The 54,160-nt window shown below is 71.1% G+C and carries 59 protein-coding genes and 1 pseudogene (2 of these 60 only partly in view); 29 read left to right on the forward strand and 31 right to left on the reverse strand.

Annotated features, from left to right (window positions below; all coding sequences use genetic code 11):
* The 6 genes from GI374_RS01910 to GI374_RS18795 form a co-directional block, all read right to left on the reverse strand.
* Nucleotides 1–289 carry the start of an alpha/beta fold hydrolase gene (locus GI374_RS01910; RefSeq protein ID WP_154335312.1) on the reverse strand. The gene continues 542 nt to the left of window position 1, outside the view, so the window shows 289 of its 831 coding nt (coding positions 1–289); the start codon lies at nt 287–289; its stop codon lies off the left edge, out of view.
* 10 nt (nt 290–299) lie between these two features.
* Nucleotides 300–1,088, reverse strand: coding sequence for an enoyl-ACP reductase (locus GI374_RS01915; RefSeq protein ID WP_154335313.1), 789 nt, complete (start codon nt 1,086–1,088; stop codon nt 300–302).
* Between the two features lie 29 nt (nt 1,089–1,117).
* Entirely contained in the window at nt 1,118–2,347 is a 1,230-nt protein-coding gene (gene fabB, locus GI374_RS01920; protein ID WP_154335314.1) for a beta-ketoacyl-ACP synthase I, read from the reverse strand.
* Nucleotides 2,348–2,369: 22 nt separating this feature from the next.
* On the reverse strand, nt 2,370–2,873 hold the full coding sequence (gene fabA / locus GI374_RS01925; protein WP_154335585.1) for a bifunctional 3-hydroxydecanoyl-ACP dehydratase/trans-2-decenoyl-ACP isomerase: 504 nt from the start codon (nt 2,871–2,873) through the stop codon (nt 2,370–2,372).
* 177 nt (nt 2,874–3,050) lie between these two features.
* Nucleotides 3,051–3,917: a hypothetical protein gene (locus GI374_RS01930; RefSeq protein ID WP_370515086.1), complete on the reverse strand. Its 867-nt coding sequence runs from the start codon at nt 3,915–3,917 to the stop codon at nt 3,051–3,053.
* Entirely contained in the window at nt 3,914–4,672 is a 759-nt protein-coding gene (locus GI374_RS18795; protein WP_195759805.1) for a translation initiation factor 3, read from the reverse strand. Before GI374_RS18795 ends, GI374_RS01930 begins: the two co-directional genes overlap by 4 nt.
* A gap of 180 nt (nt 4,673–4,852) precedes the next feature.
* Between GI374_RS18795 and infC the strand changes: the two genes are divergently transcribed.
* From infC to moeB, 3 genes are all read left to right on the forward strand, one after another.
* Nucleotides 4,853–5,392: a translation initiation factor IF-3 gene (gene infC, locus GI374_RS01940; RefSeq protein WP_370515111.1), complete on the forward strand. Its 540-nt coding sequence runs from the start codon at nt 4,853–4,855 to the stop codon at nt 5,390–5,392.
* A gap of 97 nt (nt 5,393–5,489) precedes the next feature.
* Nucleotides 5,490–5,948, forward strand: a complete 459-nt coding sequence (gene dut, locus GI374_RS01945; protein WP_154335316.1) for a dUTP diphosphatase — start codon at nt 5,490–5,492, stop codon at nt 5,946–5,948.
* On the forward strand, nt 5,945–7,057 hold the full coding sequence (moeB, locus tag GI374_RS01950) for a molybdopterin-synthase adenylyltransferase MoeB (RefSeq protein WP_229582447.1): 1,113 nt from the start codon (nt 5,945–5,947) through the stop codon (nt 7,055–7,057). Before dut ends, moeB begins: the two co-directional genes overlap by 4 nt.
* On the opposite strand, the gene GI374_RS01955 is transcribed toward moeB, so the two are convergent.
* Nucleotides 7,008–7,964 (reverse strand): L-malyl-CoA/beta-methylmalyl-CoA lyase, encoded by a 957-nt coding sequence (locus tag GI374_RS01955; RefSeq protein WP_154335317.1) that lies wholly within the window; start codon nt 7,962–7,964, stop codon nt 7,008–7,010. The genes moeB and GI374_RS01955 overlap by 50 nt on opposite strands.
* Before the next feature lie 132 nt (nt 7,965–8,096).
* Here GI374_RS01955 and dgcA point away from each other — a divergent pair, with 132 nt between their 5' ends.
* From dgcA to GI374_RS01975, 4 genes are read left to right on the forward strand one after another with little or no spacing between them, the layout of a single operon-like run.
* Nucleotides 8,097–9,059, forward strand: coding sequence for an N-acetyl-D-Glu racemase DgcA (gene dgcA, locus GI374_RS01960; protein ID WP_154335318.1), 963 nt, complete (start codon nt 8,097–8,099; stop codon nt 9,057–9,059).
* A gap of 9 nt (nt 9,060–9,068) precedes the next feature.
* Nucleotides 9,069–9,926: a D-amino-acid transaminase gene (locus GI374_RS01965; RefSeq protein WP_154335319.1), complete on the forward strand. Its 858-nt coding sequence runs from the start codon at nt 9,069–9,071 to the stop codon at nt 9,924–9,926.
* Nucleotides 9,923–10,981, forward strand: coding sequence for a patatin-like phospholipase family protein (locus tag GI374_RS01970; RefSeq protein WP_370515087.1), 1,059 nt, complete (start codon nt 9,923–9,925; stop codon nt 10,979–10,981). The genes GI374_RS01965 and GI374_RS01970 overlap by 4 nt, the downstream gene beginning before the upstream one ends.
* Nucleotides 10,971–11,888, forward strand: coding sequence for an alpha/beta fold hydrolase (locus tag GI374_RS01975; protein ID WP_154335320.1), 918 nt, complete (start codon nt 10,971–10,973; stop codon nt 11,886–11,888). The genes GI374_RS01970 and GI374_RS01975 overlap by 11 nt, the downstream gene beginning before the upstream one ends.
* Here GI374_RS01975 and GI374_RS01980 read toward each other — a convergent pair.
* Complete coding sequence (locus tag GI374_RS01980; protein WP_154335321.1) at nt 11,885–12,625, reverse strand: N-formylglutamate amidohydrolase; 741 nt, start codon at nt 12,623–12,625, stop codon at nt 11,885–11,887. The genes GI374_RS01975 and GI374_RS01980 overlap by 4 nt on opposite strands.
* A 112-nt stretch (nt 12,626–12,737) precedes the next feature.
* Between GI374_RS01980 and pyk the strand changes: the two genes are divergently transcribed.
* The 7 genes from pyk to pheT all read left to right on the forward strand — a co-directional run bounded on the left by pyk (nt 12,738) and on the right by pheT (nt 19,603).
* Nucleotides 12,738–14,183: a pyruvate kinase gene (gene pyk / locus GI374_RS01985; RefSeq protein WP_154335322.1), complete on the forward strand. Its 1,446-nt coding sequence runs from the start codon at nt 12,738–12,740 to the stop codon at nt 14,181–14,183.
* Nucleotides 14,184–14,220: 37 nt separating this feature from the next.
* A complete protein-coding gene (locus GI374_RS01990; protein ID WP_154335323.1) occupies nt 14,221–14,445 on the forward strand; it encodes a hypothetical protein in 225 nt (74 codons plus the stop codon).
* Between the two features lie 111 nt (nt 14,446–14,556).
* On the forward strand, nt 14,557–14,757 hold the full coding sequence (gene rpmI, locus GI374_RS01995) for a 50S ribosomal protein L35 (protein WP_154335324.1): 201 nt from the start codon (nt 14,557–14,559) through the stop codon (nt 14,755–14,757).
* Nucleotides 14,758–14,773: 16 nt separating this feature from the next.
* Nucleotides 14,774–15,154, forward strand: coding sequence for a 50S ribosomal protein L20 (rplT, locus tag GI374_RS02000; RefSeq protein ID WP_154335325.1), 381 nt, complete (start codon nt 14,774–14,776; stop codon nt 15,152–15,154).
* Between the two features lie 162 nt (nt 15,155–15,316).
* Nucleotides 15,317–16,399: a phenylalanine--tRNA ligase subunit alpha gene (pheS, locus tag GI374_RS02005; protein WP_154335326.1), complete on the forward strand. Its 1,083-nt coding sequence runs from the start codon at nt 15,317–15,319 to the stop codon at nt 16,397–16,399.
* A gap of 194 nt (nt 16,400–16,593) precedes the next feature.
* A complete protein-coding gene (locus tag GI374_RS02010; RefSeq protein ID WP_195759806.1) occupies nt 16,594–17,190 on the forward strand; it encodes a hypothetical protein in 597 nt (198 codons plus the stop codon).
* A 4-nt stretch (nt 17,191–17,194) separates the two neighbouring features.
* A complete protein-coding gene (gene pheT / locus GI374_RS02015; RefSeq protein WP_154335328.1) occupies nt 17,195–19,603 on the forward strand; it encodes a phenylalanine--tRNA ligase subunit beta in 2,409 nt (802 codons plus the stop codon).
* A 60-nt stretch (nt 19,604–19,663) separates the two neighbouring features.
* On the opposite strand, the gene GI374_RS02020 is transcribed toward pheT, so the two are convergent.
* The gene (locus tag GI374_RS02020) at nt 19,664–20,368 is read right to left on the reverse strand and encodes a glutathione S-transferase N-terminal domain-containing protein (RefSeq protein ID WP_154335329.1); all 705 of its coding nucleotides are present in this window, start codon (nt 20,366–20,368) and stop codon (nt 19,664–19,666) included.
* A 96-nt stretch (nt 20,369–20,464) separates the two neighbouring features.
* Here GI374_RS02020 and mscL point away from each other — a divergent pair.
* Nucleotides 20,465–20,887 (forward strand): annotated as a pseudogene (mscL, locus tag GI374_RS02025) (large conductance mechanosensitive channel protein MscL); the annotation flags it as partial.
* 14 nt (nt 20,888–20,901) lie between these two features.
* On the opposite strand, the gene ald reads toward mscL, so the two are convergent.
* Entirely contained in the window at nt 20,902–22,020 is a 1,119-nt protein-coding gene (ald, locus tag GI374_RS02030; protein WP_154335331.1) for an alanine dehydrogenase, read from the reverse strand.
* A 121-nt stretch (nt 22,021–22,141) separates the two neighbouring features.
* Complete coding sequence (rpsU, locus tag GI374_RS02035) at nt 22,142–22,348, reverse strand: 30S ribosomal protein S21 (protein WP_154335332.1); 207 nt, start codon at nt 22,346–22,348, stop codon at nt 22,142–22,144.
* A 111-nt stretch (nt 22,349–22,459) separates the two neighbouring features.
* Between rpsU and GI374_RS02040 the strand changes: the two genes are divergently transcribed.
* The gene (locus GI374_RS02040) at nt 22,460–23,125 is read left to right on the forward strand and encodes a COQ9 family protein (protein WP_154335333.1); all 666 of its coding nucleotides are present in this window, start codon (nt 22,460–22,462) and stop codon (nt 23,123–23,125) included.
* An 11-nt stretch (nt 23,126–23,136) separates the two neighbouring features.
* Nucleotides 23,137–24,111 (forward strand): NAD(P)H-quinone oxidoreductase, encoded by a 975-nt coding sequence (locus GI374_RS02045; RefSeq protein ID WP_154335589.1) that lies wholly within the window; start codon nt 23,137–23,139, stop codon nt 24,109–24,111.
* Here the strand turns inward: GI374_RS02045 and GI374_RS02050 are convergent.
* From GI374_RS02050 to GI374_RS02095, 10 genes are all read right to left on the reverse strand, one after another.
* Nucleotides 24,108–25,043 carry a glycosyltransferase gene (locus tag GI374_RS02050; protein WP_154335334.1) on the reverse strand — a complete coding sequence of 312 codons (936 nt, stop codon included), beginning with the start codon at nt 25,041–25,043 and terminating at the stop codon, nt 24,108–24,110. The genes GI374_RS02045 and GI374_RS02050 overlap by 4 nt on opposite strands.
* Before the next feature lie 64 nt (nt 25,044–25,107).
* Nucleotides 25,108–25,641 carry a hypothetical protein gene (locus GI374_RS02055; protein ID WP_154335335.1) on the reverse strand — a complete coding sequence of 178 codons (534 nt, stop codon included), beginning with the start codon at nt 25,639–25,641 and terminating at the stop codon, nt 25,108–25,110.
* Nucleotides 25,638–26,384, reverse strand: a complete 747-nt coding sequence (gene flgH, locus GI374_RS02060; protein WP_154335336.1) for a flagellar basal body L-ring protein FlgH — start codon at nt 26,382–26,384, stop codon at nt 25,638–25,640. Before flgH ends, GI374_RS02055 begins: the two co-directional genes overlap by 4 nt.
* Nucleotides 26,385–26,395: 11 nt before the next feature.
* Nucleotides 26,396–26,821 carry a flagellar basal body P-ring formation chaperone FlgA gene (gene flgA / locus GI374_RS02065; protein ID WP_154335337.1) on the reverse strand — a complete coding sequence of 142 codons (426 nt, stop codon included), beginning with the start codon at nt 26,819–26,821 and terminating at the stop codon, nt 26,396–26,398.
* A complete protein-coding gene (gene flgG, locus GI374_RS02070) occupies nt 26,821–27,606 on the reverse strand; it encodes a flagellar basal-body rod protein FlgG (protein ID WP_154335338.1) in 786 nt (261 codons plus the stop codon). Before flgG ends, flgA begins: the two co-directional genes overlap by 1 nt.
* An 18-nt stretch (nt 27,607–27,624) precedes the next feature.
* The gene (locus tag GI374_RS02075; RefSeq protein ID WP_154335339.1) at nt 27,625–28,347 is read right to left on the reverse strand and encodes a flagellar hook-basal body complex protein; all 723 of its coding nucleotides are present in this window, start codon (nt 28,345–28,347) and stop codon (nt 27,625–27,627) included.
* Nucleotide 28,348: 1 nt separating this feature from the next.
* Nucleotides 28,349–28,615 (reverse strand): flagellar biosynthetic protein FliQ, encoded by a 267-nt coding sequence (locus tag GI374_RS02080; RefSeq protein WP_154335340.1) that lies wholly within the window; start codon nt 28,613–28,615, stop codon nt 28,349–28,351.
* Nucleotides 28,616–28,624: 9 nt separating this feature from the next.
* Entirely contained in the window at nt 28,625–28,927 is a 303-nt protein-coding gene (locus tag GI374_RS02085; RefSeq protein ID WP_154335341.1) for a flagellar hook-basal body complex protein FliE, read from the reverse strand.
* An 11-nt stretch (nt 28,928–28,938) separates the two neighbouring features.
* Nucleotides 28,939–29,328: a flagellar basal body rod protein FlgC gene (gene flgC / locus GI374_RS02090; protein ID WP_154335342.1), complete on the reverse strand. Its 390-nt coding sequence runs from the start codon at nt 29,326–29,328 to the stop codon at nt 28,939–28,941.
* Nucleotides 29,329–29,338: 10 nt separating this feature from the next.
* Nucleotides 29,339–29,716: a FlgB family protein gene (locus GI374_RS02095; protein WP_154335343.1), complete on the reverse strand. Its 378-nt coding sequence runs from the start codon at nt 29,714–29,716 to the stop codon at nt 29,339–29,341.
* A gap of 104 nt (nt 29,717–29,820) precedes the next feature.
* Between GI374_RS02095 and GI374_RS02100 the strand changes: the two genes are divergently transcribed.
* The 3 genes from GI374_RS02100 to GI374_RS18995 all read left to right on the forward strand — a co-directional run bounded on the left by GI374_RS02100 (nt 29,821) and on the right by GI374_RS18995 (nt 32,848).
* Nucleotides 29,821–31,146: a FliI/YscN family ATPase gene (locus GI374_RS02100; protein ID WP_370515112.1), complete on the forward strand. Its 1,326-nt coding sequence runs from the start codon at nt 29,821–29,823 to the stop codon at nt 31,144–31,146.
* Nucleotides 31,147–31,241: 95 nt separating this feature from the next.
* A complete protein-coding gene (locus GI374_RS02105; protein WP_370515089.1) occupies nt 31,242–31,736 on the forward strand; it encodes a YsnF/AvaK domain-containing protein in 495 nt (164 codons plus the stop codon).
* A gap of 47 nt (nt 31,737–31,783) precedes the next feature.
* Complete coding sequence (locus tag GI374_RS18995) at nt 31,784–32,848, forward strand: YsnF/AvaK domain-containing protein (protein ID WP_229582450.1); 1,065 nt, start codon at nt 31,784–31,786, stop codon at nt 32,846–32,848.
* 49 nt (nt 32,849–32,897) lie between these two features.
* Here GI374_RS18995 and GI374_RS02115 read toward each other — a convergent pair whose 3' ends face one another.
* Both GI374_RS02115 and GI374_RS02120 read right to left on the reverse strand, forming a co-directional pair.
* A complete protein-coding gene (locus tag GI374_RS02115) occupies nt 32,898–33,707 on the reverse strand; it encodes an extensin family protein (protein WP_154335346.1) in 810 nt (269 codons plus the stop codon).
* Complete coding sequence (locus GI374_RS02120; RefSeq protein ID WP_154335347.1) at nt 33,700–35,085, reverse strand: L,D-transpeptidase family protein; 1,386 nt, start codon at nt 35,083–35,085, stop codon at nt 33,700–33,702. The genes GI374_RS02115 and GI374_RS02120 overlap by 8 nt, the downstream gene beginning before the upstream one ends.
* Nucleotides 35,086–35,224: 139 nt before the next feature.
* Between GI374_RS02120 and GI374_RS02125 the strand changes: the two genes are divergently transcribed.
* Nucleotides 35,225–36,022 (forward strand): oxepin-CoA hydrolase, alternative type, encoded by a 798-nt coding sequence (locus GI374_RS02125; RefSeq protein WP_154335348.1) that lies wholly within the window; start codon nt 35,225–35,227, stop codon nt 36,020–36,022.
* 69 nt (nt 36,023–36,091) lie between these two features.
* A complete protein-coding gene (locus GI374_RS02130; RefSeq protein ID WP_154335349.1) occupies nt 36,092–37,288 on the forward strand; it encodes an MFS transporter in 1,197 nt (398 codons plus the stop codon).
* Here the strand turns inward: GI374_RS02130 and GI374_RS02135 are convergent.
* Nucleotides 37,285–38,520 carry a folylpolyglutamate synthase/dihydrofolate synthase family protein gene (locus tag GI374_RS02135; protein WP_154335591.1) on the reverse strand — a complete coding sequence of 412 codons (1,236 nt, stop codon included), beginning with the start codon at nt 38,518–38,520 and terminating at the stop codon, nt 37,285–37,287. The two genes, GI374_RS02130 and GI374_RS02135, sit on opposite strands and share 4 nt — an antisense overlap.
* A 52-nt stretch (nt 38,521–38,572) precedes the next feature.
* Nucleotides 38,573–39,496, reverse strand: a complete 924-nt coding sequence (gene accD / locus GI374_RS02140; protein ID WP_154335350.1) for an acetyl-CoA carboxylase, carboxyltransferase subunit beta — start codon at nt 39,494–39,496, stop codon at nt 38,573–38,575.
* An 80-nt stretch (nt 39,497–39,576) separates the two neighbouring features.
* Here accD and cls point away from each other — a divergent pair, with 80 nt between their 5' ends.
* A complete protein-coding gene (gene cls / locus GI374_RS02145; RefSeq protein ID WP_229582452.1) occupies nt 39,577–41,022 on the forward strand; it encodes a cardiolipin synthase in 1,446 nt (481 codons plus the stop codon).
* Nucleotides 41,023–41,247: 225 nt separating this feature from the next.
* On the opposite strand, the gene GI374_RS02150 is transcribed toward cls, so the two are convergent.
* Nucleotides 41,248–42,117, reverse strand: a complete 870-nt coding sequence (locus tag GI374_RS02150; RefSeq protein WP_154335351.1) for a branched-chain amino acid aminotransferase — start codon at nt 42,115–42,117, stop codon at nt 41,248–41,250.
* A 166-nt stretch (nt 42,118–42,283) separates the two neighbouring features.
* Here GI374_RS02150 and GI374_RS02155 point away from each other — a divergent pair, with 166 nt between their 5' ends.
* Both GI374_RS02155 and GI374_RS02160 read left to right on the forward strand, forming a co-directional pair.
* A complete protein-coding gene (locus GI374_RS02155) occupies nt 42,284–42,787 on the forward strand; it encodes a MarR family transcriptional regulator (protein WP_154335352.1) in 504 nt (167 codons plus the stop codon).
* Nucleotides 42,784–43,509 carry a response regulator gene (locus GI374_RS02160; RefSeq protein WP_154335353.1) on the forward strand — a complete coding sequence of 242 codons (726 nt, stop codon included), beginning with the start codon at nt 42,784–42,786 and terminating at the stop codon, nt 43,507–43,509. The genes GI374_RS02155 and GI374_RS02160 overlap by 4 nt, the downstream gene beginning before the upstream one ends.
* Before the next feature lie 31 nt (nt 43,510–43,540).
* Here the strand turns inward: GI374_RS02160 and GI374_RS02165 are convergent, their stop codons facing one another.
* Both GI374_RS02165 and secA read right to left on the reverse strand, forming a co-directional pair.
* Entirely contained in the window at nt 43,541–44,623 is a 1,083-nt protein-coding gene (locus GI374_RS02165; protein WP_195759824.1) for a DSD1 family PLP-dependent enzyme, read from the reverse strand.
* 1 nt (nt 44,624) lies between these two features.
* The gene (gene secA / locus GI374_RS02170) at nt 44,625–47,324 is read right to left on the reverse strand and encodes a preprotein translocase subunit SecA (protein WP_154335354.1); all 2,700 of its coding nucleotides are present in this window, start codon (nt 47,322–47,324) and stop codon (nt 44,625–44,627) included.
* A gap of 216 nt (nt 47,325–47,540) precedes the next feature.
* On the opposite strand from secA, the gene GI374_RS02175 reads away from it, so the two are divergent.
* The 4 genes from GI374_RS02175 to GI374_RS18800 all read left to right on the forward strand — a co-directional run bounded on the left by GI374_RS02175 (nt 47,541) and on the right by GI374_RS18800 (nt 50,369).
* Nucleotides 47,541–48,362 carry a peptidylprolyl isomerase gene (locus GI374_RS02175; RefSeq protein WP_154335355.1) on the forward strand — a complete coding sequence of 274 codons (822 nt, stop codon included), beginning with the start codon at nt 47,541–47,543 and terminating at the stop codon, nt 48,360–48,362.
* A 1-nt stretch (nt 48,363) separates the two neighbouring features.
* On the forward strand, nt 48,364–49,617 hold the full coding sequence (argJ, locus tag GI374_RS02180) for a bifunctional glutamate N-acetyltransferase/amino-acid acetyltransferase ArgJ (RefSeq protein ID WP_154335356.1): 1,254 nt from the start codon (nt 48,364–48,366) through the stop codon (nt 49,615–49,617).
* A complete protein-coding gene (locus tag GI374_RS02185) occupies nt 49,614–50,012 on the forward strand; it encodes a (deoxy)nucleoside triphosphate pyrophosphohydrolase (protein ID WP_370515090.1) in 399 nt (132 codons plus the stop codon). Before argJ ends, GI374_RS02185 begins: the two co-directional genes overlap by 4 nt.
* A gap of 198 nt (nt 50,013–50,210) precedes the next feature.
* Complete coding sequence (locus tag GI374_RS18800) at nt 50,211–50,369, forward strand: hypothetical protein (RefSeq protein ID WP_195759807.1); 159 nt, start codon at nt 50,211–50,213, stop codon at nt 50,367–50,369.
* Nucleotides 50,370–50,428: 59 nt separating this feature from the next.
* Here the strand turns inward: GI374_RS18800 and infB are convergent, their stop codons facing one another.
* The 3 genes in view from infB to nusA are tightly spaced (at most 19 nt apart) and all read right to left on the reverse strand, a layout consistent with a single transcriptional unit that may run on beyond the window.
* Entirely contained in the window at nt 50,429–52,960 is a 2,532-nt protein-coding gene (gene infB, locus GI374_RS02190; RefSeq protein ID WP_154335358.1) for a translation initiation factor IF-2, read from the reverse strand.
* Nucleotides 52,957–53,586: an RNA-binding protein gene (locus GI374_RS02195; protein WP_154335359.1), complete on the reverse strand. Its 630-nt coding sequence runs from the start codon at nt 53,584–53,586 to the stop codon at nt 52,957–52,959. The genes infB and GI374_RS02195 overlap by 4 nt, the downstream gene beginning before the upstream one ends.
* Before the next feature lie 19 nt (nt 53,587–53,605).
* A protein-coding gene (gene nusA / locus GI374_RS02200; protein ID WP_154335360.1) for a transcription termination factor NusA crosses the window boundary here: on the reverse strand, nt 53,606–54,160 show its end. 1,083 nt of this gene lie beyond the right edge of the window; 555 of the gene's 1,638 nt are visible here — the last part of the coding sequence; its start codon lies beyond the right edge, outside the window; the stop codon is at nt 53,606–53,608.

A 54,160-nucleotide genomic window follows, 5' to 3' on the forward strand; every position in this document is an offset into this window, starting at 1 on the left:
GCGAGGTGCCCAGCACCGCGGCCTTCGTGACGCCCAGATGATCCAGCAGCGCGAGCGTGTCGCGGCCCTCCTGCGGCACGGTGTAGGTCGCGGCGCCGGTCCGGTCCGACTCGCCCCGCCCGCGGTAGTCCATGCGGATCAGCCGCACGCCATCCGGCAGGTGCGGCAGCAGGTACTGGAAATCGTCCATCGTTCGCGTCAGGCCCGAGAGCGCCAGCACCGGCAGGCCCTCGCCCTCGTCGCGATAGGCGAGGCGGGCGCCGTCGGCGGCGGTGAAGTGCCGGGTCATGGATGCGCCCTCACAGGTTCTCGGTCTGCGGCATGCCGATCACGTGATAGCCGCCGTCCACCATCACGATCTCGCCCGTGGTGCAGGCGCCCCAGTCCGAGATCAGCCAGACCGCGGTGCCGCCGATCGCCTCCAGGGTGGCGTTGGCGCGCAGCGGCGCGTTCGCCTCGGTGTGGCGATAGGTCCTGCGGGCGCCGCCAATCGCCGCGCCGGCCAGCGTCTTCATCGGGCCGGGGCTGATCGCGTTCACCCGGATGCCGTCGGGGCCGAGGTCGTTTGCCAGATAGCGCACGCTCGATTCAAGCGCCGCCTTCGCCACGCCCATGACGTTGTAGAAGGGCGTCACCCGGTTCGAGCCGCCATAGGTCAGCGTGATCAGCGAGCTCCCGGGTGCCATCAGCGGCTTTGCCCGCCGGGCCACGTCGATGAAGGAAAAGCAGCTGATCTCCAGCGAGCGGGTGAAGTTGCCGCGCGTGGTGTTCACGAAGCGGCCGGTGAGTTCGTCCTTGCTGGAAAAGGCGATGGCATGGACGAGGAAATCGAGCCTGCCCCAGCGGGCTTCGAGGGTGCCGAAGGCCGCGTCGAGCGAGGCGTCGTCGGTCACGTCGACGTCCACCAGCAACTCCGAGCCGACCGACTCGGCCAGCGGCTTCACGCGGCTGCCGAAGGCGTCGCCCTGATAGCTGAAGGCGAGCTCCGCTCCCTCCGCCGCGACTGCGCGGGCAATGCCCCATGCGATCGACCGCTCGTTGGCGACGCCCATCACCAGGCCCCGCCTGCCTTCCAACAGTCCCGCCATCCTGCCCGTCCCGCTGCCGATTTTCGTTGTCAGTCCCTGAACTTCGAGATCACCAGCGTCGCGTTGGTGCCGCCGAAGCCGAAGCTGTTCGACAGCACCGAATCGACCTCCACCCCGTCGCGGCGCTCGAGGAGGATCTCCTCGGGGCGAATCTCGGGGTCGAGCTGGGTGATGTTGGCCGACGCGGCGAGGAAGCCCGCCTGCATCATCAGCAGCGAATAGATCGCCTCATGGACGCCGGTGGCGCCGAGGCTGTGGCCGGTGAGCGACTTGGTCGAGCCGACCGGTGGCACCGCGCCCTCGCCGAAGACCCGCCGCAGCGCCTTGATCTCGGCCACGTCGCCCACCGGGGTCGAGGTGCCGTGGGCGTTGACGTAGGAGATGCTGCGGCCCTCGGGCAGGGTCTCGAGCGCGAGGCGCATCGACCGCTCGCCGCCCTCGCCGGAGGGGGCGACCATGTCGTGGCCGTCCGAGGTCGCGCCGTAGCCCGTCACCTCGGCGTAGATCTTCGCGCCGCGGGCGCGGGCATGCTCCAGTTCCTCCAGCACCACGACGCCGCCGCCGCCGGCGATCACGAAGCCGTCGCGGGTGGCGTCGAAGGGGCGGCTCGCCGTCGCCGGCCTGTCGTTGTATTTCGACGACATCGCCCCCATCGCGTCGAAGAGGCAGGAGAGCGTCCAGTCCAACTCCTCGCCGCCGCCGGCGAAGACGATGTCCTGCTTGCCCATCTGGATCAGCTCGGTGCCGTTGCCGATGCAATGCGCCGAGGTCGAGCAGGCCGAGGTGATCGAGTAGTTCACGCCCTTGATCGAGAACGGCGTCGCCAGCGTGGCCGAGTTGGTCGAGGACATGCAGCGCGTGACCATGAACGGTCCCATGCGCTTCGGCGCGCCCTTCTCGATGACGATCTTGTGGGCCTGGAAGAAGTTCGAGGTGGACGGCCCGCCCGAGCCCATCACGAGGCCCGTGCGCGGGTTCGACACGTCGCCCGGCTCCAGCCCCGAATCCTCGATCGCCTGCTGCATGGCGATGAAGTTCCAGGCCGCGCCCTCGCCCATGAAGCGCAGGTCGCGCTTGTCCACATGCGCGGCAATGTCGATGGTCGGGCGGCCCTCGACCTGGCTGCGGAAGCCGTGCTCGGCGTAGTCGGGCGCGAAGACGATGCCCGAGCGGCCGGTCCGCAGGCTCTCGGTGACTTCGGCGGCGTTGTTGCCGATGGGCGAGACGATCCCCAGCCCGGTGATGACGACGCGGCGCATGGGCGCCTCCCTTGTCTGGCGGTCAGCTCTCGGAGAGGGCGACCTTCATGTCCTTGACCTGGTAGATGACCTCGCCATCCGCCTCGACGATGCCGTCCGCGACGCCCATCGTCAGGCGGCGGGTCTGCACGGCCTTGGTGAAATCGACCTTGTAGGTCAGCAGTTTCCGATCCGGGCGGACCATGCCGGTCAGCTTCACCTCGCCGACGCCGAGCGCATAGCCGCGCCCCTGCCAGCCGCGCCAGCCGAGGTTGAAGCCGGTGAGCTGCCAGAGGCCGTCGAGGCCGAGGCAGCCGGGCATGATCGGGTTGCCGGGGAAGTGGCACTCGAAGAACCACAGGTCGGGCTTGATGTCGAACTCGGCCACGACATGGCCCTTGCCGTGCAGCCCGCCGTCGGCCGAGATGTCGGTGATGCGGTCCATCATCAGCATCGGCGGCTCAGGAAGTTGCGCGTTGCCGGGGCCGAACAGCTCGCCGCGGGCGCAGGCCAGCAGATCCTCGAAGCCGAAGCTGGTGCGCTGCATCGGCGCGGGGGCGTTGCTGGCCTCGGTCATGCGGTCCTCAAGCTCATCCTGCGGGGGTGTCGCGGTGCCGTTTCTCGTCGCGTCCGGGGGCGCGGACCCCGGCCATCCGTCGGGCAGGTCTATCACCGCGCGTAACACTCCCGCAAGACACCGTTACCGCAGCGGTTGCGCCGGGCCTCAGAACCACTGCCCCGGCTCCATCATGCCGAGGTCCATCAGCTGCCGCGAGGACCAGTCGAAGCGCCCCGAACCCGCCCAGGCGAAATCCTCGATCCCGCGGCGCGAGCGCGGGTTCCGGGCGAGCGCCTTCGCCACCCGGAACGAAGCCACCGCCGCCGTCAGGTTGTGATGCCAGGGGCAGGAGACGGTGTTGTACTCCTCGACGTTAAAGCGGTGGTCGGGCAGCAGCGTCAGCCCCTTCGCCGCCCGGAACAGCGCCACTCGGTCGAGCCGCAGCCGGTCAGCCGGCAGGTATTCCTCGAACCGCCAGCGAAGCCCGCCGTGGATGTCGAACTGCCGCTCGAGCGTGCGGCCCTCGCGGTCGCGGCGGCTGACCGCGTAATAGCCCGAGAGGTCGAGCATCGCGTCCTCGGGCCGGAAGATGTCGGGAAAGCCCTGCATCTCGCGCGGATAGAGGTCGATGACATGGGTCAGCATCGCGTCCCGCCGCTCCTCGGCGTGGAACGCCAGCAGGTCCGAGACCCGGCGCGTCTCGCAGAAGGGAAAGAACAGGTATTCCGCGTTCCAGCCGTAATAGAGCCAGGTGCCCGGCGGCACCGCGGCGATGACGCGGTTGACGACCGCGACATGCGCGTCGCGGCCGGTGGAGGTCCAGCCGAGGTCGGTCACGCGCAGCCGCTGCTCGGGCGTCAGCGGCAGCGGCTCGGGCGAGAGGGCGAGGATGCGGCGGAACCCGAGGCCGAGGTGGTGGGCGATGGTCGAGGCGGCCCCCGCCGCGTCCTCCATCATCAGGATGGCGATCGGCCCGCGCGCCAGTTCGGCCGGGCGCCCGGCGATCCAATCGGCGAAGGCCGGTCGCGTCACCGCAGCGCCGCCCGCACCTGCTCAAGCGCCGAGCGCAGCAGCGCCGGGTTGTCCTGCGTGCTCTCGACCAGCGCGGCGAGGTTGCGCTTCTGCGCCGGATCGAGGGCGCTGTCCTCGATCAGCCGGGCGACGGCGGCGGCGTCGAAGCCCTCGGGGGTGAGGGCGAGGTTGATGCCTGCCGCGGCTTCGGCGGCTGCCGCGGCGGCGTCGGTGGCGGCGGCGGTCTCGGCGGCGGCGCTGCTGGCCTGCGCGGCGGCGGCTTCGGCCCCGGCCGGGTTGCCGGTAACGGCGCCCGCGGTCGCCTCGGCGGCGGCGCGGCCAGCCTCCTCGGCGGCCCGCAGGGCGGCTTCTGCGGCGGCCTCGGCCGCATCCGCGGCGGTATCGGCGGCGCCGACCTCGGCCGATTCGGCGGCGCGGCTGGCCTCGACCGCGGCGTCGGTGGCGATGGCGGCGGCGTCGGCGGCGGCATCAGCCGCGGCGGAGGCCTCGGCCGCGCTCTCGTCCGGTGCGGTTCCGGCGTCGGGCGCGGCCTCGGCGGCCGCCTCGGTCGCGGCATCCGCGGCTTCCTCGGCTGTGCGGGCCGCGGCTTCGGCATCGGCCGCTTCGGGCGAGACCTCGGCGGTCGCCGGATCGGGGGCGGCGGCCGGAACGCCGGTCGCGACTGGCGGCGAATCACCGTCGCCCGCGACCCACCAGAACCCCGCCAGCAGGATCACGAGAAGCGCGGCGAGGAGCAGGACGGGCGTGCGCGACATCGGACAGGAACCTCAGTTGGCGGTGGGGCGTGTGCCGCCCAATGCAGGCGCGCGCCTGCCGGTTCCGGTATGCCACAGCCGCGCCCGTGCCGGAAGGGCGGCTGCCGATGCCCGGTTGAAAGCGCGGCCCGGGATCACTATTTTGCGCGCCACTCCCTTCACTGGACAAGGATCACCACCATAGCCCGCAGACCGCACCACGCGCCGCCGACCCGCGACACCGGCCCCCGCGTCAACGACCGCATCCGCGCCCCCGAAATCCGCCTGATCGGGGCCGACGGCGAAAATGTCGGCGTCGTGACCCCCGCGCGGGCCATGATGCTGGCCGAGGAGGCCGGGCTGGACCTGGTCGAAATCTCGCCCAACGCCGAGCCCCCGGTCTGCAAGATCATGGACCTCGGCAAGTTCAAGTATGAACAGCAGAAACGCGAGGCCGAGGCGCGCAAGAAGCAGAAGATCATCGAGGTCAAGGAAATCAAGTTCCGTCCCGGAACCGACGACCACGACTACGATGTGAAGATGCGCAACGTGGTGAAGTTCCTGGGCGAGGGCGACAAGGTCAAGGTGACGCTCCGCTTCCGCGGCCGCGAGATGGCCCACCAGGAGCTGGGGGCCGAGCTGCTGCGCCGCGTGGCGGGCGAGGTGGCCGAGATCGGCAAGGTCGAATCGATGCCGAAGATGGAAGGCCGGCAGATGGTGATGATGATCTCGCCGCGCTGAGCCTTTTTCCCGCACCCGGACGGGCGGCCCGCACCGGCGGCGCCGCCCTTTTGCTTGCCCGCTTGACGCCCCCGGCGGCGGGCCGCAGGACGAACGGATGGACATCCCGCTGATCGAGATCGCCCGCGCCGAGGGCGCCGACCCCACGCTGCCGCTGCCCGCCTATGAGACGCCGGGCGCCGCGGGCGCCGACCTGCGCTGCGACCTGCGCGGCGGCGAGGCCGTGCTCGCGCCCGGTGCACGCATGGCGGTGCCGACCGGGCTGATCCTCGCCATCCCGGAGGGGTGGGAGGGGCAGGTGCGGCCGCGCTCGGGGCTGGCGCTGCGCGAGGGCGTGACGGTGCTGAACGCGCCTGGCACGATCGACAGCGACTATCGCGGCGAGGTGCAAGTGCTGCTGGCCAATCTCGGGCAGCAGGCGGTCACGTTGCGCCACGGCGAGCGGGTCGCGCAGCTGGTCGTCGCGCCGGTATCGCAGGCGCGGTTTGTGGCCGTTGCCGCGCTGCCGGAGACGACGCGTGGAACGGGCGGCTTCGGCTCGACGGGGCGCGGATGAACGGCATCGTTGCCATCGGCCTCGCCGGGATGGCGGCGATGGCGGGCCTCGGCTGGTGGCGCGGCTGGCGTGGACTGCGGTTTGCGCTCGCCCTCGCGGCCGGGTGGTGCCTCGGGCTGGTTCCCGCGCTCACGGGAGGCGACACCGCCTCCGGGCTGCGGCTCTGGGCGGCGGGCGCCGTCCTCCTCGCCCTTGTCGGCGGCTATACCGCGCTGATCGCCCGGCTCCGCCGCCGCGCCGCCGCCAATGCCGAGACCCGCCCCGGCGTCGTCGGCCACCGCCCCGCGGCCGCTTCCTCCTCCGCCCCGCCGCCCATGAGCGAGGTCGAACTCGACCGCTATGCCCGCCACATCGTCCTGCGCGAGCTTGGCGGGCCGGGCCAGCAGCGGCTCAGGCGGGCGCGGGTGCTGGTGGTCGGGGCGGGGGCGCTCGGGGCGCCGGTCTGCCTCTACCTCGCCGCCGCCGGGGTGGGTCGGATCACCATCGCGGACGACGACACCGTGAGCCTCTCGAACCTGCAGCGGCAGGTGCTGTTCCGCGACGCCGATCTCGGCCGCCCCAAGATCGAGGCCGCGGCCGAGACGATGGCGGCGCTGAACCCGCACATCGCCGTCAACCGGCTCGGGCGCAGGATCACCGAGGCGGATGTCGAACTGGTCGCGGAGCACGACCTCGTCCTCGACGGCACCGACAGCTACGCCTCGCGCGCCGGCACCAACCGCGCCTGCGTCGCCGCCCGCGTGCCGCTGGTCGCCGGCTCCATCGCGCAATGGGAGGGGCAGGTGACGGTCTGGGACCCGGCCCGCGACGCGCCCTGCCTCGCCTGCCTGTTCCCCGAGGCGCCCGCCCCCGGCCTCGCCCCTTCCTGCGCCGAGGCCGGAGTGGTCGGCGCGCTGCCCGGCGTCGTCGGCTCGGTCATGGCGCTCGAGGCGATCAAGCTGATCGCGGGGGCCGGCGCGCCGCTGCGCGGGCGGATGCTGGTCTTCGACGGCCTCTGGGGCGAGACCCGGACCATTGCGCTGAGGCGCGATCCGGCCTGCCCGGTCTGCGGCGAGGCCGTCAGGCCCCGATCATCTCCGCCGCCTTCACGATCACCTCGGCCTGCTTGATCGAGGCGATGTCCACCAGCCGGCCCTTGTAGACCGTGGCGCCCTGGCCCTCGGCCTTGGCCTTCTCCATCGCCGCGAGGATCTCGCGCGCCTCGGCGACCGCGGCGTCGGAGGGCGAGAAGACCTCGTTGGCGAGCGCGACCTGCTTGGGGTGGATCGCCCATTTGCCGACCATCCCCAGCGTCGCGGACCGCAGCGCCTGCGCCCGGAAGCCCTCGTCATCCGAGAAGTCGCCGAACGGCCCGTCCACCGGCAGCACGCCATGCGTGCGGCAGGCGGCGACGATGGCGGTCTGCGCCCAGTGCCACGGGTCGGACCAGTATTTCTGGCCTTCCCGGTGCATGTAGTAGTTCTCCTGCGTGCCGCCGATGCCGGTGGTCCGCATCCCCATGCTGGCCGCGAAATCCGCCGCGCCGAGGCTCATGGCCTGCAGGCGCGGCGAGGCGGCGGCGATCTCCTCGACATGCGAGATCCCGGCCGCGGTCTCGATGATGACCTCGAAGCCGAGGCGCTTGCCGCGCCCCTTCGCCGCCTCGATGGCGGTCACGAGCGCGTCCACTGCATAGAGGTCCTTCGCGTTCCCGGCCTTGGGGATCATGATGAGGTCGAGCCGGTCCGAGGCCTGCTCCAGCAGGTCCACCACGTCCCGATACCACCACGGCGTGTCGAGCCCGTTGATCCGCACCGACAGCGTCTTGCGGCCCCAGTCGATGTCGCCAATCGCCTGGATGACGTTCCGGCGCGCCTTGTCCTTGTCGTCCGGCGCGACCGAATCCTCGAGGTCGAGGTTGATGACGTCAGCCGCGGACGCCGCCATCTTTTCGAACAGCGCCTCGCGCGAGCCGGGGCCGAAGAGCTGGCAGCGGTTGAGGCGGGCAGGGGCGGGCGGCTGGGTGCGGAAGGACATGCGGGGCTCCTCGCAAGGATATGTCGGAAGGATCGGCCGTCGCGATAGGTTGTTGCGCGAGGGGGTGCAAGCATTTGCCTTGCGGGGCAGGCCGAGGCGGGCTCATCTGCGGCAGACTGAAAGGACCCGCCCATGCTCACCGCCGCCCCGCGCCGCTTCGCCTTCGACGGCGTCTTCGCCATCAGCCGCAATGCGCGGACGCATGTGGAGGTGGTGGAGGTCACGGTCACGCGCGAGCGCATCACCGGGCGCGGGGAATGCGTCCCCTATGGCCGCTACGGCGAGACGGTCGCAGGCGTGCTGGCGCATGTCGTGGGGCTGCCCGAGGACGTTACCCGCGAGACGCTGCAATCGTTGCTGCCCCCGGGTGCGGCGCGGAACGGGGTGGATTGCGCGCTCTGGGACTGGGAGGCGAAGCGGTCGGGGCGGCCGGTCTGGCAACTGGCCGGGGTTGCGGAGCCGAAGCCGCTGCCGACCTGCTTCACCCTCTCGCTCGACACGCCGGAGGCCATGCGGGCGAAGGCCGCCGCTCACGCCCATATGCCTCTGCTAAAGATCAAGCTCGGCACCCCCGACGACCTGCCACGCCTGGAAGCGGTGCGAGCGGGCGCCCCGAACGCCCGCCTCGTCGTGGACGCCAACGAGGGCTGGACCCCGGACGCCTACGCCGCCCTCGCCCCGGAACTCGCTCGCCTCGGCGTTGTGCTGGTCGAGCAGCCCTTGCCCGCCGAGGACGACGAGGCGCTGCGCGGCATGGCGCGCCCCGTTCCGGTCTGCGCCGACGAGAGCTGCCATGACCGCAAGAGCCTCGCCGCGCTCGCCGGGAAATACGACGTTGTAAACATCAAGCTGGACAAGACCGGCGGGCTGACCGAGGCGCTCGCCTTGCGCGACGCCGCCCGCGCGGCCGGCTTCGGCGTCATGGTCGGCTGCATGGCGGCCTCCTCGCTGGCGATGGCGCCCGCCATCCTCGTGGCGCAGGGGGCCGAGGTGGTGGACCTTGACGGTCCGCTGCTGCTGGCGGAAGACCGCGACCACCCGCTGCGCTACGACGAAGCGGGCGTCCATCCGGCCGACCCGGCCCTCTGGGGATAGGAACCGCGCATGACCCGCATCGTTCATGTGAACGGCGACGAGCTGGCCGAGGATCAGGCGAAGGTCTCGGTCTTCGACCGCGGCTTCCTGATGGCGGATGGCGTCTATGAGGTCACGAGCGTCCTCGGCGGCAAGCTGGTGGACTTCCCCGGCCACCTCGCCCGCCTCGGCCGCTCGCTGGGCGCGCTGAAGATCGCCAATCCTCATACTGACGAGGAGTGGCTGGCGATCCACCGCCGCATGGTCGAGTCGAACGGCATCGACGAGGGGCTGGTCTATCTGCAGGTGACGCGCGGCAATCCCGGCGACCGCGACTTCGCCTGGGTCGAGGGCGTCGCCCCGACCGTGGTGCTGTTCACCCAGTCGAAGCCCGGCCTTGCGGACAGTCCGCAGGCGCGCGACGGGATCAGGGTCATCATGCTCCCAGACCTCCGCTGGCGGCGGCGCGACATCAAGACGGTGCAACTGCTGGCCCCCAGCCTCGCCAAGATGGAGGCCAAGGCGCAGGGCGCGGACGATGCCTGGCTGATCGAGGAGGGCGTCATCACCGAGGGGACCTCCAACAACGCCTGGATCGTCAAGGACGGCCGCATCGTCACGCGCGGCCTCTCGACCGACATCCTGCACGGCATCACCCGGGCCGCCGTCATGCGGCTCGCCGCCGAGGCGCAGATGACCGTCGAGGAGCGCGGCTTCACGCCCGAGGAGGCGCGGGCGGCCGACGAGGCTTTCGTGACCTCGGCCTCCGCCTTCGTCATGCCCGTGGTCGAGATCGACGGCGCGCGCCTCGGCGACGGCCGCCCCGGCCCTGTCGCCCGGCGGCTGCGCGAGATCTACCTCGAGGACGCGCGGGCTTCGGCGCTGTGAGCGTCAAGTGGATCAACCTCGCCCTTCAGGGCGGTGGCAGCCACGGCGCGCTGACCTGGGGCGTGCTCGACCGCATCCTCGAGGACGAGCGGCTGATGATCGGCGACATCAGCGGCACCTCGGCCGGGGCGATGAACGCCGCGGTGCTGGCCGCGGGGATGCATATCGGCGGCCGCGAGGGCGCGCGCGCGGCGCTGCGGCGCTTCTGGGGCGCGGTCAGCGATGCGGCGCGGTTCTCGCCGGTGCAGCGCAGCTTCGCGGACCGGCTGCTCGGGCGGTGGAGCCTCGATCACTCGCCCGGCTATCTCTGGCTCGAGGGGCTGCAACGCGTCTTCTCGCCCTACGAACTCAACCCCTTCGGCCTCAACCCGCTGCGGCGCATCCTCGACGCCCATGTTAATTTCGACCACGTGAACGGCTGCCGTCAGGTCGCCGTTCATGTGACCGCCACACATGTCCGCTCGGGCAAGGCGCGGGTCTTCAGCCGCGGCGAGGTGACGGCGGAGGCGGTGATGGCCTCGGCCTGCCTGCCGCAGTCCACGCCCGCCGTGGTGATCGAGGGCGAGGCCTACTGGGACGGCGGCTTCAGCGGCAACCCGGCACTGACCCCGCTGATCGAATCGCCGCGCAGCGACGACATCGTGATCGTCCAGATCAACCCGATCATCCGCGACGCCGTGCCCCGCAGCGCCCGTGAGATCATCAACCGCGTGAACGAGATCAGCTTCAACGCCTCGCTGCTGAAGGAGCTTCAGGCCATCGCGCTCCTCCGCCGCCACTGGCGCGAGGAGCATGACGACCCGGCCGAACGCGGTGCTGCGGCGGCGCTGATCCACCTGATCCACGTTGACGCCGAGGTGCAGGACCTCGCCGCGTCGAGCAAGATGAACGCCGAAGCCGCCTATCTCGACCTGCTGTTCAAGCGCGGCCGCCACTGGGCCGAGGCCTGGCTGGAGGCGCACTGGGACGACCTCGGGCAGCGCTCGACCTTCGATCCGGGCCAGTTCTTCGACGAGCCGGCATGGATGGGGACAGGGGGCCGTCTTGCGGGATAAGGGCAAGCGCCGCCTGGGGCTGCTGGCCGCCACGGTGCTGGCCGGGCCGTTGGTCGGCGCGGTCGCGCGGCGGATCTCGCCGCGGCCGGGCCAGGCGCGGGGCTTCGGTGGCCGCGCGGTCGAGGTCTTCGATGAGGGCGAGGGGCCGGTGGTGCTGCTGATCCACGGCCTTTTCGGCAACATGCTGAACTTCTCGCGCCTGATCCCGCAGCTCGGCGGCTTCCGGGTGCTGGCTTACGACCGGCGCGGGGCGGGCCGCTCGGCCTCGGCCCCGAAGGGTGGCGAGAGGCTGGAGGCGCAGGCGGCGCTCGCGGCCGAAATGCTGGAGGCCGCGGGCGGCCGCCCGGCGATCGTGGTCGGTCATTCGCTCGGCGGCGCGGTGGCGCTGCAACTGGCGGCGGACCGGCCCGACCTCGTGGCGGGCCTGGTGACGCTCGGCGCGCTGACGCGGCCCATGGCGCCGCAGCTGACCGCCGCCGCCGCCGCGCTCGGCCGCGCGACGCCGCTCCGCGAGGCGCTTGCCCGCGGCGCGACGCAGCCGCTGATGGCGACCATCGGCCCGCCCATCGCGCTCATGAGCTTCGCGCCCGATCCGGCCCCGGCGGGCTTCATGATCTGGGGCGGCGGGCTGATGGCGGGCCAGCCGCGCGCGGTCTCGGGCGCGCTGCGCGACCTCGACGTGGCGGATCGCGGCATCAGGGCACTGCAGCCGCGGCTCGGGCAGATCGAGGCGCCGGCGCTGATCCTGCACGGGCGCGAGGACGATGTGGTGCGCTTCGGTCAGGCCGAGCACGCCGCCGCCACCCTGCCGCATGCCGAACTGCGGCCGATGCCCGGCGGGCACATGATGCCGGTCATCCGCCCGAAGGCTGTGGCCGCGGCGATCCGCGAGATGGCGGGGCGCTAGAGCCCGCTCTCCGCCAGCACCCGCTCCAGCACCGGCGCGAGCCGCGCGGCCCATTCGCGCTGCCCCGCCTCGTCGCGGATCAGGTCGTTCCTGACCTCGATCAGCAGGTTCGGCCTTCCCTGCGCGAGCGCATGGCGGTCGATCGAATCGCCGTCGAGATGCCCCGAATAGGGCTGGTTGTCGCCCGCGATCCACCCCTCTGCCCGGCAGGCGTCCAGCATGGGCACCGCCAGCCGCTCGTCGAGATGCGAATAGAGGATGCCAACCTGCCACGGCCGCGCCGGGCGTCCGCGCAGCCGCGGGGTGAAGCTGTGGATGGCGCAGATCGCGCGGGTCGGATGGGTCGCCGCCAGCCGGGCATAGGCGTCGTGATAGGGGCGGTGCAGGCGGTCGAGCCGCTCCTCAATCCCTGCCCGCGTAATGCGGCGGTTGGCGGGGATGACGGTGCCGTCATAGAGGCGCATGACCAGCGTCGGGTCGTCCTCGCCCCGGTTCGGGTCGATCACGAGGCGCGAGAAATCCGACAGGATCGCCGGTGCGTCGAGGCGCGCAGCAAGCGCCCGGCTGAGCCCCGCCGCCCCCACGTCGAGCGCGATGTGCCGCGCCATGTCCTCGGCCGCGATGCCGAGCGAGCCGCCATCCACCCAGTCCGGCACCCGGTTGGTCGCGTGGTCGCAGGTCACGAGCCAGCGCGACGGCGCGGCGGGGTTCATGATTTCGTAAGGTGTCTGTGTCATGGCCGCGTCGCGTGGCATCGCCAAGGCTTAGCCGCCGGCAAGCGCGGGCGCCAGTTGTGGCCGCGGGCGCGGAGGGGCATAACCCTCCCGCACGACATGAGAGGGCGGGGCGATGCGGCGGCACAGGAAGGTCAAGATCGTGGCGACGCTGGGACCCGCGTCCAGCGATTACGACACCATCCGCCGGCTGTTCGAGGCCGGGGCGGACGTCTTCCGACTCAACATGAGCCACGGCACGCAGGAGGAGCAGCGCGCGCGATACGAGATCGTGCGCCGGGTGGAGGCCGATTGCCAAAGCCCCATCGCGGTGCTCGGCGACCTTCAGGGCCCGAAGCTCCGGGTCGGCACCTTCGAGGCGAGCGCCCATGCGCTCGAAGAGGGCGACCGCTTCCGCTTCGACCTCGACCCCGCGCCGGGCGACAGCGACCGGGTGCAGTTGCCGCACCCCGAGATCTTCGCCGCCATCACGCCCGGCACCCAGCTTCTTGTCAATGACGGCAAGGTGCGGCTGAAGGTCGTGGACTGCGGCCCCGACTTCGCCGACTGCATCGTGACCTCGGGGGGCGTCATCTCCGACCGCAAGGGCGTGAACGTGCCCGACGTGGTCCTGCCGCTCGCCGCGCTCTCGGCCAAGGACCGGGAGGACCTGGAGTTCGCCTGTGAACTCGGTGTGGACTGGCTGGCGCTGAGCTTCGTCCAGCGGCCCGAGGACGTGGCCGAGGCGCGTGAACTCGCCCGCGGCCGGGCGGCGATCCTCTCCAAGATCGAGAAGCCTGCGGCCGTGCGCGCCTTCGACGCGATTCTCGCCGCGTCGGACGGGATCATGGTGGCGCGCGGCGACCTCGGCGTCGAGATGCCGGTCCATTCCGTCCCGCCGATCCAGAAGCGGCTGGTCCGCTCCTGCCGGGCGGCGGCCAAGCCCGTGATCGTCGCGACTCAGATGCTCGAGAGCATGATCGAGAGCCCGATGCCGACCCGCGCCGAGGTCTCGGACGTCGCGACGGCGATCTACGAGGGCGCCGATGCGGTGATGCTCTCGGCCGAGAGCGCGGCCGGCCGGTACCCGATCGAGGCCGTGTCGACGATGGACGCCGTCGCCCGCAGCGTCGAGGGCGATCCGGTCTACCGCGAGGTGATCGAGGCCTCGCGCAAGGTCGACCGCACCACCGTCGCCGACGGCATCGTCGCCGCCGCGCGCGAGATCGCCGAGACCACCGATGTCAGCGCCATCTGTGCCTTCACCCAGTCCGGCACCACGGCGAATCTCGTGGCGCGCGAACGTCCGCGGGTGCCGATCATCGCCCTCTCGCACGAGCTGCGCGTCACCCGCCGGCTGCGCCTCCTCTGGGGCACGCATTGCGTGCTGGTCCCGCCGGTGGACCGCTTCAAGATGGCGGTGGTCAACTCGGCCCGCGTGGCGCGCGAACACGGCTTCGCCGACGAGACGAACCAGATCATCGTGATCGCCGGGGTTCCCTTCCAGGTGGCCGGCACCACCAACATCCTGCGCGTCGCCCGCTGCGACGAGCGCTTGATCTACCGGACCGATCCCGAATAGACGGCCTTGTCACGACGACGACGCGCGGGGGTGGGGCATGGCCGATCTGTTGCTGCTGGCGGGGGTTCTCCTCTGCCTCCTGTCGCTTCCGCTCGCATTGATCGCGGTTGCGCGGACCGAGGCGCCTCGCTCCGCCGCGGCGAGCCTCGTCCTCGGCATCGCGTTGATGTTCCTCGCCGCTTGGCTCGCGCCCGGCGCTTTCCACCTGCAGGACATCGCCGCCGCTTGGACGCGGCTGGCGACGGCACGGATCGACTTCTGACCGCCGCCCCTTGCCAGCCCGGGCGGCCTCGGCTATAGGCGCCCTTTCCCCCGCGCAGCCGGCCGATTGGCATTGCCGAGCCGCGCGTCTGACGACTCGAAGGAGACGAAAATGCCGAAGATGAAGACCAAGTCGGCCGCCAAGAAGCGGTTCAGCATGACCGCCGCGGGCCGGGTGAAAGCCGCCCAGGCGGGCAAGCGGCACGGGATGATCAAGCGCACCACGAAGTTCATTCGCGACGCGCGCGGGACCACGATCCTGTCGGATCAGGACGCCCGGATCGTCAAGAAATACATGCCCTACGACCGCTGAGCCGAGGAGAGAACCGATGTCCCGAGTGAAATCCGGCAAGGTCACGCACGCCCGCCACAAGAAGGTGCTGGAGAAGGCCAAAGGCTACTACGGCAACCGTTCGCGCAGCTTCAGGACCGCGACCCAGGCCGTCGACAAGGCCAACCAGTATGCGACCCGCGACCGCAAGACCCGCAAGCGCAACTTCCGCGCCCTGTGGATCGCGCGGATCAACGCCGCCGTGCGCGAGGTCGATGCCGAGATGACCTATTCCCGCTTCATCGCCGCGCTGTCCAAGGCCGGCATCGAGGTGGACCGCAAGGTGCTGGCCGACCTCGCCGTGCACGAGCCCGAGGCCTTTGCCGCGATCGTCGGTCAGGCCCGCGAAGCGGCCGCCCGCGAGACCGTCGCCGCCTGAGGCAACCCGCAGGCACATGAAAGGCCCGCGCCCGCCCGGCGCGGGCCTTTTCGCTTCTTCTGTCTGAAAATATCCCGCGGGGGTCCGGGGGCGCGGAGCCCCCGGCTTCCCCGCCCGGCGCGCGCATGCTAACCCGCCCCCGCACCGCGACGAGGCCCTCCCATGACCGATCTTGCCACCCTCCGCACCGCCTGGCTCGACCGCGTGGCCGATGCCGCCGATCCGGCTGCGCTCGAGGAGGTGCGGCTCGCCGCGCTCGGCAAGAAGGGTGAGGTCGCGCTGATGATGCGCGAGCTCGGCCGCATGACGCCGGAGGAGCGCCAGACCCGCGGGGCCGAACTCAACCGCCTCAAGGACGAGATCGACGCCGCCCTGCGCGCCCGCCGCCTCGCGCTCGAGGACGCGGCCCTCGACGCGCGGCTGAAGGGCGAGTGGCTCGACGTGACGCTCCCCGCCCGCCCGCGCCCGCGCGGCACCATCCACCCGGTGAGCCAGGTGACGGAGGAAGTCACCGCCATCTTCGCCGACATGGGTTTTTCCGTCGCTGAGGGCCCCCAGGTCGAGAGCGACTGGTTCAACTTCGACGCCCTGAACATCCCGCCCGAGCATCCCGCCCGGCAGGAGCACGACACCTTCTTCATGGCCCGCGCCGAGGGCGACGACCGCCCCCCACACGTCCTTCGCACCCACACGAGCCCGGTCCAGATTCGCGCCATGCAGGAATTGGGCGCGCCGCTCCGCGTCATCTGCCCCGGCCGCGTCTACCGCATGGACATGGACCAGACCCACACGCCCATGTTCCACCAGGTCGAGGGTCTGGCGATCGGCCGCGACATCTCGATGGCGAACCTGAAATGGACTCTGGAGGAGTTCTGCCGCGCCTTCTTCGAGGTCGAGGAGGTCGAACTCCGCTTCCGCGCCTCGCATTTCCCCTTCACCGAACCCTCGGCCGAGGTCGACATCCGCTGCGACTGGTCCGGCGGCCAGCTGAAGATCGGCGTGGGCGAGAGCTGGCTGGAGATCCTCGGCAGCGGCATGGTGCATCCGAAGGTGTTGGAGGCCGGCGGCGTGGACCCGTCGCAGTGGCAGGGTTTTGCGTTCGGCATGGGCATCGACCGCATCGCGATGCTGAAATACGGAATTCCCGATCTGCGAGCGTTTTTCGAGAGCGATCTGCGGTGGCTGCGGCACTACGGGTTTGCGGCGGGGGATGTGCCGAGCATCGAGGGTGGGCTGTCGCGGTGATTGCGATGTCGCGGGATCTATACGGTAGGAAGAGCAATGACTGCAAACAGACCGGCCGCGCGCTCCCGGAAGGTCCGTGGCGGACGTCGGGTTAGCGTGAGCGCATAGTATCCATGGTGTGGGGGTTCACACTTGATGAATGGGCAGACATCGGAACGATAGTGTCTGGAGCTGCATCCCTTGTATCTACTTTCGTGATCGTTGTTGGCCTGTTGATCGCAAAAGCGCAATTGGAAAGCTGGAAGATCGAAGCGGTTCAGATCCGGCGACGCGATACAGCCGAGGATCTTCTCGGTGCCCTCGGTGGCTTTCAGAAAACGCTCGCACGATTTTTTGCGGACAAGAGTGTGGCCGACCTAATAATCTCATTGTCGATGTTCGGTGCCGATCCAGACCCAGAACGGGAGCGTATGTTGATTGAGGTCAAGGTCACAGAGTTGAAAAACCGTATCCCATCGGTTGACAGCGTTATCGACGACTTGGATTCGAAATTAGTTCGGTTCTCGATCTATAATGAGGGCGATTGCGCTGTTGCTGCGGTTGACGACCTTACTGGCGCTTGGGATGAGATTAAAGGCAAGGTGAGTTTTCTGCAGCTTATGCTGCTCTCGGAGCGGGTGGGGAAGGAAACGTTGATCGACCCCGAAGAGATGCGCCACAAGAATTATCAAGACGAGTGGAGCGCGATCCCTTCAGGGTTGAATGTTGAAGGCAACGAGATATCGACGAAACTCGGGAGCGCCCTGTCGACGCTGCGGGAATGCGGGCTGAAGGCTATAAGGATCGACTGAACCAATGAAACTCACCCTCTCCTGGCTTCGCGACCATCTCGACACCACCGCCACCGTCGAGGAGATCGCCGCCGCCCTCACCGACCTCGGCCTCGAGGTCGAATCGCTCTCCGACCCGGCAGCGCGGCTCGCCTCCTTCACGCTCGCACGAGTCACCCATGCCGAACAGCACCCGGATGCCGACAGGCTCCGCGTCCTCCGAGTCGAGACCAACGATGGCGAGAAGCAGATCGTCTGCGGGGCGCCGAATGCGCGGGCGGGGCTGGTGGGGGTGCTGGCGAAGCCCGGCGACTATGTGCCGGGGATCGACACCACGCTCGGCGTCGGCAAGATCCGCGGGGTCGAGAGCCGCGGCATGATGGCCTCCGAGCGCGAGTTGGAGCTTTCCGACGAGCATGCCGGCATCATCGAGCTGCCGTCGGGCGAGGTCGGGCAGCGCTTCGTGGACTGGCTGGCCGAGAACGCGCCGGAAAAGATCGACCCGGTGATCGAGATCAAGATCACCCCGAACCGCCCCGACGCGCTCGGCATCCGCGGCATCGCCCGCGACCTCGCGGCGCGGGGCCTCGGCACGCTGACGCCGCTCGAGATCGAGCCGGTGCCGGGCGAGGGGCCGGCGGGGATCGGCGTCACCATCGACCCGAGCCTCAAGGACAAGGGCTGCCCACTCTTCGCCGGGCGCGTGATCCGCGGCGTGACGAACGGCCCGTCGCCCGACTGGCTGCAGCGACGCCTGACCGCGATCGGCCTGCGTCCCATCAGCGCGCTCGTCGACATCACCAACTTCTTCACCTACGCGCTGAACCGCCCGCTGCACGTCTTCGACATGGCGAAGGTGCAGGGCGATCTCGTCATCCGCCCGGCGCGCCAGGGCGAGACGCTGCTGGCCCTCGACGGCAAGACCTACACCCTGCGCCCTGAGCACATGGTCATCGCGGCCGACAGCGGCCCCGAGAGCCTCGCCGGAATCATGGGCGGCGAGGAGTCGGGCGTTACCGGCGAGACAACCGACGTCTTCCTCGAAAGCGCCTACTGGGACCCGATCACCATCGCCGCCACCGGCCGCGCGCTGCGTATCCACTCCGACGCCCGCTACCGGTTCGAGCGCGGCGTGGACCCGGCCTTCACCCTGCCGGGGCTGGAACTGGCGACGCGGATGATCCTCGACCTCTGCGGCGGCACGGCGTCGGAGGTGGTGATGGACGGCGCGGTGCCGGACACCAGGCGCGCCTACCGACTCGACCCGGCGCGCTTCGTCAATCTCGTCGGCATGGACATCCCGCCGGAGCGGCAGCGCGAGACGCTCGAGGCGCTCGGCTTCACCTTCGAGGGCGACATGGCGAGCCCGCCCTCCTGGCGGCCCGACGTGCAGGGCGAGGCCGACCTGATCGAGGAGGTCGCGCGCATCGCCTCGCTGACGAAGCTGCAGGGCCAGCCGCTGTCGCGGCCGCGGCCGGGCGTGCCGCAGCCGGTGCTGACGCCGCAGCAGCAGCGCGAGGGCGCGGCCCGGCGGATGGCGGCAGCGCTCGGGTACAACGAATGCGTGACCTACAGCTTCATCGACCGCGAGTCGGCGCGGCGCTTCGGCGGCGGCGGGGATGCGGTGCGGCTCGAGAACCCGATCAGCAGCGAGATGACGCATCTGCGTCCTGACCTGCTGCCGGGCCTGCTGGCTGCGGCCGCCCGTAACCAGGCGCGCGGCGCCGCCGACCTCGCGCTCTTCGAGTTGGGCCCGGTCTTCACCGGCGGCGAGCCGGGCGAGCAGCGGGTGGCGCTCTCCGGCCTGCTGGTCGGCGGCACGGCGCCGCGCGATCCCTGGGGCTCGCGCCGGCAGGTGGACATCTACGACGCCAAGGCGGATGCCGAGGCGATCCTCGCCACGCTCGGCGCGCCCGCGAAGGTCCAGATCGACCGCAAGCTGGACGGCTGGTGGCATCCGGGGCGGGCGGGCAACATCGCGCTCGGGCCGAACCGTCTGGCGACCTTCGGCGAGCTGCATCCGCGCGTCCTGCGCGAGATGGAGGTGAAGGGGCCGGCGGTCGCCTTCACCATCCACCTTGCCGCGGTGCCCCTGCCCAAGACCCGCAGCACCACCCGCCCGGCCCTGAACGCCTCCGCCCTGCAGGCGGTCGAGCGCGACTTCGCCTTCGTCGTGGACGAGCGGGTCGAGGCGCTGAGCCTCGTCAGGGCCGCGGAGGGCGCCGACAAGCAGCTGATCGAAAGCGTGCGGGTCTTCGACCAGTTCGCGGGCGAGAAGGCGGCGGCGCAGATGGGCGCGGGCAAGAAGTCGCTGGCGATCACCGCGCGCCTGCAACCGAAAGACCGCACCCTGACCGATGCCGAGATCGAGGCGGTGTCGACGAAGATCGTCGAAAAGGTGACGAAGGCCACCGGCGGCACCCTGCGCCAGTGACTTCGCCTTGGCGAAATATCCTCGGGGGTCCGGGGGGGGAAAACCCCCGGTCCTGCGCCCTCAGTCAGGCGCGGCGCCGACCGTGATGCCCACCTGCACCGCCGGGCGTTCCATCCAGGCCGCGTGCCAGCGGTTCACTTCGGCAAACCCGTCGAGGCCCACCTCCGCCGCGGCGTCGTAGTTGAACCGCAGCGTCCGCACCCAGGGCGCGACCGCCATGTCGGCGATCGAATACTCGCCGCAGATCCACTCACGCCCCGCAAGCTGGCGGTCGAGCACGCCCAGCAGGCGGCGCGTCTCGTTGTAGTAGCGCTCGCGCGGGCGCGGGTCCTCGATCTCGCGGCCCTTGTAGCGGTGGAAGAAGCCCACCTGCCCGAACATCGGCCCGACGCCGCCCATCTGCCACATCAGCCACTGGATGACCTCGTAGCGCTTCGCCCCCTCACGCGGCAGGAAGCGGCCGGTCTTGTCGCCCAGATAGATCAGGATCGCTCCGGTCTCGAAGAGGCCCATCGGCTTGCCCTCCTGCCCGTCGGGGTCGAGGATCGCGGGGATCTTGTTGTTCGGCGCGAGGCTCAGGAACTCGGGCGTGAACTGCTCCTCGGGGTCGGAGATCGAGACGCGGTGCGCCTCGTAGGGGATGCCCAGCTCCTCCAGCATGACCGAGACCTTGATGCCGTTGGGCGTCGGCAGGCCGTAATACTGCAGCCGGTCGGGATGCTGCGGGACCCAGCGGCGGGTGATCGGAAAGTCCGAGAGGGACATCGCATCAATCCTTTGTGAAGGCGGTCGGGGCTGATGTATGGTCGCGCGTGCGCCGGAGCAATCCGGCGGCAGGGCCGCGCAGCAGGGGACAGGCTCATGATCAAGGAATTCAGGGACTTCATCGCCAAGGGCAATGTCATGGACATGGCCGTAGGCATCATCATCGGGGCGGCCTTCACGGCGATCGTGGCCTCGATGGTGGACGACATCATCCAGCCGATCCTCGGCCTCATCACCGGCGGGATGGACTTCTCCGGTCGCTACATTGTTCTGCGCGGTGACGTGCCCGACGGCGCCCCGCTCGCCACCGCCCGCGACAGCGGCGCCGCGATCTGGGCCTATGGCAGCTTCCTGACCGCGGTCATCAACTTCCTCATCATCGCCTTCGTCGTGTTCCTGCTGGTCAAGGGCGTGAACCGGATCAAGGACGCGGCGATGCGCAAGGAGAACGCCGAGGCCTCCGCCGCCGGCCCCTCGTCCGAGGCGTTGCTGGCCGAGATCCGCGACCTGCTGGCCGCCGAGCGCGCCTCGGCCTACCCGGCGAGCAGTTCGTCCGGGGTGACCGCGGCCAGCCCAAGCGCGTCGCCGACCGGCAGCGAGGTCAGCTGACCCTCATGCGTGGCGAGGCCGGCGCGCAGATGCGGGTCGGCCTCCGCCGCCGCGCGCCAGCCCTTGTCGGCAAGCGCGAGGACGAAGGGCAGCGTCGCGTTGCCGAGCGCCTGCGTCGAGGTCCGCGCCACCGCGCCGGGCATGTTCGCCACGCAATAATGCATGATTCCGTCCACCTCGTAGATCGGGTCCTGATGGGTTGTCGGGCGCGAGGTCTCGAAGCAGCCGCCCTGATCGATGGCGACGTCCACCAAGGCCGCGCCCGGCATCATGCTGCCCAACTGCGCCCGGCTGACCAGCTTCGGGGCGGCCGCGCCGGGGATCAGCACCGCGCCGATCACCAGATCCGCGGTCGGGAGCAGCTCCTCGATCGCCGCGGCACTGGAATACTGCGTCGTCAGCGAGCCCATGAACACGTCGTCGAGATAGCTCAGCCGCGGCAGCGAGCGGTCGAGGACCGACACATTCGCCCCCATCCCGACCGCGACCCGCGCGGCCGCCGTGCCCACCACGCCGCCACCGATGATGACCACCCGCGCCGGGCGCACCCCCGGCACGCCCCCCAGCAGGACGCCGCGCCCGCCATTGGCCTTCTGCAGCGTCCATGCCCCCACCTGCGGCGCGAGGCGGCCCGCGACCTCCGACATCGGCGCGAGCAGCGGCAGGCCCCCGGCGCGGTCGGTCACGGTCTCGTAGGCGATGGCGGTGATGCCGGAGGCGAGCAGGTCGCGGGTCTGCTCCGGGTCCGGCGCGAGGTGGAGATAGGCGAAGAGTACCTGCCCGCGGCGCAGCTGCGCCCGCTCCTGCGGCTGCGGCTCCTTGACCTTCACCACCAGCTCGGCCTCGCCCCAGACCGCCGCCGCGTCCGGCACGATGGTCGCCCGCGCGGCTTCGTAGGCATCGTCCGCAAACCCCGCGCCATCGCCCGCGCCGGACTGGACCAGCACCTCATGGCCGTGGGCCACGGCCTCGTGCGCGGCGGCGGGCGTCAGGCCGACGCGGTATTCCTGGGGCTTGATCTCGGTCGGGCAGCCGATCTTCATCGTGGTCCTCTCGGGCTTGGCGCCTGCATGCTGCCAGCAAGCCGGGCCGGAGTCTCAGACAAAAAAGAACCCCCGTGGCCTTGGCCTCGGGGGTCCCTGAACCGCTGCGGTTCGCGTCGCCTTACAGCGCGCCCTCGCGTTGCGCCTTCTTGCGCGCCAGCTTGCGCGCGCGGCGGACGGCCTCGGCCCTCTCGCGCGCCTTCTTGACCGACGGCTTCTCGAAATGCTGCTTGAGCTTCATCTCGCGGAAGACACCTTCGCGCTGAAGCTTCTTCTTCAGCGCACGGAGCGCCTGTTCGACGTTGTTGTCGCGAACACTGACCTGCATGTGGTTGTCACCACCTTCCTGGGTTAGAGTTGAGCATGATCTGCAGGAGGTCCGGCCCATAGCAATGCCGGCCAGAATTGTCCAGCCTGCCCGAACGGACCGGAGAATGCGATGACCGACCCCGCCGCAGCGCCGCCCCGCGACGCCGATCGCCTGCTCGACGCGGCGCTTCTGCATGTGCCTTTCGACGGCATGAACGCCCGCGCGCTCGCTGCCGGGGCCGCCGATCTCGGCTTGGACCGCGCCTATGCCGAGGCGCTGATCTCCGGCGGCGCCGGCCTCGCCGCCGCCTATCACCGCCGCGGCGATGCCGCGCTGCGCGCCAGCCTTGCCGCCAACCCGCCCACCGGCCGCTTTCGCGAGCGCGTGGCCGAGGCGGTGATGCGCCGCCTGAGCTTTTCCGACCCCGAACTGGTCCGCGCCGGCGCCGCGGTCCTGTCGCTCCCGGTCCATGGCGGCCTCGGCGCGCGGCTGATCGGCGAGACCGCGGATGCAATCTGGGACGGCCTCGGCGACCGCTCGGACGACCTCGCCTGGTGGACCAAGCGCGCGACCCTCGGCGCGGTCTATGCGGCGACGGTCCTCTACTGGATGGGCGACCGCTCCGCCGGCCTGGCGGATACCCGCGCCTTCCTCGAGCGCCGGATCGAAGGCGTGATGCGCTTCGAGGAGGTCAAGACCCGCGCCCGTCGCCTGCCGGGCTGGAACGCGCTCGCGCGTGCCACGACCGGCTGGGTCCGCGCGCCGCGCTCCGCTCATGCGGGAGGCCGCTCGTGATCCCGGATGCGATGACCGCCGTCGAGATCTCCACCCCCGGCGGGGCCGAAGTGCTGAAGGCCACGCGCCGCGCGGTGCCGCTGCCCCGCCACGGCGAGATCCTGATCCGCGTCGCCTGGGCGGGCGTGAACCGCCCCGACGTGTTCCAGCGCAAGGGCAGCTATGCCCCGCCGCCCGGCGCCTCGGACCTGCCCGGCCTCGAATGCTCGGGCGAGGTTGCCGCGGTCGGGCCGGGCGTCACCGAATGGGCCGCGGGCGACCGCGTCTGCGCGCTCCTGCCGGGCGGCGGCTATGCCGAATACGCCACGACCCCCGCCGCCCACGCCCTGCCGGTCCCCGAGGGGCTGTCGCTTCAGGAAGCCGGCGCGCTGCCCGAAGTAGCCTTCACCGTCTGGTCCAATGTCGTCATGCGCGGCGGCCTGCGCGCGGGCGAGCGGTTCCTCGTCCATGGCGGCTCCTCCGGCATCGGCACGATGGCGATCCAGGTCGCCCGCGCCTTGGGTGCGAGGGTCTTCGCCACTGCGGGGACCGACGAGAAATGCGGCGCCTGCGAGGCGCTCGGCGCGACCGCGATCAACTACCGCAGCGAGGATTTCGTGGAGGTGCTGGACTCCGAGGGCGGCGCCGACCTGATCCTCGACATGGTCGGCGGCAGCTACGCCCCCCGCAACCTCGATGCCCTCGCCGACGATGGCCGCCTGGTGATGATCGCCCAACTCGGCGGCGCGAAAGTGGAGCTGAACCTCTCGACCATCATGCGCCGCCGCCTGACCGTCACCGGCTCGACCCTGCGGCCGCAATCCGACAGCGCCAAGGCCGCGATCGCCGCGGCGCTGCGCCGCCACCTCTGGCCGTTGCTGGCCGCGGGCACGGTGAAGGTGCCGCTGGACAGCGAGTTTGCCCTCGAGGACGCCGCCGGGGCGCATCGGTGGATGGAGGAGGGCCATCACATCGGCAAGATCGCGCTGCGGGTGGCGGGGGGTTAGGGCTTCAGCTTCCCGAGTGCCGCCGCGGCGAGGACCAGGGCGGTGCCGGCGCGGCTCTGCCGGTAAAGGCCGAGCCGCGCCAAGCCGAGCGCGGCTCGAGGTCCGCCTCGGCCGAGTGCGGCGCGCATCGCCTGGACGAGCCCGAGGCTCTCCGCCGTCAGCAGCTCCGCCGCCCCCTCGAGCGCGCGCAGGTTGGCATCGAGCCATCCCCCGTAGGTTCCATCCAAAAGCCATCGTGCCCGCCGCGCCCGCCCGAGCGCCGTGTCGTTGCGGCCGACGAGGTTGCGCCCGTGCTGCCGGTAGAGCAGCACCCGCGCCGGGTCGCGCACCATCCGCCCGCCCGCCGCCGAAACCAGCAGATAGGCCCACCAGTCATGCGCCGGCACCTCCGCCGCGATTGCCGCAGCCTGACCGCGCTGCAAGAGCCTCACCGCCTCGGGAGAGAGTAGCATCGTGTTGCCGGGGCCGCCGGATTGCAGGAGCGCATGGCGCAGGCCGAGCGGCCGTGCGGGCAGCGGCGATGGAAACAGCGGCTGGAGCGACGCATCGCAGACCATGGTGCTCGCGCAATGGATCGCGGGTCCGGGGCCGAGCGCCGCCACCCCGGCGAGGCCCGTTGCGAGCCGATGCGGCAGCCAGACATCGTCCTGGTCGCAGAAAGCCAGCGGCGCATCGGGGGCCGCCGCCGCCAGCAGGTGCAGGAAGTTCTGCGCCGCTCCGCGCTCAGGCCCTGCAAGCAGCGTCACCTGACCGGGCGGAAAGCGCGCCGCAAAGGCACGGACGATAGCCGGGCCGTCGTCGCGCGATCCGTCGTCCCCGACAATCAGCCGCCAGCCCGCGCCCCTCTGACGGGCGATGCTGTCGAGTTGCTCCGCAACATGGGCCCCTCCGTTGTGCAGCGCGAGACAGATCGTGACCGGGCGGTCGGACATCGGCAAACCCTCGTGAGGCCCCTCGCTCTAGCCCGCCCGACCTGACCGCGCCATCCTGCCCGCCTCACTGCTCCTGCCGCGCGATGTCGATCACGAGGATGCCCGCGACCGCCTCTCCAGCGATCCGATGCGCGGCGTCCATGAGCTCGCGCCGCAGCAGCGCCAGATGCGCTTCCGAGGTGAAGTTGCCGTCGAAACCGCCGGTGTTGGCGTGGATCAGCAGGCGGCGCAGCAGCGCGTCGCGCAGCCGCAGCTCCGCGGCGTAGACCTGCTCTTCCATTCCGGCGGGGATGTCGATGCCGAGCGTCAGGACCATGGCGCCGCGGACCTCGCCATTGCGGACGAGGGGGACGAAGAACTGCTGCGGAAACCGGAACGAGGTGCCGGGGGCCGCGGCGGGGCCGGGGTCCTGTGGCTCGGCACCGGGCGGGTCCGCCGGAACCGCGGCCACCGCCTCCGGCTCGCTTGCCGGCACCTCGGACGCCGCCGGGTGCTGCCGGAGGCGAAGCTGCTCGCCCCCGAGCGCCCCGCCGACGAGGGCCGCGGCCGTCAGCAGCAGCGAGGCCAACATGCCGATGACCCGGCGCATCCCGCTCACCAGGGCAGCAGGATGTCGGCGACCTGCTGGCCGTAGCGCGGCTGCTGGACGTCGGTGATCTGGCCGCGGCCGCCATAGGCGATGCGGGCGCCGGCGATGCGGTCATAGGCGACCTCGTTGCGGCGGTCGATGTCCTGCGGTCGGACGAAGCCGCTGACGGTCAGTTCGCGCAGCTCGTAGTTCACGCGGACCTCCTGGGTGCCCTGGATGTGCAGCACGCCGTTCGGCAGCGTCTCGATGACCGTGGCCGCCACCCTGAGCGTCAGCTTGTCGCGCCGCGAGATGTTGCCGCTGCCCTTGAAGGTCGAGGACGCGCTCGCCTCGGCCAGTTCGCCCAGGCTCGCGCCCGCGGGCAGGTGCGGGTCCAGGCGTTGCGGGATGCCGGCGAAGGCCTCGATGCCGACGCTGTCGGCGGCGCGGCGAGTGCGGCCGGAGGTGTTCTGCATCTCCGCCCGGTCGTCGATCTCGATCACGACGGTCACGATGTCGCCCTGCACCGAGGCGCGGTGGTCGCGCACCAGCGAGCGCGGCGAGGCGTCCCAGAGCGAGGCGCCGGTGTCGGGCGTCGGCGGGGCGTCGGGGATGAACAGCACCGGGTTCGCCATCGCCTCGAATTCCGGGCCGCTGGTGGGGGCTGTCATCGCGGGCGTCTGGCCGACATCGCCGAGGCGGGCGCAGCCGCCCAGGGCGGCGAGGGCGACGACGCCTGCCAGGGTCAGGCGCAGGGGGGTTGCTCGGGACATCGCGGGGATCCTCATGGGGTCATGCCGACGGCGAGGGTGCCGTCGGGCTGGATGGTCGCGGCCACGGTGACGCGCGATGCGGTGTTCAGGACGCGGATGGTCTCGCCCGCAGCCCCGCGGCCGAGGGCGCGCCCTTCGGTCGAGATCGAGAGGCCGGCGCCGGACCAGATCAGCGTGACGAGCTGATTGCGCTCGACCAGCACCGGGGCGGTCAGGCTGACGGCGGCGATCGGGCGTCCCGCGTGGACGGCGTGGCGCAGCTGGCGGCCGATGGCCTCGCGCGGGTCCGAGAGGCCGCCCTCGAGGCGGAGGTCGAGGGCGACATCCTGCGCCGAGAGGACGGTGCCCGCGGGCAGCGCGTGGCGCGCGGTCACGGCGAGGGCATCGGCCGCGGTCGGTGGGACGGCCACAGCCAGCATCAGGGCGAGGGCGCGCATCACCGGACCTGCACCGTGGCGCTCAGCATCTGGTCGGCGGCGGTGATGACCTTGGCGTTCAGCTCGTAGCCGCGCTGCGCCTTGATGAGCTCGGTGATCTCGCGGATCGGATCGACCGAGCTTTCCTCGAGGTAGCCCTGCCGCAGGGTGCCGAGGCCTTCCTGGCCGGGCGCCGCCACGGTCGGCGGCCCGGAGGCGCCGGTCTCGAGGAACAGGTTCGAGCCGACGGCCTCGAGGCCCTTTTCGTTCACGAAGGAGGCGAGGGTGAACTGGCCCAGCAGTTCCGGCTCCACCCGGTCGCCGAAATGGGCGTAGACCTCGCCGTCGGCGCTGATCGCGATGCTGCCGGCATCGGCCGGGATGGTGATGCCGGGCATGACCGGGAGGCCGTCCGACGTCACGATCAGCCCGTCGGCAGTGCGCTTCAGCCCGCCGTCGCGGGTATAGGCCGGGGCCCCGGAGGGCAGCGTGACCTCAAGGTAGCCGGCGCCGTCGATCGCCACGTCGAGATCGCCCGCGGTGTGGGCGAGGCTGCCCTGCTGCGGCTGGATCGCGACGGCCGTGGGCCGCACGCCCATGCCGAGCTGCACGCCCGCGGGCACCATCGTGCCGTCACTGGCGGCGATGCTGCCGGGGCGGACGGCCTGGCTGTAGAAGAGGTCCGCGAACTCGGCCCGGCGGGCGTTGTAGCCGGCGGTGGACATGTTCGCGAGGTTGTTCGAGATCACGTCCACGCGGGTCTGCTGGGCGCTCATGCCGGTCGCGGCGATCTGCAGCGCATTCATGGCGGGGCCTCCGTAAGGTCAGCGGGTGAGGGCGGTGATGACGGCGCGGATGCGCTCGTCCTCGCGGTCGAGAAGCGACTGGCCGAGCTCGTAGCTGCGCTGCACCTCGATCAGGCGCGAGATCTCGAAGACCGGGTCGACGTTCGAGCCTTCGAGGAAGCCCTGGCGCAGGCGGGTGTCCTCGGCGGGCTGCGGGGCGGCGGTGGCCTCGAAGAGGGTGCCGCCGCGGTGCTGGAGCGCCGCAGGGTCGGGGACGGTGAAGACGCCGACGCGGCCGACCGGCTCGCCATCGGCGCTGACGGTGCCGTCGGGGCCGACGGCTATGGCGCGGGCGCCGGGCGGCAGCGCGATGGGCGCCTGGCCCTCGTCGAGGACGAGGTGGCCGTCGCCGTTGACGAGGTTGCCCGCGGCATCGCTCAGGAAGGCCCCGGCGCGGGTCAGGCGCGGGCCATCGGGCGTCTGCAGCATGAAGAAGCCCTCGCCCTCGATGCCGAGATCGAAGCGGCCGCCGGTCGCCTCGAGCGCGCCCTGCCGCAGGTCGGCCACGCGACCGCGGGCGAGGCCCATCGACAGCGTCCCCGCCCGGCCTTGCGCGCCGGTGGCGCTCAGGTGCTCGGCGAAGACCACGCCCTCGCGGCGGAAGCCGGTCGTCGAGGCGTTGGCGACGTTGTTGGCCACCACCCGCATCTCGCGCAGGAGGCCGGACTGCCGCGTGAGGCCCGCATAGATCGCGTTGTCCATCTCAGCCGCCCGCGACCAGCGGCAGAATCTGGTCCTGAAAGAACGAGCCCAGCGTTGCGGTCATGAAGCTCATGCTGACCCAGAACACGCCCAGCATCAGCGCGACCTTCGGCACGAAGGTCAGCGTCATCTCCTGCACCGAGGTCAGCGCCTGGAAGAGGCCGATCACCACCCCGGCGATCAGCGCCACGGCGAGAAGCGGCGCCGAGATGCTGACCGAGACCCAGAGGGCCTGCCGCACCATGTCGAAGATCACGTTCTCGTCCATGGCCGCGCCTCAGACCGGCATCCGCAGGATTTCCTGGTAGGCCTCGACCACCCGGTCGCGGATCGCCACCACCGTCTCGAGCGCGACCTCGGTCTCGGCGATGGTCTGGACCAGCTGCTGGCTGCTGGCGCTGCCCGACATGGCGGCCTGCGCGGTGCCGTCCACGCGGTCGAGGGCGAGCAGGAAGCGGTCGCCGGAGGAGAGGAGGCCCTCGCCGGGCTTCGGCGTGAGCGCGGCCGGGCGGGCGCCGCCCGCGGCGATGGCCGGGCGGGCGAGGTCGTAGGCCGAGACGGCGGAGAGCGACGAGATCATCCAGAATCCTTTCAGCGGCGCAGGAGGTCGAGGACCGAGGCGGACATCTGCCGCGATTGCTCGAAGACGCGGAGGTTGGCCTCGTAGCTGCGGCTGGCCTCGCGGGCGTCGGCGATCTCGATCAACAGGTCGACGCCGGAGCCGTCGTAATAGCCCTGCGCGTCGGCCATCGGATGGGCGGGGTCGTGGATTCGCGGCAGCGCGGCGCGGTCGAGCTGGACGCGGCCGGTGGCCACGAGGCCGGTCTCGCGGCCGAAGTCGCGGTCGGGCTGGAACGGGACCAGCTTGCGGCGGTAGCCGGGGGTGTCGGCATTGGCGACGTTCTCGGAGACGAGCCGCAGGCGCAGGGCCTGGGCGCGCATGCCGGAGCCGGCGATGGCGGTGGCGGTGACGTCGGACATGGGCGGCCCCTCAGCGGCGGCCGGTGGCGCCGCGCATGAGGCGCAGCCCGGACTGGTAGACGGCCAGCGCGATGTCGTGCTGGCGCTTGGTCTCGGCCCCGCGCAGCATCTCGCCCTCCAGCGAGACGGTGTTGCCGTTGGGCGAAGCCTCGCCCCCCGCATCCACCCTGCGGAAGCCCGCGGCGGGGTCGTCCCCGGCCAGATGCCGCATGCGGGTCGCGCGCAGGCCGATGGCGGGCCCCTCGCCCGGCTCGAAGGCCGCCACGTCGCGGGCGCGGTAGCCCGGCGTGTCGGCATTGGCGACGTTCCGCGCCACCTCGAGCTGGCGCGCGCCGGCATGGGTCATCATCGCCCGCGCAATCCGCATCGTCTCGATATTTCCGAGCATCCTGGGTTCTCCTCGGTCTCGATAACCGGGTCTTAACCGGGAGAGGTTTAGGAATCGTTTCCGTGGCCGCGGGTGCCGGCCGGGAGGATCGAAAATTGCTTCAAATCGAACCCATCGTGGAACGGATCGGCCGCCTCGACCCGGTGCGGCGCTTCGGGCGCGTGACCGCGCTCGGCTCCGGCCTCGTCACCATCGAGGGGCTGAGCACGCGGGCCTCGATCGGCGACCGGGTGCGCTTCGAGGACGCCGCGCTCGGGGCCGAGATAGTGCGGCTGGGACCGGAGGGGGCGGTGGCGCTGGCCGAGGGCGGGCTCGACGGGCTCGGGATCGCGGCGCTTGCGGAGCTGGAGCCGCCGCCGGTCATCGCGCCGCATGACGGCTGGCTCGGGCGCGTCGTGGACTGCTTCGGCCAGCCGCTCGACGGTCGGCCGCTGGCGCCCGGGGGGCGCCCGCGCCCGTTCCGGGCGCCGCCTCCGCCCGCGACGCAGCGGCGGCGGCTCGGCGAGCGGCTCGACACCGGGCTTGCGGTGTTCGACACGCTGCTGCCCCTGGTGCGCGGCCAGCGGATCGGGCTTTTCGCGGGCTCGGGCGTCGGCAAGTCCACGCTGCTGGGCGATCTGGCGCGCGGCGTCGGCTGCGATGTCGCGGTGATCGCGCTGATCGGCGAGCGCGGGCGGGAGCTGCGCGAGCTCGTCGAGGAGGTGCTGGGGCCGGAGGGCCTTGCGCGCTCGGTCGTCGTCGCCGCCACCTCGGACCAGTCGCCGCTGCTGCGCCGCCGCTGCGCCTGGGCGGCGATGGCGGTGGCCGAGCATTTCCGCGACGCGGGTCGCCATGTGCTGCTGCTCGCCGATTCGGTCACGCGCTTTGCCGAGGCGCATCGCGAGATCGCCCTCGCGGCGGGCGAAGCGCCCAGTTATCGCGGCTTTCCGGCCAGCACCGCGCATCTCATCATGGCGCTGGCGGAGCGCGCCGGGCCCGGGACGGAGGGCACGGCGGGGGATATCACCGCGGTCTTCAGCGTCCTGGTCGCGGGCTCGGACATGGAGGAGCCCGTGGCCGATATCCTGCGCGGCGTGCTCGACGGCCATGTGGTTCTCGACCGCGCCATCGCCGAGCGCGGGCGCTTTCCGGCCGTGGACGTGCTGCGCTCGGTCTCGCGCTCGCTGCCGGCCGCGGCGACGGAGGCCGAGAACGCGCTGATCCAGCGGGCGCGCGGCCTCATGGGCGCCTATGCCGGGTCGGAGCTGATGATCCGCGCCGGCCTCTACGCGCCCGGCAGCGACGCCGAGCTTGACGAGGCGGTGCGGCTGAACCCCGCGCTCGACCGCTTCGTGGGCGAGCGGGCGCCAGGCGGTGCGGCCGAAAGCTTCGCGCTCCTGCAGGCCGCGCTCGGCGGCGGGCCGCAGCGGGGTGCGGGGGGGCGCGGCTGACTTTTCGGGGAACCCGCCGCCCCGCCACCCCGTTCTGACGGCAAGCCGGTGCGAAGCCCGGCCGACGACCCGCTGCTGTCAGAAGGAGGCTGCCCGTGCCGCAAGATCCCCCCGCCCGCGAGCGCCGCGACGATCCCCTCGTCACGACCGACGACGGGGTCGCGGTCTACCCCGACGCCTTCACCCGCGACGCCGGCCGCGTTGACGAGCAGGTCGTGACGCTGGCCGAGGAACGGGCGCATATCTCCAGGCGGCTGGTCGAGCGCGGCATTGTCCGGGTCAGCACCCGGACCGAGGTCGTGGACCATGTCGAGCGGGCCGACCTCGAATACCAGACGGCCACCGTGACCCGCCATCCGGTCAACCGCTTCGTCGATTCGATGCCGCCCACGCGCGAGGAGGACGATGTCCTGATCCTTCCCGTGGTCGAGGAGCGGCTGGTGGTCGAGAAGCGGCTGTTCGTGACCGAGGAAATCCACATCCACCGGAATCGCGCGACCGAGGCGGTCGAACTGCCGGTGTCACTGCGCCGCCAGCATGCCGTGGTGGAGCGGCTGGCTCCCGACGGCGCCACCCGCGACGAACCGTGAAGGCCAGCGGACCAACCCAACCCCAGTGTTCATGAGGAGACTGTTAAATGTCCATCTATTCTGACTCCGGCGCGACCCGCAGCCTGTCGGCGATGTTCGACACCAAGGCTGAGGCCGACCGGGCCGTCTCGGCGCTCGAGGCCGCGGGAATCGCCGATGTGGTGCTCACCGCCGGCCGCGACGGGGAGGGCGCGGCCGAGGTCCGCGACGTGCGCGGCGACATGAGCACGCGCGAACGCGGCTTCTTCGAGCAGCTCGGCGACTTCTTCTTCCCCGACGAGGACCGCTACGCCTATGCCGAGGGGCTTGAGCGCGGCGGCTACCTCATCACCATCGACAACATCCCCGAGCATCAATACGCCCGGGCGCTCGACATCCTCGACGATGAGGGCGCGGTCGATCTGGACGCCCGCGAGGCGCAGTGGCGCGAAGAAGGCTGGAGCTACGATTCGGCCGTGACCGGCACTGCTGCTGCGGGGGGGGCGGCGGGCTACCGTGCCGGCGACTACGGCAGCCGCGATGACGGTCTGCCCGGCACCGCCGCCGGGCGCGGCGTGGACCGCGCGGCGGGCGCGCTCGACCCCGACGGGGTGGATGAGGGCCTGCCCGGCACCGCCGTCGGCCGCGGGATCGACCGCGCCGCGGGCGCCCTCAATCCCGACCTCGACCGCACCGATGCCGCGCTCGCGGGCGAGCGCACCTACGATCTCGAGGGCGGCGGCACGATCGACGTGGCCGAGGAGCGGCTCCACATCGCCAAGCGCGAGCGCGACCTTGGCCGTGTCCGGGTCCGCTCCTACGTCCGCGAGATCCCGGTCGATGAATCGGTGCATCTGCGCGAGGAGCGGGTTTCGATCGAGCGCCGTCCGGTGGACCGTGACGCGACCGAGGCCGACTTCCGCGATCAGTCGATCGAGGCGCGCGAATATGCCGAGGAAGCGGTGGTCAGCAAGGACGCCCGCGTGGTCGAGGAGGTGGCGCTGCGAAGCGAGACCGAGAGCCACGAGCACGAGGTGCATGACACCGTCCGCAAGACCGAGGTCGAAGTTGTGGACGAGCGCGACGAGACGCTGAAGCCCGGCGGCATCCCGCGCGATCCGAACCGCATCTGACAAGGGCGGAAGGTGACGACGAAGGCGGCCCCTGGCGGGCCGCCTTTCGCTATTGGCAGAGCCGGTGGCCGCTCTCGCGCCGGCGGATGTCGAGATGCAGGTGGTCGTCATGCGCGGCGTCGCTGCCGGGACCGAGGACGGTGGCGAAGTCCATGCAGGCCGCGCCCCGAACCGCCGTGAGGAAGGCTGCATCGGCGCTGTCGGCGGGCTCCGGCTCCACCATGATGCGGCGGCCGTCCTCCATGACGAAGGCCATGATGTCGAAGGCGTTGCCGAGCGCGTGCTCGGACAACTGCTCGCTTTCGCCGCCGATGCGGGGGCGGCAGTCGTAGGTCGAGCCGGGCTCGAGGCCGGCGACCCGCGGCGCGCCGGGCAGCCGCGAGGCGGCGGGCTGGACGAAATCTCGCATCCACATCGCCAGCCGCTGCGCTGTCGCGCAACGCATCAGCGGCGCACCGGGCAGGGTGACGCCGGGCAGGATCGCGCCGATGCGCAGCGGGCGGTCGATGCCGCAGTCGCGGTCGGCCGCGTCGCTGACCGGCGGGGCGGTCGCGTAATCCGTGCCCATGAGGGTGAGCGAGAGGCGGCAGGCGGCGAAGGCGAAGTCGCTCTCGCGCAGGAGGCTGTGGGCGGGCGGGCCGGGCGGCGTGGTCGCGGCCCGGCGGCGCGCCATCTCCTTGGGCGGGATCAGCGCGCCCTGAGTCGCGGGCTGCGTGACCGCGCCTGCCGCGGCCTCCGCCTCGGGCCGGGTTGGCGGGCGGGCAGGCTCCGCCGCGGGCTGGGCGGGTGCGATCAGCGGCAACAGCGCCACGGCCGCGGCCAGGGCCGCGCCGCAGCGCCGGTGGCGCGCCTCAGCCATCCGCGCCGGTCAGTGGCGCGGTCGGCAGCACGAAGCCGCTCGCCGGTTCAGGGGTCTCGGCGGGCTGGACGGGCAGGATGCCGTCGCTCGCGCTGTCGAGCGCCGCAGCGAGAGGATCGGCCGCGATCGACCCCCCCGGAGCCTCAGGCGATGCGCCCGCCGCGGGCCGCGGCAGGGTGGCGGCACTGGTATTCGGGGCCGCGGCGGTCACTGGCGGCACTGCGCCGCCCGCCGCCGTCGCCATCGCCGCGCCGAGTGCGGTGGGCCGAGCGCGCGGCGCAACCCCGCCGGCCGGCCAGCTCAGCGGCAGCGCTCCAGCCTCGATCGCCGCCGCCGCGACCGGCGCCGGCGGCGCGACCGGATCGGTCACGTCGGCGATGCTCACGCCGGGGTCGAGGAACTCCACCACCGTGGTCCCCGCCTTCACCATATGCGCCAGCTCCTCGGCGTCCCAGTTCGTCAGCCGCACGCAGCCGTAGCTCGCGTTCACGAAGAGCCGCGACGGCGTCGGCGTGCCGTGGATGCCATAGGTCGGCTTGTCGAGGTCGATCCAGACCGTCCCCACGGGTCCGTTCGGGCCCGGCGGGATGCGCAGCACCTCGGTGTTCTCGCCCTGCTGGAAATTGATCTTCGGGTTGTAGGTATATTCCGGGTTCGTCGCCACGGCCTCGACCTTGTGCGTGCCCGTGGGCGAGGGCGTGCTGCTCGACCCCACCGTGGCCGGATAATCCGCCACCAGCCGACCGCCCGCATCATAGGCGGCGACCCGATGCGCCGCCTTGTCCACGATGATCCGCACCACCTGCCCCTTCAGCGGCTTCGCCGGGGCCATGACGGTGATCGTCTCGCCGGGCGCGATCGCCTTGCCGGGGTTCAGGAACTGGATGAACCGCTCGTCCATGTGGAATCGCTCGGCCAGCTTCTCGGCCACGCTGGTGTAGCCGAGCCAGGTCATCTTGGCCTTCTCGGCGTAGTCGGTCGGCACGCTCTCGACCAGGCCCTCGGCATCGGCGCGCGTGATCGTGTAGTCCTGCGTGACCGGCGTGGTCGCATGCGGCTGCAGCAGCGCCCAGACATCGGCATCCATCACCCCGTCCACGGCGAGGCCGTTCTTGCGCTCGAAGGCCTTGATCGCCGTCTCGCTCATGCCGCCGCGGAAGCCGTCCACCACGCCCGGCGAGACGCCCGAGCGGTCGAGGAGGATCTGCACCCGCGCCGTCAGGGCCGAGCGGCCGGAGGGCAGGTCGCCCGCGGTCCAGACCGCCGCATCGATGTCGGCGCCGGTGAAGGGCGCGTCCTGCGCCCAGAGGGCGAAAGGCGTGGCGAGCAGCGTCATCGAGAGGGCGGCCACCCGCAGGGGCCGGCGCGTCAGGGGCATTCTGGTCTCCGTCGTATCGGTCGTGGGCCGCAAGCTGAGCTTTGCCACGGCGGTTCCGCGATGGCGAATCACCTCTGCGCCAACTGCCGGTTGCGCGCGAGAGTTGCCGCTGCGACACGGGGCCCTGGGAGGGGCGAGCATGACGGAAACCTGCGAGATCATCGACGAGGGCGACCGGCTGGTCGTCGTGAACCGCAACCCCGCGCGGCGCAACGCGCTGACGCCCGGCTTCCAGACCGGGCTGGCCGAGGCCCTGCGCCGGGCCGCGGACCTGCCGCGCCTCGGCGCGGTGATCGTGACGGGCGAGGGCGGCTTCTTCTGCGCCGGAGGGGACCTGTCCTTCCTCATGCGCGCGCAGGAGATGACCGAACCCGAGCGGAGGGCCGCGATCATGGACCTCGCCGGTCTGATTCGCGCCGTCCATGACTGCCCGAGCCCGGTGATCGCCGCGGTCGAGGGCGGCGCCGCGGGGGCGGGCCTCTCGCTCGCGCTCGCCTGCGACATGATCGTGGCGGCCGAGGACGCGAAGTTCTCCGCCGCCTATGTCTCCGCCGGGCTGGTCCCCGACGCGGGGCTCACGGCCGCGCTGACCGCGGCCCTGCCGCCGCAACTCGCGGCCGAGATGTGCCTCACCGGCGCGCCGGTCGCGGCAGCGCGGCTTCATGCGCTCGGCGTGGTCAACCGCCTCGTCCCGCCCGGCACCGTCCTCGACGTCGCGCGCGAGGCGGCCTCGCGCCTCGCCCAAGGGCCGGCCGAGGCGCAGGCGGCGATCAAGACACTTCTGACCGGTGCCCGCCGCGCGACGCTCGAGGCGCAGTTCGAGGCCGAGGCCGGCGCGATGGCCCGTGCCCTCGGCGCCCCGGAGGCGGCGGAGGGGATCGCGGCCTTCCTCGGCAAGCGCCCTGCGGATTTCGCGGCACGGCGCCGGGGCGAGTGACCCCGAGGCGTTGACTTCCCCCCCGCCCGGCGTATCGCTCGGCGCCATTCGTCCCGCCCGGAGGCCCGCATGACCGTCGCCAGCACCCAAGCCCCCCCTCGCAGCGGGACGACGGCCTGGTTCGTGCTGATCGCGATCAGCTTCTGCCATCTCGTCAACGACGTCATGCAGTCGATGCTGCAGGCGATCTATCCGCTGCTGCAGGCCGAGTTCAGCCTCAGCTACACGCAGATCGGGATGCTGACCTTCGCCTTCCAGGTCACGGCCTCGCTGTTGCAGCCCGCGATCGGCGGCTTCACCGACCGCCATCCCATGCCGCGCTCGCTCGCCGCGGGGATGGCGGCGAGTTTCGTGGGCGTGCTGCTGCTGGCCTTCGCCCAGGGCTACGGCGTGCTGCTGACCGGGGCGATGCTCATCGGCATCGGCTCGGCGGTGTTCCACCCCGAGGCGAGCCGGGTGGCGCGGCTGGCCTCGGGCGGACGCTACGGCACGGCGCAGTCGCTGTTCCAGGTCGGCGGCAATGGCGGGCAGGCCCTCGGGCCGCTGCTGGCGGCCTTCATCGTCGTGCCGCTGGGTCGGCCCTCGGTCGCGCTGTTCGCGGCTCTGGCGCTGATCGGCGTCGGCCTCCTCTGGCGCGTCGGCGCCTGGGCCGAGAACCGCCGCCGCGCCGCCGCGGCCTCGCAGCCGCCGCGCAAGGCCACGCTGCCGCGCAACCGCATCATCGCGACGGTCGTGATCCTCGCGCTGCTGACCTTCACCAAGAACATCTACAGCGCCTCCTTCACCAGCTATTACACCTTCTTCCTGATCGAGCGTTTCGGCCTCACCGCGCAGCAGTCGCAGGTCATGCTGTTCCTGTTCCTCGGCGGCATGGCGGCCGGGGTGATGCTGGGCGGGCTCGTGGGAGACCGGGTCGGGCCGCGCACGGTGATCTGGTTCTCGATCCTGGGCGTGCTGCCCTTCACGCTGATGCTGCCGCATGTCAGCCTTGCCGCCACGGGCGTGCTGACGGTGGTGATCGGCCTGATCCTCGCCTCGGCCTTCCCGGCGATCGTGGTCTTCGCGCAGGAGCTGCTGCCCGGCCGCACCGGCCTCGTGGCGGGGATCTTCTTCGGCTTTGCCTTCGGCATGGGCGGGATCGCGGCCGCGGTGCTCGGCGTGATCGCCGATGCGCGGGGGATCGAGTTCGTGTTCCTGCTCTGCTCGTTCCTGCCGCTGATGGGCCTGCTGACGATCTTCCTGCCGCGCGAGCGGGAGCTGGTCTAGCCGTTCTCGCGCAGCACCCGGCCGGCGAGGTAGAGCGAGCCGCAGATCAACAGCCGCGCGCCCGGATGGGCGGCGGCGAGGGCGCGGACGGCCTCCACGGTGCCCGGCGCCACGGTTGCCGGGAGGCCCACGGAGGCCGCAGCCGCCGCCGTCGCCTCGGCGGGCAGCGTGTTCGCTTCGCCGGGGATCGCCACGGCGGTGAGGCTCTCGGCCACGCCCGCAAGCGGGGTCATGTAGCCCGCGACATCCTTGGTGTTCAGCATTCCGCAGATCAGGTGCGTGGGTTTCGCCCCCATGCCGCGCAGGGTCGCGGCCACGGCCTCGCCGCCTGCCGGGTTGTGGCCGCCGTCGAGCCAGAGCTCGCAGCCCTCCGCCGCCTCGACCAGCGGCCCCCGCGTCAGCCGCTGCATCCGCGCCGGCCAGACCGCGCGCGTGACCGCCGCCTCGCAGCCCACGGCGCCGGCGCCAAGCTCGCGCAGGGCGGCAAGCGCAGTCCCGGCGTTCACCACCTGATGCGGCCCGGCGAGGTTCGGCAGCGGCAGGTCCAGCAGGCCCCTTTCGTCGCGGTAGATCAGCGCGTCGCCCTCGCGGGCCACGTCCCATTGCTGCCCTTCGGCGAGGATCGGCGCGCCCAGCCGCCCGGCCCGCCCCTCGATCACCCCGAGCGCCGCGTCGCGCTGCGGGGCGATGACGCAAGGGACGCCGCGCTTGATGATGCCGGCCTTCTCGCCCGCGATCGCCTCGATCGTCTCGCCGAGATACTGGGTGTGATCGACCGAGACCGGGGTGATGACCGTCAGCCGCGGGCGCGCGACCACGTTGGTCGCGTCGAGCCGCCCGCCGAGACCGACCTCGAGCAGCGTGTAGTCGGCCGGGGTCCGCGCGAAGGCGAGGAAGGCGGCGGCGGTGGTGATCTCGAAGAAGGTGATCGGCGCGCCACCGTTCGCCGCCTCGCATTCCTCCAGCAGCGCGGCGAGGGCAGCCTCGGCGATGATCTCGCCCGCGACCACGATCCGCTCGTGGAAATGCGCCAGATGCGGCGAGGTGTAGGCATGGACGCGCTTGCCCTCGGCCTCCAGTCCGGCGCGGATCATGGCCAGCGTCGAGCCCTTGCCGTTGGTCCCGGCGATGTGGATGACGGGGGGCAGGGCGCGCTCGGGATGGCCGAGCTTCGCCAGCAGCCCCTCGATCCGCCCGAGGCTGAGGTCGATCACCTTCGGGTGCAGCGCCATCAGCCGGGTGAGGATGGCTTCGGAGGCGAGGGTTCCGGTTGTCAAGGCAGCCTCAGGCCGAGGCGGCGTCGGCGGGCAGGTTCACCACCGGCTGGCCGGGCGCGGGCAGATCGCCCGCCACGGGTGGCGACTGGCGGGTCAGCATCCGCAGGATCGACACGAGTTCCTCGCGCAGCTTCTTGCGATGCGTGACGCGGTCCAGCATCCCGTGCTCGAGCAGGTATTCGGCCCGCTGGAAGCCCTCGGGCAGCTTCTCGCGGATGGTCTGCTCGATCACCCGCGGCCCGGCGAAGCAGATCAGCGCGTTCGGCTCGGCGATCTGGACATCGCCCAGCATGGCGTAGGAGGCGGTGACGCCGCCGGTCGTCGGATGCGTCAGCACGACCACATAGGGCAGCCGCGCCTCCTTCAGCATCTCGACCGCAACGGTGGTGCGCGGCATCTGCATCAGGCTGAGGATGCCCTCCTGCATCCGCGCCCCGCCCGCGGCGGAGAACAGGACCAGCGGCCTCCGCAGCCGCACGGCGCATTCGGCCGCGGCGACGATGGCGTTGCCGACCGCCATGCCCATCGAGCCGCCCATGAACGAGAAATCCTGCGCCGCAGCGACGATGGCAGTGCGGCCGACCTCGCCCTCGGCCACCAGCATGGCCTCGCGCTCGCCGGTGGCCTTCTGCGCCGCCTTCAGGCGCTCGGGGTATTTCTTCTGGTCGCGGAACTGCAGCGGGTCGGCCAGCGGCTCGGGATACCGGATCTCGTTGAAGGCGCCGCCATCGAAGAGCGCGGTGAAGCGCGCCCGCGGGGTGATCGGCAGGTGGTGCTCGCAACTGGTGCAGACCTGCAGGTTCTCGGCCAGCTCGCGGTGAAACAGCATGGTCCCGCATTCCGGGCACTTGGTCCAAAGGTTCTCGGGCACTTCCCGGCGCGAGAAGAGGCTGCTCATCCGCGGGCGGACGTAGTTGGTGATCCAGTTCATCGCGCGCGCCTCGGGCCGGTCCGGTCGGGGCTGAAATAGGCGGCGGAGGGCGCGAATGCAATTGCGGCTGCCCCGGCGTCATGGCTTTGATGCCCGTCATGTGGCCCAGCTTCCTCGGATTTCTGCACTTCGCCGCCGCGCTCCTGGTGGTCATCAGGGTGCTGCTGAAGCGGCGGATGAGCCCGCCTGCGCGCCTCGCCTGGATCCTGCTGATCGAGGTCCTGCCGGTGGTCGGCATCACCGCCTACCTCCTCTTCGGCGAGGTGCGGATGCGCCGGGCCGAGCGGCAGCGCATGGCCGATGTGCGCAACCAGCTGACCGGCGTCTGGCAGCGGGCGCCCGAGACGGTGGCGGCGGTCCCGGCCTATGCCGAGCCGGTCGTCGCCTCGATCGAGGCGGGCGGCGGCATGGAGCCGGTCCGCGGCAACCGCATCACGCTGCTGGAAGAGAGCGACCTCGCCATCGCCCGCCTCGTCGCCGCCCTCGACGCGGCGGAAGAGGAGATCCACCTGCTCTTCTACATCTGGCTGCCAGACCATTCCGGCACCCAGGTGGCCGAGGCCGTGATCCGTGCGCGTGGTCGGGGGATTGCGGTGCGGCTGATCGTGGATGCCCTGGGCTCGCGGCTGCTTGTCCGCTCGGCCCTCTGGGGGCGGATGCAGGCGGCCGGGGCGGAATGCGTGCGCGCCTTCCCCTGGGGCAACCCGCTGGTCTCGATGCTGTTCCAACGGCTCGACTTGCGCAATCACCGCAAGATCGTGGTGATAGACGACCGTCTCGCCTTCACCGGCAGCCGCAACTGCGCCGACATGGCCTTCGCGATCAAGCCGCGCTACGCGCCCTGGATCGACGTGCTGATGGCGGTCGAGGGTCCGGTGGTGCGCCAGTTGCAGGCGGTCTTCCTGCAGGACTGGATGAGCTATACCGGTCAGGATCACGGCGACGAGTTGAAGGCGGTTCCCGCGGCGGACACGCCCGGCGAGATCGCGCAGGTGCTGGCGACCGGCCCCGACCTGCGGCAGGAGCGGCTGCCCGACAGCATCGCCACGCTGATCCACGCCTCGCGCAGCTCGGTGACGATCACGACGCCCTACTACGTCCCCGACGAGGCGATCGACAACGCGATCCGCTCGGCCGCGCGGCGCGGCGTGCGGGTGACGCTGATCCTGCCAGAGCGCAATGACAGCCGCATCGTCTCGGCGACGAGCGAGGGCTATTTCCGCGAGCTTCTGCGCGCGGGCGTGCGGCTGATGCTGTTTCGCGGCGGGCTGCTGCATGCCAAGATCGTGACAGTGGACGGGCGCATGTCGCTCAGCGGCTCGGCCAACCTCGACCGGCGCAGCTTCGATCTGAACTACGAGGTGAACCTGTTCGTGATCGACGAGGAGTTCACCGCCGTCCTCGACCACCGCCAGCAAAGCTACATCGAGCGCGCGCGGCGCCTGACGCTCGAGGATGTCGAGGGCTGGACCCGCCTGCGCCGCATCCGCAACAACCTGCTGGCGATCGCTGCGCCGCTGTTGTGAGGCGGGGCGGGCGCCGCCGCGCGAGGGATTGGGGCGAGTGACCCAATCCCGCTCGATCCGGCGAAGTCAGCATGAGAGAGGGTCCGCGCTCGCACGAAGGTGAGGGCGGACGCGCCCGCCTGTTGGGTGGGCGGGCGCGGACCCGTCCGCTTTGGCGGACGGGCGGGAGTTAGCAGTGCCGTGGCGCGGGAGGAAAGGGGGCTGGGTATCCCCCACGCACAACCCTCAGCTGCGAACCAGCTTCTCGTAGGCGTCGCTGACCTCGCGCGCCATGTGGCCGACCTGGAAATGCCAGTCGCCGATCTGCGCCACCGGCGTGATCTCGGCCGCCGAGCCGGTCAGCCAGCACTCCTGGAAGCCGTCGATCTCCTCGGGCCTGATGTGCCGCTCATGCACGGTCACGCCCTTGTCCTTCAGCAGCCCGATCACCGTCTGCCGGGTCAGGCCGTTGAGGAAGCAGTCGGCCAGCGGCGTGTGCACCTCGCCATCCTTCACGAAGAAGATGTTGGCCCCCGTCGCCTCGGCCACATAGCCGCGATAGTCATACATCATCGCGTCCGAGCAGCCCTTCGCCTCCGCCGCGTGCTTGGACATCGTGCAGATCATGTAGAGCCCCGCCGCCTTGGCGTGGCTCGGGACCGTCTCGGGCGAGGGGCGCTTCCACTTGGCGATGTCGAGCTTCGCCCCCTGCCACTTGGCGTCGCCGTAATAGCTGCCCCATTCCCAGGTGCAGACCGCCATGCGCACCGGGTTGTTCTTGGCCGCCACGCCCATGTCCGGCCCCGACCCGCGCCAGGCGATGCAGCGGACATAGGCGTTCTCGAACCCGTTCGCGCGCAGCGTGTCGTCCTTGGCCCTGACGATCTCGTCCACCGTCCAGGGCAGTTCCATGTCGAGCGCGCGGCCCGAGTCGATCAGCCGCTGGGCATGCTCGCGGGTCTTGAACACCTTGCCATCGTAGCAGCGCTCGCCCTCGAACACGGCGCTCGCGTAGTGCAGCGCGTGGGTGAGGACGTGCACCTTCGCGTCGCGCCACTCGACGAGCTCGCCGTCCATCCAGATCTTGCCGTCGCGGTCGTCGAACGGGGCTGTCATCTGTTCCTCCGGTTCTTTTGCGTTTGTTGCGTGTCCACCGCCTTCAGTGGATAAAAGTTGCCAAAGCTGCCGCCTCGCTAGCGATTGCGCCTTGGAATGTCAACGATCCTGACTTACCTTGGCGGCGGGCCGGGATGGGCGAGGGATGATGCAGGAGCGGGCGCGGATGACGATGACGGCGGGCGGGGCCGAGGGGCTGCTGTTTCTCACCGACGACCAGCTGCGCCGCGGGATCGAGGCGATGTTCTTCGCCTATCGCGACTTCACCGGCGACCCCGACGCCATCCTCGCCGACCTGGACTACGGCCGCGCCCATCACCGCGCGGTGCATTTCATCAACCGCGAGCCGGGGCTGACGGTCAGCGGGCTGCTCGACGTGCTGGGCGTGACCAAGCAGTCGCTGAACCGGGTGCTGCGGACGCTGGTCGAGGACGGCCTGGTCGAGAGCCGCGTCGGCCGCCGCGACCGGCGCGAGCGGCTGCTGTTCCTGACGACGAAGGGCGAGGAACTGGAGCGGCGGCTGGGCGAGGCGCAGCGGGCGCGGATGCGCGCCGCCTACCGCGCCGCCGGGCCGCAGGCGGTGGCGGGCTTCCGGCAGGTGCTGGAGGCGATGATGAACCCCGAGGGCCGCCGCCGCTTCCTCGCGCTCGCCGAAAGCGCGCGCGGATGAGCACGGCCCCCGCCGCGCCGGCCGCCGACGCGCATATCCTCGTCGTGGACGACGACGCCCGCATCCGCGACTTGCTGAGCCGCTTCCTGCGCCGCTCGGGCTATCTCGTGACCGTGGCGCGGGACGCGGCGCAGGCGCGGCGGCTGCTCGTGGGGCTCGACTTCGACATGATCGTCCTCGACGTGATGATGCCGGGCGAGGACGGCTTCTCGCTGACCCGCGATCTGCGGCGTCGGATCGCGACGCCGATCCTGCTGCTGACCGCGCGCGGCGACACCGGCGACCGGATCGAGGGGCTGGAGAGCGGGGCGGACGACTACCTGCCGAAACCGTTCGAGCCGCGCGAGCTGCTGTTGCGGATCGCCGCCATCCTGCGCCGGGTGCCGCAGCCGGGGCCCGCGGGGCCGAAATACCTGACCCTCGGCGCGTTGAGGTTCGACGCGCAGAAGGGGGAGCTGACGCAGGGCGAGCAGGTGATCCACCTGACCGGGACGGAATCCGCGCTGCTGACCCGCCTCGCGGCCAGTCCCGGCGAAGCGGTAAGCCGCGCGGCGCTGATCGAGGATCTCGGCCGCGGCGGTCAGCGCGAGGAGTCGGAGGCGTCCGACCGCGCCATCGACGTGCAGATCACCCGCCTCCGCCGCAAGCTGGAGGCCGATCCGCGCGAGCCGCGCTACCTGCAGACCGTGCGTGGCACCGGCTACATGCTGATGCCCGACTGAGCTAGGCGCTGCGCCCGCGGGCGGAGACCGGTCAGACCGCCTCGACCACGCCGTTGCGGACGCAGACGAAGGCGTCGTGCAGGTTCACGGTCGGGTCGCAATGGCCGGGGATCAGACGCAGCCGGTCGCCGGGGGCGAGGGCGCCCGCCGGGTCATCCAGCACGGTATGCTCGTCCGAGAGGCCGGTAGCGGTGACGCCCTCCTGTCCCCAGACCAGCGGCAGGCCCGATTCGCCGCTCATCGACTTCAGCCCGGCATCGCAGACCGCGCGCCCCGGCACCGGGGTCGAGATCACCTGCGCCAGCACGAACAGCGCGTTCCGCCAACCCTGGTCGAGCCGCTGCCCTTGGGGATCCTCGATCCGGCCATAATCGGCATCCATGACCGCATAGGAGCCGCATTGCAGCTCGGTCCAGAGGCCGGACGCCGCCTCATGCTGCCATGTTCCGGTGCCCGCGCCCGTCACCTGCGGGCAGTCGATCCCGGCGGCCCGCAGTGCGTCGAGCGCGGCGCGGACACGCTCGCCGGCCGTGGCGATTCGTGCCCCGCGTTCGGCATCGCCGGTCAGATGCTGTGCGCTGCCCTCATAGGCGTGGATGCCCGCGAAACGGAGCCCCGGCTCGGCCGCGATCGCCGCCGCGAGGGGGGCCACCGCCGCCGGGTCGGCCACGCCGCAGCGGCCGCCGCACATCAGTTCGATCCAGGCGTCGAGCGTCGCGCCCGCTTCCCGCGCCGCTGCCCCGGTTGGCGCGACCGCCGCGGGATCGTCGAGGCAGAGGCCGACGCGCGCCCCGCCCGCCGCCAGCGTCGCCAGCCGGGCGAGCTTCGCCGGATCGCGGACTTCGTTCGTCACCAGCACGTCGCCGATGCCGCCCGCGACGAAGACCTCCGCCTCGCCCACCGTCTGCGCGCAGAGCCCGACCGCGCCGCGCGCCATCTGCGCGCGGCCGAGATCAACCGAGCGGTGCATCTTGCCATGCGGGCGCAGCCGCATCCCCGCGGCGCGCGCCGCGTCGGCCATGCGGTCGAGATTGGCCTCGAGCGCGTCGAGATCGAGGATCAGGCAGGGCGTCGGCAGCTCCGCCTCGGGCGTGCCCGGCGCGATGCGCGGCACGTCAGACGATCCGCCCGTGGCAGTGCTTGAACTTCTCGCCCGAGCCGCAGGGGCAGGGATCGTTGCGGCCCGGATTGCCCCAGGTGGCGCGGTCGTCGGGGTCGAAGCCCGTGGCTTTCGCAGTGGCGCCGCCGCCTCCGGCCGCGGCATGCTGTGGCTGCATCGATTTCTGCTGCGCCGCCAGCTGCTCCTGATAGTCGCGCATCATCTGCTCGCGCTCGGCTTCGGTCAGCGGGCGGATGCGGGCCAGGTTCTTCGTCACCTCGCCGCGCAGCGATTCAAGCAGGCTCTCGAACAGCTGGAAGCTCTCGCTCTTGTATTCGTTCAGCGGGTCACGCTGCGCGTAGCCGCGGAAGCCCACGACCGAGCGCAGGTGCTCGAGCGTCACCAGATGCTCGCGCCATTTAGCGTCGATCTGCTGGAGAAGCACCTGCTTCTCGATCTGGCGCATGGTCTCGGGGCCGAAGGATTCGGTCTTCTTCTCCATGTAGGCGTCCGAGGCCTCGGCGATCCGGTCGAGGATCACCTCCTGGTCCACCCCGTCCTCGGCCGCCCAGTCGGCGATCGGCAGGTCGAGGTTCAGCCCCTCGATCACCGCCTGCTTCAGCCCCGCACTGTCCCACTGGTCGGGATAGGAGCGGGCAGGCATGTAGCGGTCCACCAGATCCTCGATGACCTGATGGCGCATGTCGGCGGCGATCTCGTCGACCTCGTTAGAGTCCATGATCTCGCGCCGCTGGCCGAAGATCGCCTTGCGCTGGTCGTTCATCACGTCGTCGAACTTCAGCAGCTGCTTGCGGATGTCGAAGTTGCGCCCCTCGACCTTGGCCTGCGCGCGCTCGAGGCTCTTGTTCACCCACGGGTGGATGATCGCCTCGCCCTCCTTCATGCCCAGCGTGGACAGCACCTTGTCCAGCCGCTCGGAGCCGAAGATCCGCATCAGGTCGTCGTCGAGCGACAGGAAGAACAGCGAGCGGCCCGGATCGCCCTGACGGCCCGAGCGGCCGCGCAGCTGGTTGTCGATCCGCCGGCTCTCGTGGCGTTCGGTCGCCAGCACGAAAAGGCCGCCCGCCTCCAGCACCCGGCGCTTGGCCTCGGCGTGGTCGGCCTCGATCCTCGCGCGCAGCTCGTCGGGGTTCGCCTCCGGGTCGGCCTTGAGCGCGTCGAGCACCTTCATCTCGACATTGCCGCCGAGCTGGATGTCGGTGCCGCGCCCGGCCATGTTGGTGGCAATCGTCACCGCGCCGGGCTTGCCCGCGTCAGCGACGATCTGCGCCTCCTGCTCGTGCTGGCGCGCGTTGAGGACGTTGTGCGCGATGCCCTTCGCCTTCAGCAACTCCGACAGCATCTCGGACTTCTCGATCGAGGTCGTGCCGACGAGGATCGGCTGCCCCGCGCCATGCGCCTCGCGGATCGCCTCGATCACCGCGGCATGCTTCTCGTCGGCGGTGCGGTAGACACGGTCATGCTCGTCCACGCGGGCGATCGGACGGTTGGTGGGCACCTCGACCACGCCGAGCTTGTAAATCTCGGCAAACTCCTCGGCCTCGGTGGCCGCGGTGCCGGTCATGCCGGCGAGCTTGTCGTAGAGGCGGAAGTAGTTCTGGAACGTCACCGAGGCGAGGGTCACGTTCTCCGGCTGGATATCCACCCGCTCCTTGGCCTCGATGGCTTGGTGCAGCCCTTCCGAGAGGCGGCGGCCCTTCATCATGCGGCCGGTGAACTCGTCGATCAGCACCACCTCGCCGTTCTGGACGATGTAGTTCTGGTCGCGGTGGTAGAGCTTGTGGGCGCGCAGACCCTGCCCGAGGTGATGCACGATGGTCGTGCTCTCGGGGTCGTAGAGGCGCTGCCCCTCGGGCAGGATGCCGGCCGCGCGCAGCCGCTGCTCGAGATACTCGTTGCCCTCCTCCGAGAAGGTCGCGTTGCGGGTCTTCTCGTCGATCTTGTAGTGGCTCTCGTCCAGTTCCGGGATGAAGGCGTCGAGCGTCTTGTAGAGCTCGCTGCGGTCCTCGCTCGGGCCCGAGATGATGAGCGGGGTCCGCGCCTCGTCGATCAGGATTGAGTCGACCTCGTCCACGATCGCGTAATTGTGTCCGCGCTGCACCATCTCCTCGAGCGAGGCCTTCATGTTGTCGCGCAGGTAGTCGAAGCCAAGCTCGTTGTTGGTCGAATAGGTCACGTCGGCCGCGTAGGCCGCGCGCTTCTCGGCCTCCGGTTGGAACGGCACCACGACGCCGGTGGTCATGCCGAGCTGGCGGAACACCTTGCCCATCCAGTCGGCGTCGCGGCGGGCGAGGTAGTCGTTCACGGTGACGACGTGGACGCCCTTGCCCGACAGCGCGTTGAGATAGGCCGGGAAGGTTGCGACGAGGGTCTTGCCCTCGCCGGTCTTCATCTCGGCGATGTTGCCCTCGTGCAGGAAGATGCCGCCCATCAGCTGCACGTCGAAGGCCCGGAGGCCGAGCGCGCGGCGCGCGCCCTCGCGGCAGTTGGCAAAGGCCTCCGGCAGCAGCGCGTCGAGGGCCTCGCCCTTCTGCGCGCGGTCCTGCAACTCGCGGGTCCTGGCGATCAGCTCGTCGTCCGAGAGCGCCTGGAACTGCGGCTCGAGCGCGTTGATCCGCTGGACCAGCGGCCAGGTGGCCTTGACCTTGCGGTCGTTGGGCGTGCCAAAGAGCTTCTTCGCCAGAGTGCCGAGCATCGCGTTCCTGCCGTCATTTGCGCCCCGGGTGCGGCGGCGTGCGGGCGGTCCTTGGCCCACTTGCCCGCACCGATCGGCTTGCCGTATCAGGGGGCCTGCACGAAAGCGGCGGGTGCGCTTTCCCGGTTGTCGGCCGGATTTAGGCGCGCCCCGTCCCACTGTCAACGCCGCCCCCGCGCCCTCGAGGCCGGGCCAGCGCCCCGAAAGGCACCGCCGATGAAACCCCTCCGCCCGATCCTCGCCGCGCTCGCGCTGAGCCTTGCTTCGCCCGCCGCGGCGCAGCCCGCCGACGACGCGACCGTGGTCGCCACCGTGAACGGCGAGGCGATCACGCTGGGCGAGATGCGCGCGCTGAAGGCCGGCATGGGGCCGCAGGCCGCGGCCCTGCCCGATGCGGCGCTGTGGGACATGATCCTCGACCAGATCACCCGGCAGACGGCGGTGGCACAGGCGGGCGAGGGGAACCTCACGCCCCGTGACGAGGCGCTGCTGGCGCTGCAGCGCCGCTCACTGCTCGCCACGATCGCGCTCGAGGCCGTGGCCGAGCCGGAGCCGACCGAGGAGGAGCTGCGCGCCGCCTATGACGCCCTCTGGGGCAGCGCCGGCGAGGTGACGGAATACAGCGCCCAGCATATCCTCGTCGAAACCGAGGAGGCGGCGCAGGCCGTGGCGGCCGAGATCGAGGGCGGCAAGGACTTCGGGCAGGTGGCCGAGGAGCGTTCGACCGATTCCTCGGGGCCGGGCGGCGGCGACCTCGGTTGGTTCACGCTCGACATGATGGTCGCCCCCTTCGCGGAGGCCGTGGGCGCGCTCGAGAAGGGCGAGGTCTCTGCGCCGGTGGAATCGCAGTTCGGCTGGCACGTCATCCGCCTGAACGAGAGCCGCCTGAAGGAAGCGCCCGCCTTCGAGGAGGTCCGCGACCAGATGGCCCAGCAGGTCCGCCGCGAGCGGGTCGAGGCCGAGGTGCAGCGCATCACCGGCGAGGCCGAGGTCGAGCGCACCGAGGGCCTCTCGCCCGACCTGCTCGGGGCCGAGTGACATGGCGAAGGCCGCGCTCCCGGTCTCGCCCCTCGCGCCCGCGTCTTTCCCGGACCTTCCGGTGATCGAGGGGGTGGAGTTCGCCACCGCCGCGGCCGGGGTGAAGTATCAGGGCCGCACCGACGTGATGCTGGTCCGCCTCGCCCCCGGCACCGCCATCGCCGGGGCCTTCACCCGCTCCTCCACCCGCGCCCCGAGCGTGCTCGACTGCGAGGCGAAGCTTGCGGCGGGGCGCGCGAGCCGCGAGGGCGCGGCGATCATCGTCAACTCCGGCAACGCCAACGCCTTCACGGGCAGGCGCGGGCAGGAGGGCGTGGATGCCGTGACCGGTGCGGTGGCGCAGGCCCTCGGCGTGCCGCCGGGGCGCGTGTTCTCGTCCTCGACCGGCGTGATCGGCGAGCCGCTGCCGCATGAGCGCATCACCGCCGTGATCGGCGAGGCCGCGGCGCGGCTCGCGCCGGACGGCATCGCCGACGCCGCCCGCGCAATCATGACCACCGATACCTTCCCCAAGGGCGCCGCGGCAGAGGTGCAGGGCGAAGGCGGCACGATCCGCATCGCCGGGATCGCCAAGGGCTCGGGCATGATCGCGCCGGACATGGCGACGATGCTGGTCTACATCTTCACCGACGCCGCGATCGCGCCCGAGGTGCTGCAGCGGATGGTCTCGCGCTCGCTCGGCACGACCTTCAACGCGATCACCGTGGACAGCGACACCTCGACCTCGGACGCGCTGATCGTCGCGGCGACGGGCCGCTCGCCCGCCGCGCCGATCCGCTCGGCCCGCGGTGCCACGGGGCAGGCCTTCGCCGCGGCGCTGCATGGCGTCATGGAGGACTTGGCGAAGCAAGTCGTCCGCGACGGCGAGGGGGCAACGAAACTCGTCGAGGTCCGCGTGACTGGCGCCGCCTCCGACGCGGACGCGCACCGGGTCGCCATGTCGATCGCCAACTCGCCGCTGGTCAAGACCGCCATCGCCGGCGAGGACGCCAACTGGGGCCGGGTCGTCATGGCGGTGGGCAAGTCCGGCGCGCAGGCCGACCGCGACCGCCTCACGATCCGCTTCGGCGAGCTGACGCTGGCCCGCGACGGCTTCCGCGATCCCGGCTACGACGAGACCGCGGCCGCCGCCTACATGAAGCGGCAGGAACTGGTGCTGGCCGTGGATCTCGGGCTTGGACAGGGCGAGCGCACCGTCTGGACCTGCGACCTCACGCATGGCTACATCGACATCAACGCCGATTACCGGTCGTGAACCTCCTGCTCGTCGCCGCGGTGGCGCTGATCGATGCCGACGGGCGTGTGCTTCTGGCGCAACGTCCCGAGGGCAAGTCGCTCGCCGGGCTGTGGGAGTTTCCGGGCGGCAAGGTCGAGTCGGGAGAGACGCCCGAGGGCGCGTTGATCCGCGAATTGCACGAGGAACTGGGCATCGAGACCTGGGCTTCGTGCCTCGCGCCGCTGACCTTCGCCAGCCACGCCTACGAGTCCTTCCACCTGCTGATGCCGCTTTTCGCCTGCCGCCGCTGGCAGGGGCAGCTGCGCGCGCATGAGCATCAGGCGCTCGCCTGGGTGCGCGCGCGGGATCTCGCCGCCTACCCGATGCCGCCCGCCGACCTGCCGCTGATCCCGATCCTGCGCGACTGGCTCTGATTCTCTTCGCCTGTTGAAGCGCTTTTCGGCCCAACCGGATCGTCTCGGGGCTGAAGATGCGCTCTGGCGGTGATGCTTCCGCGCTCCTGCCGCGCCGCAGCGCGAAACTTTCATCTGCGGCAAGCGGAATGAGGGCAACATTCTTTTTGGAATGTAAACCTTTTTGCGACATACCTGACCCTGGGACAGGAGGCAGGGATGATCCGAACCATCACAATCGGTACTTGCGTATCCATTCAGGGGTTGTTCGAGCGGCTGACCCCGGCAGGCACGATGATCGTGCGGGTGGGGGGGCAGACCTATGAGGGCAAGCCCGTCGGGCGCCTGCCTGCGGCAGGACGGACGGCAAGCGCATAGCAAAAGGGCGCCCCGCGGGGCGCCCTTTTTCGGTTCGTCCGACGTCGGCCGCGACGCTGTCAGAGCGTGCGCTCGACCTCCTCGCGCTCGAAGATCTCGATGACATCGCCCTTGCGGATGTCGTCGTAGTTCTCGAAGGCCATGCCGCATTCCTGGCCGGACTGGACCTCCTTCACCTCGTCCTTGAAGCGCTTGAGCGTCTTCAGCGTGCCCTCGTGGATCACCACGTTGTCGCGCAGCAGACGCACCCCGGCCGAGCGGCGGGCGACGCCCTCGGTCACGAGGCAGCCGGCGACGTTGCCGACGCCGGAGACGCGGAACACTTCCTTGATCTCGGCATAGCCGATGAAGTGCTCGCGCACCTCGGCCGACAGCAGGCCCGACGCCGCGGCTTTGATGTCGTCGATCAGGTCGTAGATGATCGAATAGTAGCGGATCTCGACGCCCTTCTGGTTCGCGGCACTCCGCGCCGGGGCGTTCGCCCGGACGTTGAAGCCGATCACCGGCGCGCTCGATGCCTCGGCCAGGCCGATATCCGATTCGGTGATCGCGCCGACGCCGTAATGCAGCACGCGGACGCGGACTTCTTCGTTGCCGACCTTCTCGAGCGCCTGGACGATTGCCTCGGCCGAGCCCTGCACGTCGGCCTTCACCACCACCGGCAGCTCGGCCACGTTCTCGTCCGCCTTGGCCCGCGCCATCAGCTGCTCGAGCGTCGTCGCGGCACCCACGGCGGCGCGCTTGTCCTTCGCGGCCTGGCTCCTGTAGTCGGCGATCTCGCGCGCCTGCGCTTCGGTTTCGACCACGTTCAGGACGTCGCCTGCCTCGGGCGTGCCGTTCAGGCCCAGCACCTCGACCGGCACCGACGGCCCGGCCACGCTCACGCGCTCGCCCTTGTCGTCGATCAGCGCCCGGACCTTGCCCCACTGTTCGCCGACGACGAAGATGTCGCCCTGCTTCAGCGTGCCGTTCTGGACCAGCACCGTCGCCACCGGGCCGCGGCCCACGTCGAGCTTGGCCTCGATCACGGCGCCGAGGGCGGCGCGGTCGGGGTTGGCGTGCAGTTCCAGAATTTCGGCCTGCAGCGCGATCGCCTCGAGCAGCGCGTCGATGCCCTGGCCGGTCGCGGCCGAGACTTCGACGTCCTGCACGTCGCCCGACATCGCCTCGACCACCACCTCGTGCTGGAGCAGGTCGGTGCGGACCTTCTGCGGATTGGCCGAGGGCTTGTCGATCTTGTTGATGGCCACGATCATCGGCACGCCCGCGGCCTTGGCGTGGTTGATGGCTTCGACCGTCTGCGGCATCACCGCGTCGTCGGCGGCCACGACCAGCACCACGATGTCGGTCACGTTCGCCCCCCGCGCCCGCATGGACGTGAAGGCGGCGTGGCCGGGCGTGTCGAGGAAGGTCAGCACCGCGCCCGAATCGGTCGTCACCTGATAGGCGCCGATATGCTGGGTGATGCCGCCGGCCTCGCCGGAGACCACGTTCGCCTGCCGGATGCGGTCCAGCAGCGAGGTCTTGCCGTGGTCCACATGGCCCATGATCGTGATGATCGGGGCGCGCGGCTGCAGGTCGGCGGGCGCGTCGTCCTGCGTGTGCAGCACCTGCTCCACGTCCGCATCGCTGACGCGCACCGCGCGGTGGCCGAATTCCTCGATCACCAGTTCGGCCGTGTCGGCGTCGATCGGCTCGTTGGCCGTGACCATCATGCCCATCTTCATCAGTGACTTGATGACCGCGGCCACGCGCTCGGTCATGCGGTTGGCAAGCTCGGCGACGGTGATCGTCTCGGGCAGCTGGACGTCGCGGAACTGCTTTTCGGCCCGCTGCGACTGGCCCATCGCCTTGGCGCGGGCCTTTTCCTGCTTGCGCTTCATCGCTGCGAGGCTGCGCTGACGCCCGCCCTCGCCGGACAGCGCGGCGGTGACCGAGAGCTTGCCGGTGCGGCGGCTGTCCTCGCCCTTGCCCTTGCCGCGGGCATCGCGATCAGCCCCGGGCGCATCGCCCCGGTCGCGGTCGGTGCGGCGCGGGCCGGTGCCCACGCCCGGCTTCTCGGCGCGGGCGGCGGCGGCCTCGGCCGCGGCGCGGTCGGCCGGCGTGGCAGCCGCGGGCTTGGCCGTGACCTCGGCCTTCTTCTGCGCGCGCAGCTCGGCCTCGCGGGCGCGGCGCTCATCTTCCTCGGCCTTGAGGCGCAGGGCTTCCTCGCGCTCGCGCTCCTCGCGCTCCCTGGCCTCGATCTCGGCCCGGCGGCGCTCGCGCTCCTCCTCGCGGGCCTTTTCCTCGGCGGCACGGTTCGCGGCTTCCTCGACCTCGCGGGCCTTGGCGGCCTGCAGCGCCTTGAGCCGGCGCTCCATCTCGGCTTCGGAGATCCCGGCCGGACGCTTGGAGGGATCGGAGGCGACAGCCGCGACCGAGCCGGGCCGCGCCGTTGTCGCCGCGGCGCCGGGCTTCGGCACCACGACGCGCTTGCGCTTGGTCTCGACCTGCACGGTCTTGGTGCGACCGTGGCTGAAGCTCTGCTTCACCTGGCCCGAACGGCCGGCGCCACCGAGGCCCAGCGGCTTCTTCCCGTCAGTATCGCTCATTCCGTACCCGAATCCTCTCCGGCAGACCGACTGCCGACATGCCCGCGCAGACCGTTCAGTCTGCTGGCGTCCCTGATCACCTTGTCGGTCAGGCCCCCCGGCGCGAGCGCGCCGTGTATGACAGAAGCCCGCCCGAAGGACAAACCCAATTCTGATGCCGTCAGGCAGCCGAACCAGCGGCCTCCCTCGGGCGTCCACAACTTACCCTTGCCGCGCTCGGACCCGTCCGAGGCCTGCAGCAACACCTTCGCCCGCCCGGCGGCGAGCCAGTCCTTCACCTTCTCGAACCCGGCCACCGCGCGGCCCGCCTTGCGGGTCAGCGACACCAGTTCGACCACCCGCTGGGCGAGGCCAGCCTCGACCCGGTCCGCGAGGTCCTGGGGCGCCTTCACCTGCGCCTTCGCGGCGCGGGAGAAGAGGCCCTTGCGGACCGCGGTCTCGATCTCGGCCCGTCCGGCCGTGACCCACATGCCCCGGCCCGGCAGCTTCTCGGCCAGGTCGGGAAACACCTCGCCCTCCGGCCCGACGACGAAGCGCACGAGGCCGGCCTTGCCGCCGGTCTCGCCGGTGACGATGCAGCGCCGCTCGGGCGCGTCGTTATCCTTTGGCCGTCCGCCGCGGGTCATTCGGGCCCTCAGCGGGCCATCAGGCCCGCCCCTCCTCGGTTTCACCGGTCTCGGCTTCGGCCTCGGCGTCTTCCTCGCCCTCGGCCACCGCCATCAGCTCGTCGGGATCGACCCAGCCCAGCATCACGCGCGCCGTCATCACCATCGTCTGCGCTTCCTCGAGGCTCACATCGAAGGGCTCGAGCAGCCCCTCATCCTTCACCCGCTGGCCGTTCTGGGTGGTCCAGCCGCCGGCCAGTTCCCAGTCGGCGCAGGTGGCGAAGTCCTCGAGCGTCTTGATGCCGTCCTTGGCGAGCGCCTCGACCATCTGCGGGCTGAGCCCCTCGAAGTCGATCAGGCTGTCCTCGGCGCCCAAGGCGCGCGCGTTCTCGAGCGCGGCCTTGTTCGCCGCCTCCAGATGGTCGCGGGCGCGGGCCTGAAGCTCCTCGGCCGTGCCCTCGTCCACGCCGTCGATCGACAGCAGCTCGCCGACATCGACATAGGCCACCTCCTCGAGGTTGGTGAAGCCTTCGGTCACGAGAAGCTGGGCGAAGAACTCGTCGAGATCGAGCGTGTCCATGAAGAGCTGCGTGCG

Origin of the sequence: Paracoccus sp. S-4012, assembly GCF_009674885.1 — a bacterium.
Taxonomy (GTDB): Bacteria; Pseudomonadota; Alphaproteobacteria; order Rhodobacterales; family Rhodobacteraceae; genus Paracoccus.

Excerpts from the sequence above, each read along its gene's own strand:
- GI374_RS02150 (WP_154335351.1), bottom strand. The coding sequence starts at position 42,117 with ATGACAGCCCCGTTCGACGACCGCGACGGCAAGATCTGGATGGACGGC.
- dut (WP_154335316.1), top strand. The coding sequence starts at position 5,490 with ATGGACATCCCGCTGATCGAGATCGCCCGCGCCGAGGGCGCCGACCCC.
- ald (WP_154335331.1), bottom strand. The coding sequence starts at position 22,020 with ATGAAGATCGGCTGCCCGACCGAGATCAAGCCCCAGGAATACCGCGTC.
- GI374_RS02050 (WP_154335334.1), bottom strand. The coding sequence starts at position 25,043 with ATGTCCGACCGCCCGGTCACGATCTGTCTCGCGCTGCACAACGGAGGG.
- fabB (WP_154335314.1), bottom strand. The coding sequence starts at position 2,347 with ATGCGCCGCGTCGTCATCACCGGGCTGGGGATCGTCTCGCCCATCGGC.
- GI374_RS02125 (WP_154335348.1), top strand. The coding sequence starts at position 35,225 with ATGACGGAAACCTGCGAGATCATCGACGAGGGCGACCGGCTGGTCGTC.
- flgA (WP_154335337.1), bottom strand. The coding sequence starts at position 26,821 with ATGCGCGCCCTCGCCCTGATGCTGGCTGTGGCCGTCCCACCGACCGCG.
- pheS (WP_154335326.1), top strand. The coding sequence starts at position 15,317 with ATGACCGATCTTGCCACCCTCCGCACCGCCTGGCTCGACCGCGTGGCC.
- GI374_RS02135 (WP_154335591.1), bottom strand. The coding sequence starts at position 38,520 with ATGGCGCTGCACCCGAAGGTGATCGACCTCAGCCTCGGGCGGATCGAG.
- secA (WP_154335354.1), bottom strand. The coding sequence starts at position 47,324 with ATGCTCGGCACTCTGGCGAAGAAGCTCTTTGGCACGCCCAACGACCGC.
- GI374_RS02020 (WP_154335329.1), bottom strand. The coding sequence starts at position 20,368 with ATGTCCCTCTCGGACTTTCCGATCACCCGCCGCTGGGTCCCGCAGCAT.
- GI374_RS01980 (WP_154335321.1), bottom strand. The coding sequence starts at position 12,625 with ATGACACAGACACCTTACGAAATCATGAACCCCGCCGCGCCGTCGCGC.
- rpmI (WP_154335324.1), top strand. The coding sequence starts at position 14,557 with ATGCCGAAGATGAAGACCAAGTCGGCCGCCAAGAAGCGGTTCAGCATG.
- GI374_RS02075 (WP_154335339.1), bottom strand. The coding sequence starts at position 28,347 with ATGGACAACGCGATCTATGCGGGCCTCACGCGGCAGTCCGGCCTCCTG.
- GI374_RS02085 (WP_154335341.1), bottom strand. The coding sequence starts at position 28,927 with ATGATCTCGTCGCTCTCCGCCGTCTCGGCCTACGACCTCGCCCGCCCG.
- GI374_RS02175 (WP_154335355.1), top strand. The coding sequence starts at position 47,541 with ATGAAACCCCTCCGCCCGATCCTCGCCGCGCTCGCGCTGAGCCTTGCT.
- accD (WP_154335350.1), bottom strand. The coding sequence starts at position 39,496 with ATGAACTGGATCACCAACTACGTCCGCCCGCGGATGAGCAGCCTCTTC.
- cls (WP_229582452.1), top strand. The coding sequence starts at position 39,577 with ATGGCTTTGATGCCCGTCATGTGGCCCAGCTTCCTCGGATTTCTGCAC.
- GI374_RS18995 (WP_229582450.1), top strand. The coding sequence starts at position 31,784 with ATGTCCATCTATTCTGACTCCGGCGCGACCCGCAGCCTGTCGGCGATG.
- dgcA (WP_154335318.1), top strand. The coding sequence starts at position 8,097 with ATGCTCACCGCCGCCCCGCGCCGCTTCGCCTTCGACGGCGTCTTCGCC.
- pyk (WP_154335322.1), top strand. The coding sequence starts at position 12,738 with ATGCGGCGGCACAGGAAGGTCAAGATCGTGGCGACGCTGGGACCCGCG.
- GI374_RS02040 (WP_154335333.1), top strand. The coding sequence starts at position 22,460 with ATGACCGACCCCGCCGCAGCGCCGCCCCGCGACGCCGATCGCCTGCTC.
- GI374_RS01915 (WP_154335313.1), bottom strand. The coding sequence starts at position 1,088 with ATGGCGGGACTGTTGGAAGGCAGGCGGGGCCTGGTGATGGGCGTCGCC.
- GI374_RS18795 (WP_195759805.1), bottom strand. The coding sequence starts at position 4,672 with ATGTCGCGCACGCCCGTCCTGCTCCTCGCCGCGCTTCTCGTGATCCTG.
- rpsU (WP_154335332.1), bottom strand. The coding sequence starts at position 22,348 with ATGCAGGTCAGTGTTCGCGACAACAACGTCGAACAGGCGCTCCGTGCG.
- flgH (WP_154335336.1), bottom strand. The coding sequence starts at position 26,384 with ATGTCCCGAGCAACCCCCCTGCGCCTGACCCTGGCAGGCGTCGTCGCC.
- moeB (WP_229582447.1), top strand. The coding sequence starts at position 5,945 with ATGAACGGCATCGTTGCCATCGGCCTCGCCGGGATGGCGGCGATGGCG.
- GI374_RS18800 (WP_195759807.1), top strand. The coding sequence starts at position 50,211 with ATGATCCGAACCATCACAATCGGTACTTGCGTATCCATTCAGGGGTTG.
- fabA (WP_154335585.1), bottom strand. The coding sequence starts at position 2,873 with ATGCAGCGCACCAGCTTCGGCTTCGAGGATCTGCTGGCCTGCGCCCGC.
- infB (WP_154335358.1), bottom strand. The coding sequence starts at position 52,960 with ATGAGCGATACTGACGGGAAGAAGCCGCTGGGCCTCGGTGGCGCCGGC.
- argJ (WP_154335356.1), top strand. The coding sequence starts at position 48,364 with ATGGCGAAGGCCGCGCTCCCGGTCTCGCCCCTCGCGCCCGCGTCTTTC.
- rplT (WP_154335325.1), top strand. The coding sequence starts at position 14,774 with ATGTCCCGAGTGAAATCCGGCAAGGTCACGCACGCCCGCCACAAGAAG.
- GI374_RS02195 (WP_154335359.1), bottom strand. The coding sequence starts at position 53,586 with ATGACCCGCGGCGGACGGCCAAAGGATAACGACGCGCCCGAGCGGCGC.
- GI374_RS02080 (WP_154335340.1), bottom strand. The coding sequence starts at position 28,615 with ATGGACGAGAACGTGATCTTCGACATGGTGCGGCAGGCCCTCTGGGTC.
- GI374_RS02115 (WP_154335346.1), bottom strand. The coding sequence starts at position 33,707 with ATGGCTGAGGCGCGCCACCGGCGCTGCGGCGCGGCCCTGGCCGCGGCC.
- GI374_RS02120 (WP_154335347.1), bottom strand. The coding sequence starts at position 35,085 with ATGCCCCTGACGCGCCGGCCCCTGCGGGTGGCCGCCCTCTCGATGACG.
- GI374_RS02095 (WP_154335343.1), bottom strand. The coding sequence starts at position 29,716 with ATGCTCGGAAATATCGAGACGATGCGGATTGCGCGGGCGATGATGACC.
- GI374_RS01965 (WP_154335319.1), top strand. The coding sequence starts at position 9,069 with ATGACCCGCATCGTTCATGTGAACGGCGACGAGCTGGCCGAGGATCAG.
- pheT (WP_154335328.1), top strand. The coding sequence starts at position 17,195 with ATGAAACTCACCCTCTCCTGGCTTCGCGACCATCTCGACACCACCGCC.
- GI374_RS02045 (WP_154335589.1), top strand. The coding sequence starts at position 23,137 with ATGACCGCCGTCGAGATCTCCACCCCCGGCGGGGCCGAAGTGCTGAAG.
- GI374_RS02155 (WP_154335352.1), top strand. The coding sequence starts at position 42,284 with ATGACGATGACGGCGGGCGGGGCCGAGGGGCTGCTGTTTCTCACCGAC.
- flgG (WP_154335338.1), bottom strand. The coding sequence starts at position 27,606 with ATGAATGCGCTGCAGATCGCCGCGACCGGCATGAGCGCCCAGCAGACC.
- GI374_RS01990 (WP_154335323.1), top strand. The coding sequence starts at position 14,221 with ATGGCCGATCTGTTGCTGCTGGCGGGGGTTCTCCTCTGCCTCCTGTCG.
- GI374_RS01955 (WP_154335317.1), bottom strand. The coding sequence starts at position 7,964 with ATGTCCTTCCGCACCCAGCCGCCCGCCCCTGCCCGCCTCAACCGCTGC.
- flgC (WP_154335342.1), bottom strand. The coding sequence starts at position 29,328 with ATGTCCGACGTCACCGCCACCGCCATCGCCGGCTCCGGCATGCGCGCC.
- GI374_RS02160 (WP_154335353.1), top strand. The coding sequence starts at position 42,784 with ATGAGCACGGCCCCCGCCGCGCCGGCCGCCGACGCGCATATCCTCGTC.
- GI374_RS02130 (WP_154335349.1), top strand. The coding sequence starts at position 36,092 with ATGACCGTCGCCAGCACCCAAGCCCCCCCTCGCAGCGGGACGACGGCC.